This window comes from Desulforamulus aquiferis, assembly GCF_030577015.1.
Classification (GTDB): domain Bacteria; phylum Bacillota; class Desulfotomaculia; order Desulfotomaculales; family Desulfotomaculaceae; genus Desulfotomaculum; species Desulfotomaculum aquiferis.
Window position 1 is genome coordinate 1 of sequence record NZ_JARPTC010000009.1, and the last position, 57,671, is coordinate 57,671.

60 protein-coding genes (1 of these 60 running past the window's edge) are annotated in these 57,671 nt (G+C 42.2%); 49 read left to right on the forward strand and 11 right to left on the reverse strand.

Going from position 1 to position 57,671, the window contains the following annotated elements; translation table 11 throughout:
* A partial coding sequence (locus P6N53_RS06585; RefSeq protein WP_304542011.1) for a helix-turn-helix domain-containing protein occupies nt 1–391 on the reverse strand: 391 nt, incomplete at its 3' end.
* A 128-nt stretch (nt 392–519) separates the two neighbouring features.
* Complete coding sequence (locus P6N53_RS06590; protein ID WP_304542012.1) at nt 520–1,386, reverse strand: Abi family protein; 867 nt, start codon at nt 1,384–1,386, stop codon at nt 520–522.
* A 335-nt stretch (nt 1,387–1,721) separates the two neighbouring features.
* Here P6N53_RS06590 and P6N53_RS06595 point away from each other — a divergent pair, with 335 nt between their 5' ends.
* From P6N53_RS06595 to P6N53_RS06610, 4 genes are all read left to right on the forward strand, one after another.
* Nucleotides 1,722–1,901 carry a hypothetical protein gene (locus tag P6N53_RS06595; protein WP_304542013.1) on the forward strand — a complete coding sequence of 60 codons (180 nt, stop codon included), beginning with the start codon at nt 1,722–1,724 and terminating at the stop codon, nt 1,899–1,901.
* Between the two features lie 364 nt (nt 1,902–2,265).
* On the forward strand, nt 2,266–7,086 hold the full coding sequence (locus tag P6N53_RS06600) for a RecQ family ATP-dependent DNA helicase (RefSeq protein WP_304542014.1): 4,821 nt from the start codon (nt 2,266–2,268) through the stop codon (nt 7,084–7,086).
* 45 nt (nt 7,087–7,131) lie between these two features.
* Entirely contained in the window at nt 7,132–7,383 is a 252-nt protein-coding gene (locus tag P6N53_RS06605) for a hypothetical protein (protein ID WP_304542015.1), read from the forward strand.
* Between the two features lie 20 nt (nt 7,384–7,403).
* Nucleotides 7,404–7,760, forward strand: coding sequence for a hypothetical protein (locus tag P6N53_RS06610; protein WP_304542016.1), 357 nt, complete (start codon nt 7,404–7,406; stop codon nt 7,758–7,760).
* A 58-nt stretch (nt 7,761–7,818) separates the two neighbouring features.
* On the opposite strand, the gene P6N53_RS06615 is transcribed toward P6N53_RS06610, so the two are convergent.
* Nucleotides 7,819–8,319 (reverse strand): nitroreductase family protein, encoded by a 501-nt coding sequence (locus tag P6N53_RS06615; protein WP_304542017.1) that lies wholly within the window; start codon nt 8,317–8,319, stop codon nt 7,819–7,821.
* A 147-nt stretch (nt 8,320–8,466) separates the two neighbouring features.
* Entirely contained in the window at nt 8,467–8,739 is a 273-nt protein-coding gene (locus P6N53_RS06620) for a DUF4242 domain-containing protein (protein ID WP_304542018.1), read from the reverse strand.
* 386 nt (nt 8,740–9,125) lie between these two features.
* On the opposite strand from P6N53_RS06620, the gene P6N53_RS06625 reads away from it, so the two are divergent.
* The 11 genes from P6N53_RS06625 (at nt 9,126) to P6N53_RS06675 (ending at nt 19,682) form a co-directional block, all read left to right on the forward strand.
* Nucleotides 9,126–10,487, forward strand: a complete 1,362-nt coding sequence (locus tag P6N53_RS06625; RefSeq protein WP_304542152.1) for an MFS transporter — start codon at nt 9,126–9,128, stop codon at nt 10,485–10,487.
* 222 nt (nt 10,488–10,709) lie between these two features.
* The gene (locus P6N53_RS06630) at nt 10,710–11,684 is read left to right on the forward strand and encodes a substrate-binding domain-containing protein (RefSeq protein WP_304542019.1); all 975 of its coding nucleotides are present in this window, start codon (nt 10,710–10,712) and stop codon (nt 11,682–11,684) included.
* Between the two features lie 128 nt (nt 11,685–11,812).
* Nucleotides 11,813–13,327 (forward strand): sugar ABC transporter ATP-binding protein, encoded by a 1,515-nt coding sequence (locus P6N53_RS06635; RefSeq protein WP_308447261.1) that lies wholly within the window; start codon nt 11,813–11,815, stop codon nt 13,325–13,327.
* Nucleotides 13,311–14,279 carry an ABC transporter permease gene (locus P6N53_RS06640; RefSeq protein WP_304542021.1) on the forward strand — a complete coding sequence of 323 codons (969 nt, stop codon included), beginning with the start codon at nt 13,311–13,313 and terminating at the stop codon, nt 14,277–14,279. Before P6N53_RS06635 ends, P6N53_RS06640 begins: the two co-directional genes overlap by 17 nt.
* 20 nt (nt 14,280–14,299) lie before the next feature.
* The gene (locus P6N53_RS06645; RefSeq protein WP_304542022.1) at nt 14,300–15,244 is read left to right on the forward strand and encodes a sugar kinase; all 945 of its coding nucleotides are present in this window, start codon (nt 14,300–14,302) and stop codon (nt 15,242–15,244) included.
* An 11-nt stretch (nt 15,245–15,255) separates the two neighbouring features.
* Nucleotides 15,256–16,107 (forward strand): tagatose-bisphosphate aldolase subunit GatY, encoded by an 852-nt coding sequence (gene gatY / locus P6N53_RS06650; RefSeq protein WP_304542023.1) that lies wholly within the window; start codon nt 15,256–15,258, stop codon nt 16,105–16,107.
* A gap of 13 nt (nt 16,108–16,120) precedes the next feature.
* Nucleotides 16,121–17,056: a 1-phosphofructokinase gene (gene pfkB, locus P6N53_RS06655; protein ID WP_304542024.1), complete on the forward strand. Its 936-nt coding sequence runs from the start codon at nt 16,121–16,123 to the stop codon at nt 17,054–17,056.
* A gap of 66 nt (nt 17,057–17,122) precedes the next feature.
* Nucleotides 17,123–17,845: a GntR family transcriptional regulator gene (locus tag P6N53_RS06660; protein WP_304542025.1), complete on the forward strand. Its 723-nt coding sequence runs from the start codon at nt 17,123–17,125 to the stop codon at nt 17,843–17,845.
* 187 nt (nt 17,846–18,032) lie between these two features.
* Nucleotides 18,033–18,257, forward strand: coding sequence for a hypothetical protein (locus P6N53_RS06665; RefSeq protein WP_304542026.1), 225 nt, complete (start codon nt 18,033–18,035; stop codon nt 18,255–18,257).
* Entirely contained in the window at nt 18,247–18,813 is a 567-nt protein-coding gene (locus P6N53_RS06670; RefSeq protein ID WP_304542027.1) for a UbiD family decarboxylase, read from the forward strand. Before P6N53_RS06665 ends, P6N53_RS06670 begins: the two co-directional genes overlap by 11 nt.
* 158 nt (nt 18,814–18,971) lie before the next feature.
* On the forward strand, nt 18,972–19,682 hold the full coding sequence (locus P6N53_RS06675; protein ID WP_304542028.1) for a copper amine oxidase N-terminal domain-containing protein: 711 nt from the start codon (nt 18,972–18,974) through the stop codon (nt 19,680–19,682).
* Nucleotides 19,683–19,723: 41 nt separating this feature from the next.
* Here the strand turns inward: P6N53_RS06675 and P6N53_RS06680 are convergent, their stop codons facing one another.
* Nucleotides 19,724–20,515: an ABC transporter permease gene (locus tag P6N53_RS06680; RefSeq protein WP_304542029.1), complete on the reverse strand. Its 792-nt coding sequence runs from the start codon at nt 20,513–20,515 to the stop codon at nt 19,724–19,726.
* Nucleotides 20,516–20,683: 168 nt separating this feature from the next.
* Here P6N53_RS06680 and P6N53_RS06685 point away from each other — a divergent pair, with 168 nt between their 5' ends.
* The 4 genes from P6N53_RS06685 to P6N53_RS06700 all read left to right on the forward strand — a co-directional run bounded on the left by P6N53_RS06685 (nt 20,684) and on the right by P6N53_RS06700 (nt 24,829).
* On the forward strand, nt 20,684–21,115 hold the full coding sequence (locus P6N53_RS06685) for a GNAT family N-acetyltransferase (protein WP_304542030.1): 432 nt from the start codon (nt 20,684–20,686) through the stop codon (nt 21,113–21,115).
* A gap of 35 nt (nt 21,116–21,150) precedes the next feature.
* Nucleotides 21,151–22,302, forward strand: a complete 1,152-nt coding sequence (locus P6N53_RS06690) for a PAS domain-containing sensor histidine kinase (RefSeq protein WP_304542031.1) — start codon at nt 21,151–21,153, stop codon at nt 22,300–22,302.
* A gap of 165 nt (nt 22,303–22,467) precedes the next feature.
* Entirely contained in the window at nt 22,468–23,598 is a 1,131-nt protein-coding gene (locus P6N53_RS06695; protein ID WP_304542032.1) for a zinc-dependent alcohol dehydrogenase, read from the forward strand.
* A 223-nt stretch (nt 23,599–23,821) separates the two neighbouring features.
* Nucleotides 23,822–24,829, forward strand: a complete 1,008-nt coding sequence (locus P6N53_RS06700; protein ID WP_304542033.1) for a GGDEF domain-containing response regulator — start codon at nt 23,822–23,824, stop codon at nt 24,827–24,829.
* 24 nt (nt 24,830–24,853) lie between these two features.
* Here the strand turns inward: P6N53_RS06700 and P6N53_RS06705 are convergent, their stop codons facing one another.
* Complete coding sequence (locus P6N53_RS06705; protein WP_304542034.1) at nt 24,854–25,066, reverse strand: helix-turn-helix domain-containing protein; 213 nt, start codon at nt 25,064–25,066, stop codon at nt 24,854–24,856.
* A 190-nt stretch (nt 25,067–25,256) separates the two neighbouring features.
* On the opposite strand from P6N53_RS06705, the gene P6N53_RS06710 reads away from it, so the two are divergent.
* The 4 genes from P6N53_RS06710 (at nt 25,257) to glgP (ending at nt 30,283) form a co-directional block, all read left to right on the forward strand.
* Nucleotides 25,257–26,036, forward strand: a complete 780-nt coding sequence (locus tag P6N53_RS06710; RefSeq protein ID WP_304542035.1) for a sulfite exporter TauE/SafE family protein — start codon at nt 25,257–25,259, stop codon at nt 26,034–26,036.
* Nucleotides 26,037–26,236: 200 nt separating this feature from the next.
* Nucleotides 26,237–26,701 carry a YbaK/EbsC family protein gene (locus P6N53_RS06715; protein WP_304542036.1) on the forward strand — a complete coding sequence of 155 codons (465 nt, stop codon included), beginning with the start codon at nt 26,237–26,239 and terminating at the stop codon, nt 26,699–26,701.
* A 26-nt stretch (nt 26,702–26,727) separates the two neighbouring features.
* On the forward strand, nt 26,728–27,618 hold the full coding sequence (locus P6N53_RS06720) for a DMT family transporter (RefSeq protein WP_304542037.1): 891 nt from the start codon (nt 26,728–26,730) through the stop codon (nt 27,616–27,618).
* A gap of 121 nt (nt 27,619–27,739) precedes the next feature.
* Entirely contained in the window at nt 27,740–30,283 is a 2,544-nt protein-coding gene (glgP, locus tag P6N53_RS06725; protein ID WP_304542038.1) for an alpha-glucan family phosphorylase, read from the forward strand.
* A 323-nt stretch (nt 30,284–30,606) separates the two neighbouring features.
* Here the strand turns inward: glgP and P6N53_RS06730 are convergent, their stop codons facing one another.
* Entirely contained in the window at nt 30,607–30,891 is a 285-nt protein-coding gene (locus tag P6N53_RS06730; RefSeq protein ID WP_304542039.1) for a metal-sensitive transcriptional regulator, read from the reverse strand.
* Between the two features lie 226 nt (nt 30,892–31,117).
* Between P6N53_RS06730 and P6N53_RS06735 the strand changes: the two genes are divergently transcribed.
* Nucleotides 31,118–31,459, forward strand: coding sequence for a hypothetical protein (locus P6N53_RS06735; RefSeq protein WP_304542040.1), 342 nt, complete (start codon nt 31,118–31,120; stop codon nt 31,457–31,459).
* A 19-nt stretch (nt 31,460–31,478) separates the two neighbouring features.
* On the opposite strand, the gene asd is transcribed toward P6N53_RS06735, so the two are convergent.
* Nucleotides 31,479–32,264, reverse strand: coding sequence for an archaetidylserine decarboxylase (asd, locus tag P6N53_RS06740; protein ID WP_304542041.1), 786 nt, complete (start codon nt 32,262–32,264; stop codon nt 31,479–31,481).
* 185 nt (nt 32,265–32,449) lie between these two features.
* Here asd and P6N53_RS06745 point away from each other — a divergent pair, with 185 nt between their 5' ends.
* Nucleotides 32,450–32,923 (forward strand): MgtC/SapB family protein, encoded by a 474-nt coding sequence (locus tag P6N53_RS06745; protein WP_304542042.1) that lies wholly within the window; start codon nt 32,450–32,452, stop codon nt 32,921–32,923.
* A 194-nt stretch (nt 32,924–33,117) separates the two neighbouring features.
* Nucleotides 33,118–33,423 carry a zinc-ribbon domain containing protein gene (locus tag P6N53_RS06750; RefSeq protein WP_304542043.1) on the forward strand — a complete coding sequence of 102 codons (306 nt, stop codon included), beginning with the start codon at nt 33,118–33,120 and terminating at the stop codon, nt 33,421–33,423.
* Between the two features lie 112 nt (nt 33,424–33,535).
* On the opposite strand, the gene P6N53_RS06755 is transcribed toward P6N53_RS06750, so the two are convergent.
* On the reverse strand, nt 33,536–33,973 hold the full coding sequence (locus P6N53_RS06755; RefSeq protein ID WP_304542044.1) for a CBS domain-containing protein: 438 nt from the start codon (nt 33,971–33,973) through the stop codon (nt 33,536–33,538).
* A 334-nt stretch (nt 33,974–34,307) separates the two neighbouring features.
* On the opposite strand from P6N53_RS06755, the gene P6N53_RS06760 reads away from it, so the two are divergent.
* Nucleotides 34,308–34,997, forward strand: coding sequence for a TerC family protein (locus tag P6N53_RS06760; RefSeq protein WP_304542045.1), 690 nt, complete (start codon nt 34,308–34,310; stop codon nt 34,995–34,997).
* Nucleotides 34,998–35,037: 40 nt separating this feature from the next.
* Here P6N53_RS06760 and P6N53_RS06765 read toward each other — a convergent pair whose 3' ends face one another.
* The gene (locus P6N53_RS06765) at nt 35,038–35,610 is read right to left on the reverse strand and encodes a carbonic anhydrase (RefSeq protein ID WP_304542046.1); all 573 of its coding nucleotides are present in this window, start codon (nt 35,608–35,610) and stop codon (nt 35,038–35,040) included.
* Nucleotides 35,611–35,899: 289 nt separating this feature from the next.
* Here P6N53_RS06765 and P6N53_RS06770 point away from each other — a divergent pair, with 289 nt between their 5' ends.
* The 4 genes from P6N53_RS06770 to P6N53_RS06785 are packed head-to-tail and all read left to right on the forward strand — an operon-like array spanning nt 35,900 to nt 39,216.
* Nucleotides 35,900–36,334: a YaaR family protein gene (locus P6N53_RS06770; RefSeq protein ID WP_304542047.1), complete on the forward strand. Its 435-nt coding sequence runs from the start codon at nt 35,900–35,902 to the stop codon at nt 36,332–36,334.
* A 24-nt stretch (nt 36,335–36,358) separates the two neighbouring features.
* A complete protein-coding gene (locus P6N53_RS06775) occupies nt 36,359–36,958 on the forward strand; it encodes an anthranilate synthase component II (protein WP_304542048.1) in 600 nt (199 codons plus the stop codon).
* Nucleotides 36,936–38,384, forward strand: coding sequence for an aminodeoxychorismate synthase component I (gene pabB, locus P6N53_RS06780; protein WP_304542049.1), 1,449 nt, complete (start codon nt 36,936–36,938; stop codon nt 38,382–38,384). Before P6N53_RS06775 ends, pabB begins: the two co-directional genes overlap by 23 nt.
* 13 nt (nt 38,385–38,397) lie before the next feature.
* Entirely contained in the window at nt 38,398–39,216 is an 819-nt protein-coding gene (locus P6N53_RS06785) for an aminotransferase class IV (RefSeq protein ID WP_304542050.1), read from the forward strand.
* Here P6N53_RS06785 and P6N53_RS06790 read toward each other — a convergent pair.
* Nucleotides 39,213–39,677 carry an RDD family protein gene (locus P6N53_RS06790; RefSeq protein ID WP_304542051.1) on the reverse strand — a complete coding sequence of 155 codons (465 nt, stop codon included), beginning with the start codon at nt 39,675–39,677 and terminating at the stop codon, nt 39,213–39,215. The genes P6N53_RS06785 and P6N53_RS06790 overlap by 4 nt on opposite strands.
* A gap of 228 nt (nt 39,678–39,905) precedes the next feature.
* Between P6N53_RS06790 and P6N53_RS06795 the strand changes: the two genes are divergently transcribed.
* The 18 genes from P6N53_RS06795 to P6N53_RS06880 form a co-directional block, all read left to right on the forward strand.
* On the forward strand, nt 39,906–41,258 hold the full coding sequence (locus P6N53_RS06795) for a cytochrome ubiquinol oxidase subunit I (protein ID WP_304542052.1): 1,353 nt from the start codon (nt 39,906–39,908) through the stop codon (nt 41,256–41,258).
* Complete coding sequence (cydB, locus tag P6N53_RS06800) at nt 41,255–42,292, forward strand: cytochrome d ubiquinol oxidase subunit II (RefSeq protein ID WP_304542053.1); 1,038 nt, start codon at nt 41,255–41,257, stop codon at nt 42,290–42,292. Before P6N53_RS06795 ends, cydB begins: the two co-directional genes overlap by 4 nt.
* Before the next feature lie 92 nt (nt 42,293–42,384).
* Nucleotides 42,385–43,308, forward strand: a complete 924-nt coding sequence (locus P6N53_RS06805) for a metal ABC transporter substrate-binding protein (RefSeq protein WP_304542054.1) — start codon at nt 42,385–42,387, stop codon at nt 43,306–43,308.
* 134 nt (nt 43,309–43,442) lie between these two features.
* Nucleotides 43,443–43,637, forward strand: a complete 195-nt coding sequence (locus P6N53_RS06810; RefSeq protein ID WP_304542055.1) for a hypothetical protein — start codon at nt 43,443–43,445, stop codon at nt 43,635–43,637.
* A gap of 93 nt (nt 43,638–43,730) precedes the next feature.
* Nucleotides 43,731–44,585 carry an efflux RND transporter periplasmic adaptor subunit gene (locus P6N53_RS06815; protein ID WP_304542056.1) on the forward strand — a complete coding sequence of 285 codons (855 nt, stop codon included), beginning with the start codon at nt 43,731–43,733 and terminating at the stop codon, nt 44,583–44,585.
* A 2-nt stretch (nt 44,586–44,587) separates the two neighbouring features.
* On the forward strand, nt 44,588–45,247 hold the full coding sequence (locus P6N53_RS06820) for an HlyD family secretion protein (RefSeq protein WP_304542057.1): 660 nt from the start codon (nt 44,588–44,590) through the stop codon (nt 45,245–45,247).
* Nucleotides 45,248–45,381: 134 nt separating this feature from the next.
* Entirely contained in the window at nt 45,382–46,884 is a 1,503-nt protein-coding gene (locus tag P6N53_RS06825; RefSeq protein ID WP_373323015.1) for a DHA2 family efflux MFS transporter permease subunit, read from the forward strand.
* Nucleotides 46,885–47,246: 362 nt separating this feature from the next.
* Nucleotides 47,247–48,065, forward strand: a complete 819-nt coding sequence (nifH, locus tag P6N53_RS06830) for a nitrogenase iron protein (RefSeq protein ID WP_304542058.1) — start codon at nt 47,247–47,249, stop codon at nt 48,063–48,065.
* 36 nt (nt 48,066–48,101) lie between these two features.
* A complete protein-coding gene (locus P6N53_RS06835) occupies nt 48,102–48,431 on the forward strand; it encodes a P-II family nitrogen regulator (RefSeq protein ID WP_304542059.1) in 330 nt (109 codons plus the stop codon).
* A 12-nt stretch (nt 48,432–48,443) separates the two neighbouring features.
* Entirely contained in the window at nt 48,444–48,824 is a 381-nt protein-coding gene (locus tag P6N53_RS06840) for a P-II family nitrogen regulator (RefSeq protein ID WP_304542060.1), read from the forward strand.
* A 28-nt stretch (nt 48,825–48,852) separates the two neighbouring features.
* Nucleotides 48,853–50,472 (forward strand): nitrogenase molybdenum-iron protein alpha chain, encoded by a 1,620-nt coding sequence (nifD, locus tag P6N53_RS06845; RefSeq protein WP_304542061.1) that lies wholly within the window; start codon nt 48,853–48,855, stop codon nt 50,470–50,472.
* Nucleotides 50,466–51,857, forward strand: coding sequence for a nitrogenase molybdenum-iron protein subunit beta (gene nifK, locus P6N53_RS06850; RefSeq protein WP_304542062.1), 1,392 nt, complete (start codon nt 50,466–50,468; stop codon nt 51,855–51,857). The genes nifD and nifK overlap by 7 nt, the downstream gene beginning before the upstream one ends.
* Before the next feature lie 69 nt (nt 51,858–51,926).
* On the forward strand, nt 51,927–53,276 hold the full coding sequence (gene nifE / locus P6N53_RS06855) for a nitrogenase iron-molybdenum cofactor biosynthesis protein NifE (protein WP_304542063.1): 1,350 nt from the start codon (nt 51,927–51,929) through the stop codon (nt 53,274–53,276).
* Nucleotides 53,277–53,291: 15 nt separating this feature from the next.
* Nucleotides 53,292–54,734, forward strand: coding sequence for a nitrogenase component 1 (locus P6N53_RS06860; protein ID WP_304542064.1), 1,443 nt, complete (start codon nt 53,292–53,294; stop codon nt 54,732–54,734).
* A complete protein-coding gene (gene nifB / locus P6N53_RS06865; protein ID WP_304542065.1) occupies nt 54,703–55,980 on the forward strand; it encodes a nitrogenase cofactor biosynthesis protein NifB in 1,278 nt (425 codons plus the stop codon). The genes P6N53_RS06860 and nifB overlap by 32 nt, the downstream gene beginning before the upstream one ends.
* A 24-nt stretch (nt 55,981–56,004) precedes the next feature.
* Nucleotides 56,005–56,313, forward strand: a complete 309-nt coding sequence (locus P6N53_RS06870) for a 2Fe-2S ferredoxin (RefSeq protein ID WP_304542066.1) — start codon at nt 56,005–56,007, stop codon at nt 56,311–56,313.
* A gap of 33 nt (nt 56,314–56,346) precedes the next feature.
* Nucleotides 56,347–56,976 (forward strand): Fe-only nitrogenase accessory AnfO family protein, encoded by a 630-nt coding sequence (locus P6N53_RS06875; RefSeq protein WP_304542067.1) that lies wholly within the window; start codon nt 56,347–56,349, stop codon nt 56,974–56,976.
* Between the two features lie 26 nt (nt 56,977–57,002).
* Nucleotides 57,003–57,671, forward strand: the 5' portion of a protein-coding gene (locus tag P6N53_RS06880) for a hydroxymethylglutaryl-CoA lyase-like TIM-barrel protein (protein WP_304542068.1). It continues 156 nt past the right edge of the window; 669 of the gene's 825 nt are visible here — the first part of the coding sequence; it begins with the start codon at nt 57,003–57,005; the stop codon falls past the right edge of the window.

Consider the following 57,671-nt stretch of genomic DNA (forward strand, 5'->3'; position numbering starts at 1 on the left):
CGTAGGTAGTTGCTCGTCCTTTAGCCATGATTGGTGTTCCTCCTGATCCGGAAGTTTTTAACGTCTCATGACCATTATATTTAAAAATCCAGTTACGTAACTGACGAGTTGATTTAATACCATATCTTTTACATATTTCCATGTGTGATCCATCACCCGCCAGATAATCGTTTACAGCTTTAGTCTTTAGTTCTGCGGGATAGGTACTGTTTTTGGATGTATTAAGCAGGCCATTTGGGCCTAACGATTGATAAGTATAAAGCCATTGTCTGACGGATGTAAAGGAAACATCTAGCATAGTAGCTAAATGTCTAAGCGAATCGTCTCCACGAAGATATTTTTCAATAGCTGCAATTTTTTCTTCTCCTGAAATTTTGGCCTTATGAGACATGAAAAAGCTCCTCCTTGTAATAGACAGTTTTATTATTTAAACTGTCTACCACAAGGGGAGCATATCATTCCCACACACTGAAGGGGTCTTTCTGTTTATTGGATTAATTAGTCTACTTAATGTTTAATCTAATAAGGCGAAACTAATAAATCCTTCCAATTATCCGGGAAACCAATATGGCTTAGTTTGATATGCTCAAAATATTCTTCAATTAAAGCTTGTATTTCAATAACAATGGATTTATTCCATTTGCTCTTATCAATATAGAGAAATTTTAACATTAAGATTTGGTCAAAAAGCCTACCAGAAGGGACAAAATCAAAAGACTTTGGAATTACAGGTTGAGCAGGAAATTTCCAATAATATAGCCTTGAGTAATGTGCACACTTATTTCTAAGATCAGTAATACATCTCAACCAGCTATCTACATTTTTATAGCTAGTATTATATAAATCCCTAGCAATATGCTTTTTGTCAACCAGGGGGAAATCTGAGTAGAAGTAGGATAGCATTCCCATCGAGAAAAACTCTATAATTACCCATAAAGGAAATTTTCCATCGTACCGTGAGTTGTGATGTTTTACAACTAAAGTAGATTTATTATTTGAAATAGCATCCTCTATGAGTTTTTGGAACCGCTCATGATTATGTTTGCTGTTAAAATTGGTAATTTCTAAATACCCAACTGGCCCGTATTTATGAGCGTGATAATAAGCCAAACGGGTTCTTAAAAGTAATTCTATCTCTTCAACAATTCCAAACAACAGAGTTCGCATTCTTCTGTCAAAATCATACATTTTATAAACATCTTCAAAATATACCTCATTTACATAGGTATTATCACTTTTCTTAAAAGGTAATAGATAGGCCGTAAATCGATAATAGTTTATGCTGCTTAGGAAACTTTTACAAGTAGCTTCATCATCAATAATAAGACCTCGTTGTTTAAGTATTTGAATCTGCTCGTCAAAGGTGGTTGCTTTCTTAAGTTGCATAGAAACCTCCACATAAAAAAACGCCCTCTCTGGGACACGTCACACACAATTGTGTGGAGAGGTGCGAGAGGTCCTGTTGTTAATATTATACCCATTTTGGTCTTTAATGTCAGTATATATTTAAGAGTTGGGATGATAAGTAGATATTAAATCTATACAACGTATGGTTAAATCACTGTTGTTATAAGTTAAGACCTGCATATTACAACTGATATCATTCAGTACGGTACTGATCTAGCAGCCGCCCACTCCTGCAACTGCATCCAGGTCCAGCAGGCCAAGTTGACCTGCGAAGCCAGGTGAGCGATCTTCCCACTGGCGTGGGACCGCCAAGATTGACCAACAGGAGCCGGTGGGAAGTTCGCGGCCCCGCTCAAAAGGATGACCCCGTTAGGCCGGAGCCTTTCCCGCTGGAGGCGGGGGAAGCGGGAGAGGTTCCGGCCAAGGATCTGCAGAGACTGGCAGTCACCAGGACAGCCATTACACAAAAGACCAGCCAGCAGGGGCTGGCCTGATGGACGGCAAGCTTACGGGTCTTAGCATCAGCTCCTCAAGCATTACTCTGTTGGTAAAAAGCCGCACATTGCCATCAGACTCTATGGGGTTTGAACATGGGTATGAGTCTGACGGCAAAGTGCTCCCCGACCTCCGTCTGCAGGGCCCACCTGAAGTCCATGTAGAGTAATAGTTCTGAAAAGGTATGAAAGTAACCAAGAAAAGCTGGTATCCAACATAAGTTCCAATAGCTTTACCTTGGTTTTTTTTGTAATAGGATTTAGAGAACAAAACACAAACCTTCAAGGCAGGGTTTTCCAGTGTATTTGACGAATATTCTACTAATAACGACAATAAGCAGTCTTATAGAGGAGCTATTAGAGAATGAAAGCCATCGCCTTTATTGACCTGGAAGTACAACCACATAACGGCGCTGTTTTGGATATTGGCGGCATTACAGATGACGGAAATGTCTTTCATTCAAAATCAATACCTAATTTTATTAATTTCCTCAAGGATATCTACTATTTATGCGGACATAACATTATTAAACATGACTTAAAATACATAAAACAGCCCTTAGAGGACTATGGGCTAACTTCTGAAAATGTAATAGACACCCTATACCTATCGGCATTGCTATTTCCACGGAAGCCCTACCATGCCCTTGTAAAAGATGAAAAGCTTCAGACTGATGAGCTGAATAATCCTGTTAATGATTCAAAAAAAGTTAAAGATATATTCTTAGACGCAATCAATGCGTTCCATAGTTTAGATGAATCGTTAAAACAAATATTTTTTTCTCTTTTAAGGAATCAAAAAGAATTCCAATCCTTTTTCCAATACATAGGTTATGAGACAAGTGTAGAAAATCCGGTATCATTAATCAAAAAACATTTTGCTTCAGAGATCTGTGAGAATGCCGATTTCACAAAATCAATAGATAATTACCCTGTTGCACTGGCTTATGCCCTTGCCGTAATTAATGTGAAGGATCGCCTTTCTGTTACACCACCCTGGATTTTAAAGAATTACCCCGAAGTGGAACGTATAATGGATGAGCTTCGAAATCGTCCTTGTCTTGCAGGCTGTTCTTACTGTGAACAAGCCTTAGATGCGCGCAGGGGGTTGAAGCTGTTCTTCGGCTTTGATTCCTATAGATCTTATGGAGGGGAACCACTTCAGGAAAATGCTGTAAAAGCAGCCATTGCTAATAAGTCACTACTAGCCATCTTTCCTACCGGAGGCGGAAAGTCAATTACTTTCCAGGTGCCTGCTTTAATGAGTGGAGAAAATGTTAAAGGCCTTACCGTTGTCATTTCTCCATTACAGTCTTTGATGAAAGATCAGGTGGACAACCTGGAAAAAGCAGGGATAACAGAAGCAGTGACAATCAATGGTTTACTAGACCCAATTGAAAGAGCAAAGTCTTTTGAAAGAGTGGAAGACGGTTCAGCTTCTATTTTATATATCTCCCCGGAGTCTTTACGGTCAAGATCTATAGAACATATATTATTGGGCAGAAAGATTGTTCGCTTTGTCATAGACGAGGCCCATTGTTTTTCTGCCTGGGGGCAGGATTTCCGTGTAGACTATCTGTATATTGGCGACTTTATTAAAGCCATTCGAGAAAAAAAGAATCTAGCAGAAGATATTCCTGTATCTTGTTTTACCGCTACTGCCAAGCAAAAGGTTATTGAAGATATTCAGGCCTATTTTAAGGACAAGTTGTCCATAGATTTAGAGGTATTTAGCTCTAATGCTACCCGAACTAATTTAACATACAAGGTTATTCAAAAAACAAATCAGGAAGAAAAGTACAATACGCTAAGAAATCTAATAGAGCAGAAGGTATGCCCCACCATTGTCTATGTCTCCAGAACAAGGAGAGCATATGAACTTGCGGAGAGGCTAACCAAGGATGGGTATCTAGCGAAGCCTTATCATGGGAAAATGGATAAAAAAGAGAAATCTGAAAACCAGGATGCTTTTATTGACGGGGAGGTAGCTATCATGGTGGCCACCTCTGCCTTTGGGATGGGTGTGGATAAAAAGGACGTTGGCATGGTCATCCATTATGAAATATCTGACTCTTTGGAAAATTATATTCAGGAGGCGGGCAGAGCTGGGCGAGATGAGCAAATTACGGCGGACTGCTATATTTTATACTGCGAGGATGATTTAGATAAACACTTTGCACTATTAAATCAGACAAAAATCAACATTAAAGAAATCCAGCAAATCTGGAAGGCTATCAAAAATATTACCCGCTTTCGCATGACTGTCTCCCAATCCGCCCTGGAAATTGCCAAGAAGGCAGGTTGGGATGAAAGCATTGGTGAAATAGAAATGCGTGTAAAAACTGTCATTTCTGCGCTGGAAGAGTCGGGTTATATTCGACGGGGCCAGAATATGCCAAGGGTTTTTGCAGATAGTATCCTTTGCAGAAATGCACAGGAAGCCATTGAAAGAATAAATGCTTCAGAACTTTTTGATAGTAAAGAAAAGGAAAGCGCCACACGGATCATAAGAAAACTCATATCCAGCAGAAGCCGAAGCAATGCGCAGGATAAGGACGCAGAGTCAAGGGTGGACTATATATCTGACCATCTGGGTATTGAAAAGGAAAAGGTTATTGGTATCCTCAATCTGCTGCGCGAAGAAGGGATTCTGGCAGATGCCAAAGACCTTACAGCATATATTAAAAAAGGTGAAAAGATAAATCGCTCTTTGCAAATTTTTGAATCATTTAGCAGTATAGAAAAATATCTGGCCACGATTTTTGAAGAACAAGAGGAAACTTATAATATAAAAGAATTGAATGAAGAAGCTGAAAAGTTAGGTTGTGGTAATGTAACGCCTAAGAAGATACGGGTTATCTTAAATTTTTGGACTATCAAAAAGATGATTAAGTATAAAAACTCAGAGTACTCCAAGAACCATGTGCGACTAATTACTTTGGAGCCCAAAGAAAAGCTTGAACAAAGATTAGAAAAAAGGCAGGAACTTGCTAAGTTTATAATTGAATATCTTTATTCCCAAAGTAGTCAGTTGAAAGGAGAAGTTGAAGCTGAAGAAGTGCTGGTAGGCTTCTCGGTAAAAGAATTAAAGAAATCCTATGAAGAGAGCATGAACCTATATAAAATCGAGGTTAGCACTGCAGATATTGAGGATGCACTTTTCTACTTGTCTCGTATAGAGGCAATAAAAATTGAAGGTGGCTTCTTAGTAGTGTATAATCCCATGACCATCGAAAGGCTAGAGGAAGATAAAAAAAGAAGATTTAAGGTGGAGGATTATCAGAAACTGAAACAGTTTTATGATAGTAAAATCCAACAGATTCATATTGTCGGGGAATATGCCAAAAAGATGGTTGATAACTACCGCGAGGCTCTACAATTTGTAGAAGACTACTTTCGCCTGAATTATACTTCTTTTTTGCAAAAGTATTTTAAAGGAAGTAGAAAAGAGGAAATTCAGCGAAATATTAGTCCTGGAAAATTTAGGAAATTGTTTGGTGAATTGTCACCAACACAGTTAAGTATTATTAAGGATAATCAAAATAAGTATATTACGGTCTTAGCGGGACCGGGAAGTGGCAAAACTAGGGTGCTTGTTCATAAATTAGCTTCCCTTATATTGATGGAGGATGTCAAGCATGAGCAATTATTGATGCTTACTTTCTCGCGGGCAGCTGCTACTGAGTTTAAGAAACGACTAATAAAACTAGTTGGTGGTGCCGCTAATTTTATTGAGATCAAGACCTTCCATTCATATTGTTTTGATTTGCTTGGTAGAATCGGTAATGCTGAAAAGTTTGAGAATGTAATAAAAAATACCATTGAAAAGATTCATTGTGGGGAAGTGGAACCAAGTAGAATTGCGAAGGCTGTACTTGTCATTGATGAAGCACAGGATATGGATCAGGAAGTGTTTACCCTGGTGCAAGCTTTAATTGCGCAGAATGATGATATGCGGGTAATTATTGTCGGTGATGATGATCAAAACATATTCCAATTTCGTGGCTCTAGTGCAATATATATGGAAAAATTCACACTGGAGAATCAGGCGGCAAATTATGAATTGTTAGAAAACTATCGTAGTAAAAGAAATTTGGTTGACTTTTCTAATAGATTTGCAGTCCTCATCCGGAAGCGTTTAAAGAAAAACGAAATTGTGGCCCATAGTCAAGAAAATGGAGAAATTAGGGTTGTAAGGTACTCAAGTAATAACCTGCTTGTTCCTTTTGTAGAAGAGCTCTCTAGTGCAGAGCTAGTAGGGAGCACTTGTGTGTTAACTCATTCAAATGATGAAGCACTTCAGGTGACGGGCCTGTTGTTACAAAAAGGAATATCGTCAAGGTTGATTCAAAGCAATGATGGTTTCTATCTATACGATTTAGTGGAACTACGATTCTTTTTGGAACAATTATCTATAGAACCGATAACTTCAACTATAAGTAATGATATCTGGAACATGGCAAAAAGAAGTTTGGTAAAAAGGTATGGGAAGAGTGATAATCTGGATATCTGCAAAAGGATTATCTTGGACTTTGAAGCAATCTATCAACAAAGAAAATATTTAAGCGATTTTGAAGTGTTTATTAAGGAATCAAAACTAGAAGATTTTTATTCGGAATCCAGAGAAACTATTGTTGTATCAACCATTCATAAAGCAAAAGGCAAAGAATTTGATAATGTTTTTCTTTCACTTGAAAACTTTGATATAGGCACTGAGGAGAATAAAAGGCAGTTGTATGTGGCATTGACAAGAGCAAAAAGCAACTTAACCATACACCTAAATGGACATTACCTAGATCATATACAGGTGGAAAATTTGACTAGGTTGGATGACAGGAAACGGTACGAATTACCGGGAAAACTTGCTATGCAGCTAGGTCATCGGGATGTATGGTTAGATTATTTCATCGGACGTCAAAATGTAGTAGATACGATGCGAAGTGGTGATACTCTCCGGCACAAGGACGGAGAATGGATTACAGACAAGGGGAAAAGTGTTCTTAGGCTTTCTAAGAAATGTGTAGAGAAATTGGAACGAATTCAGAAAAGTGGTTATGAGCCCAAATTCGCCAAAGTTAACTTTATTGTGTTTTGGCTAAAGGAAGCAGAGGAAAAGGAAATAAAAATTGTTCTCCCTGAATTACATTTTCAAAGAAAAGAATCGACAGATGGTAAGTTAAAATAATACAAGGGATTGATTAAGAAAATCTAAAGGAGGGAATTTTCTAAAATGGGAAGTTTAACATTTCTTGTCACGGCGGCTTTGCTTTATTGGCTTTGGGCAATAGTTGCCATTGCTACTCATTTAGCTATTACGATAAAAGTTTATTTTGATGCTAAAGAATTGTCGGAACCGGCTTTAGGGATTTCCCGCTATCTATGGACAGCCATTTCCTTTGTATTGCCTATTGGTGGAATGTTAATCTATTGGTTAATGAACCATTCCACATTAAAGAGATCTAGTTATACCAAGTACTATTGATTTTATGGATGGTGATATAAATGAAGGAACCACATGAAATGGATAATCATAGGATAGAGATAACCACTAAGCCAGGCTTTAGGGTGGGTAGAATTATGCCCATACAAGTAGGAAGGAAGCTCTTTGCAATATTATTTCTATTCCTTGGAGTTTTGCTAACTTTTTATAGTGAGTATTATCTATTTGGTGATGTTGAATACGATGTTTCAGATATAGTATTTACAGGGCTACTTAGTCTAGCGTTTTTGTTGGCCAGCGGCATAAGGCTGCTTGGTTGGCATAAGCTGCGTCTTATAATTATAATGATTTTTATCTTTTTAATATTATCCCCATTATTATTTAACTTGCTAAAGAACCTCTTTAACTTCTGCCTTTAAAACAGCCGGAGAAATTGGATTAATTCCATTCTTCGGCTGTTTTTCGCAAAATTATAACCTACCACTTATTATAATGCACCTTAGCAGGGTTGTAACGATTTGCCGGCTCCTTTGCTTCTGCGGGGTGGCCTATGGGGATTAGTGCCAGGGGGATGATATGGTCCGGCATACCTAGTATGTTGCGAACTATGTCGACCCTTTCTTCCCGCGGGTATAGGCCTACCCAAACTGCGCCCAAACCCCTTTGATTAGCCGCTAAGAGGATATTCTGTGTAGCAGCGGAGCAATCCTGAACCCAAAAACCCTTGGCCTGTTCTAAATGGGTATCACCACAAACCACAATAACCAGAGGTGCTTTGTCAACCATTTGTGCATAGGGGGAGCATTTAGATAATTCTTTAAGGAGCTCAGGTTGGTTGACCACCACAAATTGCCAGGGCTGCTGGTTTTGGGCGGAGGGTGCGCTCATGGCGGCAGCCAGCAAGTCCTTTATCAGGGGTTCGGGTATTTGTTCCCCGGTATATTTTCTAATGCTTCTACGGGTAAGAATGATATCCATAATATTACCTCCATAATTAAGAAGAATTTTTACATGAATACATTTTACACCTTTTTATTGCAGATATTCGTGTCATAGGATAAAAAAGCACAAAATAAAGAGCCCCATCGATCAGTAAATCGACGGGGTCGTTTTTCTATGTAAATATTACTCAGCGGTGGTAGGATCAATGATCCGTTTAACCTCTGATACTGAATTGGCAGGGAAGCCGCCTTTGTTGGCGTGTTCCTTAACCATTTCTTCATTGGGGGCAATGTAAACACAATATATTTTATTATCGGTAACATAGCTCTGGACCCACTGTATTTCCGGGCCTAATTGGTTTAGAACGCCGCAGGATTTTTGTGAAATGGCTTGAAGCTCCTGGTTGGTCAAGTTGCCGGCTCCGGGAATTTCTCTTTCAATGACGTATTTTGGCATGTGAATTTCCCCTCTCTAAGTTTATAAAAAATAAACATGCAATAATGGTACCAATATTAAAAATATTCAAAAACATTAACTTTATCTAATTTTTTTAAGATAGATCTCAAAATTGAACATTAGCATGCTTAAAAAAGGAACATATTCAACAAGCCCTGACTAAAAATGGACATTATGACAATGCTATGATGGTTAATCATTCACTAGGTAATTTGAGCTAAATGTTTTTTTGTATATATACTATGCTATAGCTTATATAAAAAAATAGGAGTATGATAATTTGAAAGAAGTAGTGTAGTATTTAAACACGGCAAAAATTTTTGGTTAAGAGGGGTAGTGACAAATTGAGTGATCAAGGACTTAAAAAGTATGCGTTGATCGTGGCTATGATGGCTTCTTTTCTTACGCCTTTCATGGGTAGTGCCATTAATTTAGCTATACCGTCCATTGGAGAGACATTTGATACCGGCACTTTTATGTTGAGCTGGATTGTAAGTAGTTATATTCTGGCTTCAGCTGCTTTTTTAGTGCCCTTTGGCAGGCTTGCAGATATTATTGGTAGAAAAAAGGTATTTATCTCGGGGATAGCTATTTTTGCCTTTTCGTCAGGACTTTGTGGACTAATGGGGTCCGTAGAGTTAATGATTTTCTTCAGGCTCCTCCAGGGAGTGGGAAGTGCTATGATTTTTGGGACTGGCATGGCCATATTAACTTCAGTATACCCGCCCCAGGAAAGGGGGAAGGTCTTAGGGATTAATGTTGCTACAGTATATGTTGGTTTGTCCTTAGGACCAGTATTGGGAGGCACCTTGAATCACCAATTTGGATGGCGATCAATTTTCTTTTTAAGTGCCATAATTGCACTGGTAGTTTTGGTAATGGCAGTAAGCAAATTGAAGGGTGAGTGGGCTGGAGCAAAAGGTGAAAAATTCGATTTGGTGGGTTCTGCACTATATTCCGTTGGTTTAATAGCCTTCCTATATGGTGTTTCTTCAATAACCAACGTTGAATGGGCAAGGTACATACTGGTGTTTGGTTTGATTATCTTTGTCATGTTTATAAGGTATGAAATGAAAATTAAGGAGCCGATACTTAATCTTGCCCTCTTCAGTAAGAACGTTACTTTTGCCTTCTCCAATCTAGCGGCCCTAATAAACTATAGTGCCACCTTTGCAGTGGGTTTTTTGCTTTCTGTTTACCTGCAGGTGATCAAGGGGTATGATTCCCAGATGGCGGGGTTAATACTTCTTTCCCAGCCTATTCTTATGGCTTTGCTGTCACCCTTTGCCGGCAAGCTATCGGACCATGTTGAGCCAAGGAAGGTTGCGTCCTGGGGCATGATCCTTACTACCGTGGGCTTGTTTTTCCTTTGTTTTATAAATGGTCATACAGACCTTTGGATAATTATAATCAATCTGTCCCTCCTGGGTGTTGGCTTTGCCCTGTTTTCCTCACCCAATAGCAACGCTGTTATGGCCTCGGTAGAGAAAAGGTATTATGGTGTAGCGTCTTCTACCCTGGGTACCATGAGGCTGACGGGCCAGGCGGTTAGTATGGCCATAGTTACTATGATACTGGCCCTTTATGCCGGACATGTTGATCTCAGTCCCGCCTATGCAGACCTAATTTTGAGGGGAACAAGGATTTCCTTTATTGTATTTACAATTATTTGCTTTGGCGGAATATTTGCTTCCCTAGCCCGGGGCAATGTAATTAAATTAAATAAGGAACAACAAGGGGTAAGATAAAATAAGCTGACCCCAATTCATTGCTATAGAGGCAGGTAAAACAGCGGCGGCATCAGAACAAGCTGCCCCTTTATGTGTGCATATCACATAAAGGGGCAGCTTGTTTTAGGTTATTTGCATAAAAAATGTAATAACTTAATTAATTAACATATATGGACAGCCGTACCAGTTGTGGGTATAATGGGGATAGTTAAAACCTATAAAAATAGAGGAGGGTTTTTAGTGAGGAGATTGTTGGCTTTAGTTCTGATTTCAATGTTGTTGGTAGGCTCCCTGGCGGGTTGTGGAGGAGCTCCAAAGGAAGAAGGAAAGGACAACCCCGAAGAAAAGACTATCAAAATCGGTGCATCAATTTTGACCCAATCCCACCCATTCTATGTTTCTATTAAAAATGCATTAGAAGAAGAAGCTAAGAATCAAAATGTACAAATTGACATTGCAGTGGCTGACCAAGATCTAAACAGACAAATTTCTGCCATTGAAGACTTTATCAACAAGGGTGTAGATGCCATTATCATTACCCCTGTTGACTCAGATGGAGTTAAGGGCGCAATTATGAAGGCCAAGGAAGCAAACATCCCTGTTGTTACAGTTGATATTAAAGCTAATGGTGTTGAAGTTGACTCCCACATCGCCACCGATAACTTTAGCGGTGGTATGATCGCCGCAGAAGCCATGGCCCAATACCTTGAAGGTAAAGGGGAAGTGGGACTGATCACTTATCCTGAAGTTCAGTCAGTTAGGGACCGTATCGACGGCTTCAAGAAAACTGCCGCTACCCATGAAGGTTTAAATATCGTTACTGAATTGCCCGGACGTACCAGGGAAGAGGCTAAAACTGCTTCCGAAGATATGTTAACAAGCAAGCCTGGCCTTGTCGGTATCTTTGGCTTTGGTGATGACATGGCTATCGCAGCAACCGCAGCTATTGCCGAGAGGGGTTCCAAAGCAATTGTGGTTGGTTTTGATGGGCTGGAAGAAGCCAGAAAGTCTGTGGATCAGGACAATGCCTTTAAGGCAGTTGTTGTGCAATACCCAGACAAAATGGGTTCAGTGGGTGTAATCAATGCTGTTAAATTAGCCAAGGGTGAAGCCGTTGAAAAGGTAGTTCCCGTTACCCCCGGCCTTTATATCACTGGCAAGGGCTTCATTGATGTTACCGTTGAAAATGATAAAGTAAATCTGACTTTAGAATAGAGTAATGGCAACTAAATAGCCAGACTAACTGAAGAAATATCGCCATCGGTATTTCTTCAGTTTTTTATAAGATATAGTTGCAGGGATCATTTTTATCAAAAAAACTAGTGATAGAAATGAGTGATGTTGTGAATACAATTCTTGAGATGAAGGACATAAAAAAGGTTTTCCCCGGTGTTGTGGCCCTGGCCGGAGTTAATTTAAAGCTTGATAAGGGTAGAGTTCTGGGATTGCTTGGGGAAAACGGTGCCGGCAAATCTACCTTGATGAAAATATTGGCCGGGTCCTATAAGCCGGATGGCGGCGACATTTTTATCAATGGAGAGAAAACCGATATTAAGGGTGTTTTAGATGCCAAAAGGTTAGGTATTAGTATTATTTATCAAGAACTTAGTCTATGTCCTAACTTGACAGTGGCGGAAAATATTTTTGCCATGAATGAGCCGGTTCGCTTTGGACTGATTGACGACAATGAAATGAACCGTAAAACAAAGGAGCTATTCGAAGAACTGGAAATAGATATCTGTCCCACGGTGATGGTAAAGGAATTATCTATTTCTAGCCAGCAGATGGTAGAGATTGCCAAGGCTGTGTCGGTAAAGCCTCAAATTATTATTATGGATGAACCGACATCAGCCCTTAGCAGTAAAGAAACCGAAACGCTGTTTAAAATTATCCGCAAGTTTAAGGACGAAGGCACATCTATAATTTATATCTCCCATCGCATGGAGGAAATCTTTGCAATTACAGACCTGGTTAGTGTATTAAGGGATGGGCAATATATCGGAACTGTAGAGACCGGGCACACCTCGGTGGAAGAACTTATTAAAATGATGGTTGGCAGGGATATGGACAAGGTCTATCCCCACAAAGACTTTAAATATATCAGGGATGAAAAGCTGCTGGAATTAAAGGCTTATACCAAAAAGAAATATTATCATGACATCAATCTCTTTGTCAGGCCGGGAGAAATATTAGGCCTTTATGGATTAATGGGGTCTGGTAGAACAGAGATTGTTAAGGGTATTTTTGGCATATTGAAAAAAGATAGTGGCGAAATGTATATGCATGGGAAAAAGGTTAGTATTAATGATCCCTTCGATGCAATAGAAAATAATATCGCCTTTGTCACTGAAGATAGAAAAAACGAAGGACTTGTGCTTACGGCAAGTGTCTATGAAAATGTATCAATGGCCAATATCAGCAAGTTTTTAAATAGATTTAGATTAATCAACGAGAAGCAAGAAGTCGCCACCACAGAAAAACATATTAAAGATCTAAAGATTAAGACCCCGGGTGTATATCAAACCGTTAATAAATTGAGCGGTGGGAACCAACAAAAGGTTGTGCTTTCCAAGTGGTTTGAGATAGAACCTGAGCTTTTAATTTTAGATGAGCCAACCAGGGGCATAGATGTGGGGGCCAAATATGAGATATATAAACTAATGATCGAGCTGGCCCAAAGGGGCGTCGGAATTATTATGATATCCTCGGAACTGCCGGAAATATTGAATGTGTCGGATCGCCTGCTGGTTATTAATGAACAGAGAATTATTGCTGAGTTAGATCCTAAGGAAACTTCACAGGAAGAGATAATGACCTATATTACGAGAAGAGGTGAAACAAGTGGGCCCTCAGCTTAAAAATTTTACCAATCTGAAATTTGTCAAAAGCTATGGTGGCGTGTTAGCGGCACTAATCGCCCTAATGGTTCTTTTTTCATTTCTCAGCCCTCATTTTTTGCAAACAAATAATATATTAACGGTACTGGCCCAGGTGTCAATTATTGCCATATTAGCCTACGGAATGACCTTTGTACTAATGATAGGGGAAATTGACCTTTCCGTTGGAGCCATTGTGGCCCTTTGTGGCATTGTCCTAGGGGTAATGTTGTCCAGCGGGCAGGGTGCGGTTGTTTCAATAATAATTGTTTTATTGGTTGGCGCGCTGGCCGGCTTGTTTAACGGCTTTATCAGCGCCAAATTTAGAATCCCGACATTTATTGTGACCGTTGCCACCATGGGTATATTCAGGGGTGTAGGCTATGCCATCACCGATGCCCGGCCAATACAAATTGAGGACCCCATTATTCTCTTCTTAGGCAACGCCAAGCTGTTCGATGTCATTCCGGTTCCAGTGGTTATAGTTGTTATGCTGCTAATAGTTGCCCATGTTCTTTTGTCTAAGACGAAGTTTGGCAGACAGGCCAAGATAGTCGGCGGCAATAAGGTAGCTGCAGAATATGTAGGTATAAATGTACGAACCCTGCAGATGAAGATTTTTATGATTACCGGAATAGCGGCCGCCATAAGCAGCATCCTATTGACAGCCAGACTATATTCTGCCCAGCCCAATGCCGCCGGGGGCTATGAACTTGATGCAATTGCTGCTGCGGTCCTAGGTGGCACTAGCTTGTCCGGGGGTTATGGAACTGTTATAGGAACCTTTATTGGTGCACTAATAATGGGTGTAATTAATAATGGTATGAATTTAGTGGGCATGCCTTACTTTTATCAACAGATAGTTAAAGGACTCATTATAATTGTTGCGGTTTACATCGACGTTAGGAATAAGGAACGGATGCTTAGCAAATAGTTAAACTGGGAGTGAGGATAATGGCACATATCGTTACTATTGGGGAGATATTGGTTGAGTTTATGGCCAAGGAAATAGGTCAAAAATTCTATGAATCTGGTGATTTTGTTGGACCCTTCCCCAGTGGTGCCCCAGCTATTTTTATAGATCAAGCAGCACAATGTGGTAGTACTACTAGGATCCTCTCGGCTGTGGGGGACGATGGTTTCGGAAGAATAAATCTGGAGCGGTTGCAAAGGAATGGAGTGGATATCTCTAAAATCAAGGTGCTGAAGGATGCCACAACGGGGGTAGCCTTCGTAACCTACAAGGATGATGGAGATAGAGATTTTATATTTCACATAACAAATGCCGCCTGTGGCCGCATAGATGAAGAGTTGGTCGGGGAAGAGGACTTTAAGGGTTGCAAGTATTTTCATATCATGGGCTCGGCAATTTACAACGACGGGGTTTATCGAGCCATCCTTAAAGGCATTAAACTGGCACAAAGAAATAATTGTAAAATTACCTTTGATCCAAATGTAAGGAAAGAAATTGTAACAAATGAAGAAAAAAGAAGTATCCTGATGGATATTCTTAATCAAGCTCAGATTATTTTAGCCGGTGAAAATGAGATTTTTTACTTAACGGGCGTAGAAGATGAACTAACCAGTGTTAAAGCCCTATTGGAGAAGAATGCTGAGATGGTGGTTATTAAAAGGGGCAGCAGAGGGGCCACCTTATATACAAAGGATGAAGTCATCAATATTGATGCCTATAAGGTTAAGGAAATTGACCCCACCGGGGCGGGGGATTGCTTTGCGGGAACCTTTGTTTCCTGCATAAACCAGGGAATTAAGCCCCTTGAGGCTCTAGGCTTAGCAGCAATAGCAGGTGCCAAGGCTGTCACCAGAAAAGGTCCCATGGAAGGAAACACCACCCTAGAAGAACTGAGATTGCTAGATAATGAAAATCAAAATAAGTAGAGGAGAAGTCTATGCTTATATCCACGAAACAAATGTTATTAGACGCTCAAATAAATGGTTATGCGGTTCCAGCCTTTAATATACACAACTTAGAGACAGCTTTATCTGTGGCCAGAGCTGCTGAGGAAATGAAAAGTCCGGTTATATTAGCCGCAACCCCTGGGACGCTGAAATTTAATGGCAGTCATTATATAGTAGCCATAGTAAAGGAACTGGCAAAAAACTATTCTATTCCCATCACCTTTCATCTAGATCACCATGAAGCCTTTGAAGATATCAAACTGCCGGTGGACTTAGGGTGCAAATCCGTTATGATTGATGCCTCCCATAAATCCTTTGAAAAAAATATCATGTCCGTGCGAGAGGTTGTGGAGTATGTACATGCTGTAGGCGGTACTGTAGAGGCCGAGTTAGGCCGAATTGGCGGCATAGAAGAGGATTTAGTAGTTACTGAGGAGAGTGAATTTTATACCGACCCCCTGGCTGCTAAGGAATTTGTAGAAAAGACAGGCATAGACTCGCTGGCTGTTGCCATCGGAACGGCCCATGGACTGTATAAATCTGTGCCAAAACTAGATTTTGCAAGGCTAGAAGAAATTCGAAGAATTATTGATCTGCCTTTAGTATTGCATGGAGCCTCGGGGCTGCCGGAAGATAGTATCAAGAAGGCAGTAGAACTGGGCATATGTAAAATAAATATTGCAACAGAGTTGAAGATACCCTTTACTGATGCCATAAGGGAATATTTATCAACTAATAAAAATGAAAGTGACCCAAGAAAATACCTTGCACCCGCTAAGGAAGCCATTGTAAAGGTGGTCAAGGAGAAGATATTGCTATGCGGAAGTAATAATAAGGCATAGGAGAATTTTTATCATGATAGCAACCATAACCTTAAATCCGTCGGTGGACATCTGTTACTATTTGGATAATCTACTATTAAATCAGAGCAATAGGATACAAAAATACTATAAAACACCTGGGGGAAAGGGAATCAATGTTTCCAAGGTATTGACTCAGCTTGGGGTCGAGGTTGCGGCAACGGGATTTTTGGGAGGGACAACAGGACAATTCATTGAAGAGAAGCTTAAGGAGATGTCTGTTACTCCCAGGTTTGTGAAAATCCAGGGCGATACAAGAAATTGTATCGCCATTGTAGATTCTTCCGGCAACCAAACCGAACTACTTGAGGCTGGACCTAATATAAGGGAAGCTGAGTCCAAGTTATTTATTAAACAGATATCAGAGTTAATCAGAGACAGTAACATCCATGTGTTAGCTGCTTCCGGAAGTTTACCTAAAGGCTTAGGGACGGATTATTATAAGAAATTAATAGAAATCGCCCATAAAAATAAGATAAAATTTGTACTTGATACAAGTGGAGATTACCTAAAGGAAGCAATAAAGGCCGCCCCCTATTTAATTAAACCAAATATTTCAGAACTAGAAGATTTCTTAGGCATGACAATTACCTCTGAAGAAGAACTAATCTCAGGGATGTATAAGCTACAGGACTATTCTATTGAGATGGTTGTAGTGTCCTTAGGGGAAAATGGGTGCCTAGCACTTTGTGGAAAGGAAATATATAAGGTTTACTTACCTAAAGTATACATAAAGAGTGCTGTAGGATCAGGGGATGCTATGCTGGCAGGTATGTTAAAAGAAATCCAAAAAGAGAGTAGCTATCAAGAAATTTTAAAGACAGGCTGTACCTGTGGGGTTTTAAATGCAATGAATGAGAAAACAGGAACCATTGATACAACTAAATTTGCGGAGATCTATAGTCAAATCAGTGTAAAAAGATTAGAATAAAGTGTGTAATATGTGATACTAAATAAAGAACCCTTTGTATTAACATACGAAGGAGGTGCAGGACAATTGATTGATAAAAATTCTAAATTACCTATTTACTATCAAATAGAAGAATGGATTAAGTCCGAAATAGAAAAGGATTCTTTTAAAATAGACAAGCTGATTCCTTCAGAAAGGGAGTTAATTGATCTGTTAGGAGTCAGCAGACATACTATTAGACAGGCTATCGGTAATTTGGTTAATCAAGGTTACTTATACCGGGTGGCTGGTAAGGGTACCTTTGTAAAGGATAGAAATCTGATCTATAAAGAAAATCGCTACTCCAGTTTTTCTGAGGATATGGCCTATTTGGGTAAAAAGCTTGAGAATAACTTACTGAGCATAGAGGTGGATAAAGCCTCCCAAAGCATTGCCAACAGACTTTCCATAAATGAGAATGATCCGGTGATCAAAATTAAAAGGGTAAGAATTGTGGATGGTACTCCCCTATCCTATGAAATGGCCTTTATAAATAGAAAAATAGTTGGAGAAATGGATAGGGATGTTGCTGCAAGTTCACTGGTTAAACATTATGAGGATATACTTAACCTAAAGATTGGCTATGCCAATGAGACCATTGAATCGGTATTAGTAACGGAAAAAACTGCTAACAAGCTCAACATGTCACTGCATTCCCCGCTTTTATTGGTAAGGTCAAAATTATTTTTAGACAATGGGCAGCAAATACACTATACGAAGAATTACTTCAGGGGTAACAAATATAAGTTTACTATTAAGCTAAATAGGTAGCTAATAAGTAAATATGTATAGCTTTTCTATTAATTTACCTTTGACGATAAATATGGTACGAGTCCTTAGGGGCTCGTTATTTAATTATCAATTATAAGTCTTTCTTGTATTACAATTGATAACCCCTTGTTTGTATTTCCTAATAATGGTAAAATAATTTAATGAGTTTTTTATAAAGGTGATGGCTTTGAAAAGGGTTAAATATAATGATTTTAAGGACAAAGTAAGAACAAAAGCTGTAACAACTATGAAAATGTTGGATAGGTCTGCACCACGCAGGCGTCCTAGGGATCAAGGAGAGGCAGAGATACTGGTGAGGTTGGCGGTGGTTTCTTGGGACAGGGCTATTTCCAGCGGTAAATTACAAAAAAAAGGAGAAAGGCGTTACAGCCTGAGGACCGATGCAAGATAAAGTTAGACAGATAAAAAATATTAATAATCGCCTTGATAAAGTAATGTATTTCACTGCAGTCCTTACCAAGGAACTAGAGGCCTATGGAATAAAGCCGATACTAGTTGGAGGAGGCGCATTAGAATTCTATACCCAAGGAAGTTATATGACTTTAGATATAGATCTAGTATTGCGTGGTAGGGAACAGGCCCAAGGGATATTGGATAAAATGGGTTTTACCAAAGGACCGGGAGAGAAAAGCTGGTATAGTGAAGAGTTAGAGTTATCCGTGGAGATACCTGATGATACTCTGGCAGGCTCAATGGAACGCTTAACTATTGTGGATTTAGACGATGATTTGGTGGTATATGTAATTGGAGTCGAGGATCTGATCATTGACCGGCTGAACGCATATAAGTGGCGGAAGTCCCTAAGTGATGGAGAGTGGGCTGTGGCAGCAATGGTTATCCATTTTGATGAGCTAGACTTTGCATACTTAACCCTGCGTTCAGAAGAAGAGCTGATCGAAGATGTTCTGGAAGAGATTATAAAGAAGGCCAAGGATATTATGGGCTAGTTAAGTATTAGAGTTGCCGAAGGGCGAGCTCTTTTTTTATTGCTAGACATTTCGCTAATCGTTATTGCTAGCAAAATTTACATAAAGGAACATTTTCAATTGTAGCAAATTTATATATTTAGTTACCAAAAAAATATCTTAGGAGGTTCAGAAGTTTAATGGTTAAAGGAACTGGATTTAAGCGTTTCAGCGCGGTATTGGTAATTGCCTTCTTACTTACTATTGCTACCCCGGCTGCTATGACCTTTGCTGCAGAAGACAATCAAAATGATGAAGAAATTATCTTGGTAGTTGAGGATGTTAATGAGGAAGTAAATGAAGATGTTAATAATGAAGAACAGGTAGCTGAGGAAGTTGAAGCTACTGAAAATGAAGAAGCGGTAGAAGAGGTTGATTTAGAAGAGGAAGCCGCTGAAGAAGCAGTGGAAGAGGAGCCGGTAAATGAAGAAGAGCTAGAATCAAATGAGGAAGAGAACCAGGCGGTAGACGAGAACTCTAACGAAAACTCTGAAAACAATGATGGAAAGCTGAGCATCTATGTAAAGGGTGTTAAAATCTCCTCTGATGTTGAGCCCTTCATTGATTCCAACAACCGTACCCAGGTTCCCTTCAGGGCTATCGGTGAGGCCTTAGGAGCTAAGGTAGACTGGGTTGCAGGGCTGCAGCAGGTTATCGTGAGCAATGATGAGTCTACGGTGGTTATGATTATCGGCGACAAGAACTACTATGTTAATAGTGCCACCCTGCAAATGGATACCGCCCCAATTATTAAAGACAGCCGTACCTTTATTCCCTTAAGGGCACTGGGAGAAGCACTAAATTGTGAAGTTACCTGGGATTCTGAAACAAGAACTGTCCATGTTGAATAATTAGTCAAAGGCCGCATCCATCAAAGGGTGCGGCTTTATCATTAAGTTATTAAACAGCGGGGAAATTCCTTTTGTACCCTTTGAAAGAAAACATACCCCAGTATAGCTATTATAATACCAGAAAGTGTCCCATATATTAGCCAGTTCCAATCGGGAAGCTGCCCCCAGATTAATATCCGCCGGGCGTCTTCCACCACATAGCTGAGGGGATTGAGGTAAAAGTAAGTTAGGAACTCCTTGGGGACCGCTGTAATGGGGTAGAAAATTGGACTCATAAAAAGGATTGCCCGAACAGCCACATTTACTACATAACCAATATCCCGCAAAAAAACTCCTAAGGCTGAAAAAAACCAGCCCAAGCCCAGGGACATCAGGATAATGGGCAGCAAGACCATGGGCAAAAAAATTAGGGTCCAGTTGACTACCCCTTTTAGCAGGGCAACGCCAATCACCAGAACAAAAAGACTAATAAGCCCGTGGACTAATGACGAGCCTACGGTAATTACGGGAAATACTTCTAGGGGAAAGTTTTTCTTTTTAACATAGCATTCATTTTTAGTTATTAGCTCCGGTGCCCGACTGACACAATCAGCAAATATGTTATAGGCAATAAGGCCACAAAATAAAATCAAGGCAAATTCACCCTTGCTTTGGCCACTATCTCCCCATTTTGATTGAAAAACTATATTAAAGACAAAGGTGTATACTACCAGCATTAAAATCGGGTGAAGTATAGACCAAAGTAAGCCTAGACGAGAACCCCTATAACGATCAATAATCTCTTGCCGTATTTTGGTTTTTATTATTCTTCTATTAATCCATAAAATCTTCATAGCACATCTTCCCCCACCTGAATGTCGCTGCTCCTTAAAGCTCAATAATACTATGGTTTGCCACCGTGATAAGTGATATTCTGATTATTTCATTGAAATAACAGTTTAGCAGGATTTGTAAAGAAGAGGTGGAATTAAAACTACAGCAGAAGAAAGGAGCAAAATATCTTGATTAGAGAATATAGGCCATCTGATGAAAAAGAATTGATAGAGGCTTGGTATGACGCCTCCATAATCGCCCATAACTTTATACCGGAGGAATTTTGGGCTTCCGAGAAGGACAATATCAAACAAAACTATTTGCCGGTGGTGGAAACCTACGTTGCAGAAATAGAGGGGAAGGTTGTCGGCTTTATTTCATTAATAGAAAACTTCATAGGAGGACTTTTCATAGCTCCCCTATACCAAGGAAAGGGAATAGGTTCGGAATTAATCAAAAAGGCCTGCAGTGTTAAGGAAAAGGAATTGGTGGTAGAGGTTTATAAAGAAAACCTAAAGGCCCAGGAGTTTTATAAAAAATGCGGATTTGAAATCTTTGGAGAAAGGGTTCAGGCAGAAACCGGCTGCTTACTGATTGAGATGAGAATGACAATACAGTAGACTAATAAATAGTTTTTTCCAAAAGGAGTAGTTTTATGTGTGAAACATTGTTTCAGAACAGCTTTTCATCCTTTGCTACCCCGGAAAGATATAAAAAAGAGACGGTTATAGTCCAGTCTAAGATCCTGGATAAACGAGTTGACATGCGCCTGGTGTTAGATTCATTACCTAATGTAATAATGGTACTAAACTGCCACCGGCAGATAGTCTATTGCAACCAGGCTTTGGTAGATTTATTAGAGCTGCCAAGCTCTTTAGACATCCTGGGTGCCAGACCAGGGGAGGCCTTTAGCTGTGTGAATGCCTGCAATAATGAAGCAGGCTGTGGCACTTCTGAAACCTGCCAAAATTGTGGGGCAGTCCTTGCCATATTGGCAGGGCAGAAGGGCAATAAAAATTCCAAGGAATGTAGGATTACTGTTAAACAGGGAGAGGAATACAGAGCCCTGGATCTGAAATTTACCGTAACCCCCTTGTCCCTGGATTGGCAGGAGTATGTCATCGTTTTTGTAACTGACATTAGTGCGGAGAAGAGAAGGGCTTCCTTGGAAAGGGTTTTCTTCCATGATATACTTAACACAGCCGGAAGCCTAAGGGGGTTTATTGAGCTGCTAGGGAATACCAGGGACCCCCAAACGGCTAAGGAACTATTCTGTGATTTAGAGGAAGTGTCAAAGTCTCTCATTGAAGAAATACTTGAGCAAAGGGATTTAATAGGTGCAGAATGTAATGAATTAATGGTCCACAAAAGACTTATTCAGGTAAGGGAATTGCTTGGCGAAGTGCAAAAGCATTTCAGCAGTCATTCCGTGACTAGGGATATCATATTAAATATAGAGGTTCCGGAGGAGGACATCACCCTTCATAGTGATCCGGTTCTATTGAGAAGGGTTTTGGTTAACATGGTAAAAAATGCGGCTGAGGCATCAAAATCAGGTGAAATGGTAAGAATTGGTGTAAACAAGGATGAAGCTCAGGTTAGTTTTTGGGTTAATAATAGTGCAATCATTCCAAGGGATGTTCAACTGCAAATATTCCAAAGGTCCTTTTCCACCAAGGGCCTAGGCAGAGGGTTAGGAACCTATAGTATGAAAATACTGACTGAACGTTATTTAAAGGGAACTATATCTTTACATGTTTCGGAAGAACGAGGAACAACCTTCACAGCCAGTTATCCTCAGAATTAAACAGCCATAGTCCTAAATCACATTAGGGCTGTGGCTGTTTTTTGGTTTGAGTGTTGATTAGTTTAAAGCTTTAAGCCATATAATTTTCAATTTAGGAAATAATGCTAGGAGGAGAGGTCGTATTATTAATACATTTTACTCTGTAAATTAACAGGAGGATATTCTATGAAGGCAATTACATATCAAGGTGTTAAGGACGTAAGGGTTAAAGAAGTAAAGGATCCTAAAATTGAAAAACCGGATGATCTGATCATTAAAGTAACTTCTACAGCCATATGCGGCTCTGATTTACACCTGATCCATGGATTAGTTCCCAATATGCCCAAAGATTATATTTTAGGGCACGAAACCATGGGCATAGTTGAAGAGGTAGGTCCGGAGGTTAGGGACTTGAAGAAGGGAGACAGGGTGGTTGTGCCCTTCCCGGTGGCCTGTGGTCATTGCTGGTACTGTGAGCATGATTTGTACAGTTCCTGCGATAACTCAAATCCCCATGGAGAAGTAGGGGGGATTTTTGGCTATAGTGAAACCTTTGGTGGGTATGCAGGAGGTCAAGCAGAGTATTTAAGGGTCCCCTATGCCAATGTAGGACCAGTAAAGGTTCCTGAAGAAATGAGTGATGAGCAGGCGTTATTTTTAACCGACGTTCTTCCCACATCCTATTGGGGAAACTTAATATGTGGTGTTAAGGAAGGAGCCACTGTGACTGTATTGGGATGCGGACCCATAGGCTTAATGGCCCAAAAATTTGCCTGGCTCCTTGGTGCAGAGCGGGTTATTGCTGTTGACTATATAGACTACAGATTAGAACATGCAAAAAAGCATAATAAAGTTGAGGTAATAAATTTTGAGGAACATGACAACACAGGAAGGTATATTAAAGAAATTACCAAGGGCGGTACCGATGTTGTGATCGACTGTGTTGGCATGGATGGAAAGATGACAATAGTGGAGATGCTCGAAACAGCAATGCTCCTTCAGGGGGGAGCAATGTCGGCTATTCCCATGGCAGCCCAGGCGGTGAGGAAAAACGGAACTGTTGGTCTTGTGGGGGTCTATGGCATGAGGTATAATCAATTCCCCCTAGGAGACTTTTTCGCCCGGGGGATTACCCTGAAAATGGGGCAGTGCCCTGCCACAGCCTATGTGAGACATCTTATGAAGTTGGTGCAGGAAGGTAAAATAGACCCTACCGATATCATTACTCACAAGCTAAAATTAGAAGAAGGTCAACATGCCTATGAGATATTTGATCAGAAGCAGGATGATTGCATTAAAGTTGTGCTTAAGCCATAAACAAAGCTTTTATTTACTAAGGTTAACTGTGGGAGAGTGTCGAGATGGCCAGATACAAATATGAAATGGTTAAGAGCAAAAATAAATAAGCCCGGGGTATTCCCGGGCATTTTTGTGGGTAATGTAAAAATATATTAAGTTATTAATAAAGATTCGCCATAATGCAGGAAAACATAATTTAAGCGTTGAATTTTTTCTGGCAATGAGTTAAGCGGAGAAAGGTATGGTAGAGATGGCGATTGTTATTGTGGATGACTCCACCGTAAGTCAAATGCTTATAAAGTCTATCCTTGAATCGGCCGGCTATACAGATCTTTATGTAACTTTCTCTGCCATGGAAGCCTATAAGACCATGGAAAAATGGGAAAAAGAAGGAAACAGCAAAACAGTAGACCTAATTCTAATGGATATAATCATGCCCGATATAAATGGCATTGAGGCCTGTCGATTTTTCAAGAGAAATCCAAAGCTGCAGGACGTTCCGGTAATTATGATTAGTGCTAAGAATACCGCTGAGAATCTCGAAATTGCCTTTGAGGCAGGCGCCATGGACTATATCATAAAGCCGCCCAACAGTATAGAGCTCCTGGCCCGGGTTCGCTCCGCCCTGAAGCTTAAACAGGAAATAGACAGTCGTAAAGCCAGAGAAAAGGAGCTGCTGGAGGTAAAGAGGCAGCTGGAAGAGGCTAACGGTATTTTACGACGTCTCTCATTTTTAGATGGGTTAACGGGCATAGCCAACAGGCGCCGTTTTGACGAGATGCTTAGTAAGGAATGGAATAGGGGCATGAGGTTGGGTATGCCCCTTTCCCTGATTCTTTTTGATATAGATCACTTTAAAAAATATAATGACAATTTGGGCCATCAGGCCGGCGATGCTTGTTTAAAGCAGGTGGCCAGCCTTTTGAGGGAGATATTAAAACGACCCGGTGATTTGGCTGCCCGTTACGGAGGCGAGGAGTTCGCAGTAGTGCTGCCCAATACTAGTTTGGAGGGTGCTGCTATTATCGCGGAAACCATTAGGTCCAAGGTTGAAGCTATGAAAATAATACAACCACAAGCAACGGGAACCCAATATCTTACAGTAAGCCTGGGAGTTGCTTCTAGGATTCCTAACCCCTATGGTTCAATTGAAAAGCTTGTTGCCGAGGCAGACAAAGCCCTGTATCAGGCTAAACAATCTGGGCGAAACTGTGTGAAGATTCATATGCCAAACTCATCAGAAATTTAGATGGTACTCTAGTGGTGCCATTTTTTATTGGCCTTCTAGGGTAAATAAGTCTGATAAAGGCATACCAAAGTATACACATAGCTTTGCTAATAGATCCCGGGGATAGCAATCCATCTCGTCTTCATAAAGTTGTCTCAAGATATCCTCGCTATAATCAATCTCCTTGGCTACCTGAGAAACCGATAATCCCCGATCATCTATGATTGGCTTAAATACCGAGCGCATTTGCATAACCATTACCATACCACCTTCCATTTTAAGTAATATTTTCTCCCGATAAGTCATGAAAAGACGTGGTAATAAATGGATGGTATTTTTATAAAAACCTTGCCAAAAAAACTGTGGATTGTTAATATAACCTCAATATGGTATACCATAAACCGGCAATACTGCCTGTTCATGTTATACCGGGCAAGGGGGTTATTTGATGACTTATATTGATGCCATTATAATATTAGTGGCTGGAATTGTGGCAGGATTCGTAAATACAGTGGGTGGCGGGGGTTCTCTGATTTCCCTTCCGGTATTAATTTTTATGGGGTTGCCGTCGGCAGTTGCTAATGGAACAAATAGAATAGCCTTGATGGTACAAAGTCTTGTGGCCATAGGGTATTTTAGACAGAAGGGCTTTTTCTACCCTAAGCTAAGTATCTATCTTGGTATTCCAGCTGTCCTTGGCTCCATTGTGGGTGCTAAATTTGCAATTTCCCTGACAGATGATATGTTTAATAAGATTTTAGCCGTGGTAATGCTGGTGGTAATGGTATTAATCATTTGGCGCCCGGAAAAAAAGTTTATAAAAACTGAGCAGGAAGATGCAGAAGTCTTAAGCAAATCAAGAATGCTTATTGCCTGCTTGGTGTTCTTTGGTGTTGGTTTCTACGGAGGCTTTATACAGGCCGGGGTTGGGTTTATTATAATTGCGGCGCTAACCCTTATTACCGGCATGTCCTTGGTTAAGATAAATAGCTTAAAGGTTTTTGTTACGGCAATATATATCTTGGCCTCTTTACTGGTGTTTGTGTTTAGTGGAAAAGTGGATTGGGTACTGGGTATAGCCCTTGCCGTGGGAAATGCGATTGGTGCATATTATGGCAGCATGTTCACGGTTTCTAAGGGGGATAAATGGATCCGCGTCTTTTTAGTTGTGACGGTAATTATCATGTCGGGGAAACTGCTGGGTGTCCATAAATTGTTTGGCCTTTAGTATTTTTAGATTACAAATTATTGCCATGAGAAACAGAGTATCAAGCTCTGTTTTTTTGTTGCCTGGTTTTGCTTGGCCAATATTGGAAAATATAAATATTATAGGTCTGAATAAAAATTACTGGCAGTGTATATCGAGCAGCATATTTTCTTGTATAATATTAAATACGACTAAAAATATATAAAGGGGTAGTTCAGGTTATGCCGGTGCAGCGTGTTCGTGAATATGTAAAGCAGTTTGATTTAAATTTGGAGCCAATAGAATTTACTGAGAAGACTAGTACCGTGGAGGAGGCGGCGAAGGTTCTGGGGGTAGAGCCAGGACAGATTGCCAAATCAATTTTATTTCGGGCAAAGGAGCATTTTGGACTGTTTGTAACCGCAGGTGACGTCAAGGTAAATTTAAAAAGGGTAAAAGCCCTGTTAGAAGGAAAGCCTAAAATGGCCACCCCTGAGGAAGTAGAGGAGGTTACCGGTTTTCGGGTGGGAGGGGTATGTCCCTTTGCCATGAGGCGGGAGGTACCTATCTATTTAGACGAATCCATGCAGCGTTTTGATGTGGTTTATACCGCAGCAGGCTCTGCCAGCTCAGCCTTACCCATCACCTTTAGCCAATTATGTGAGGTTACAGGTGGTTCTGTGGTGAACGTTCTAACCGAGGAGTAGTTAATCAAATTAAGCAGGTGATAAGATTGACAAATTTTAATCTAGGGGTAGTCTTAGTTCTCTTATCAGCAACGGGGTTTGCCGTGATCCCCTTTTTTGCCATTGAGGCCTATGCTGGTGGAGCTACAGTTACCTCTTTACTTGTTGTACGGTTTCTTATAACAACTGTATTTTTCTTTAGCTATTTATTTTTAACCAATAAAAAACCTATAGTTCAGGACGGTCAAATAAAACATCTATTTCTTTTAGGCGGAGTGCTTTACACCATAATGTCAACCTGTTATTTTGCTTCAGTAAAATATATTCCTGCCTCCCTGGCGGTGTTGCTTTTATACTTATATCCGGTTTTTGTGGCGGTGGGTTCAACGCTATTTGAAAAAGAAAGCTTGACCTCAAAAATTATATTGTCCATAGGTTTCTCTCTCATGGGACTTTTCCTTGTCTTGGGCAATTCCTTTAACCAGATCAATATATATGGAGTCTTGTTGGCCGTTGGTGCTTCCATTTCCTATTCCAGCTATATTTTATTAGGCAATAAGGTAGTAAAACAGATTCCGGTAATGATTACAAGTGCTTACGTTTCCCTATTTGCCTTTACCTCCCTGTTTATTATTGGTCTGGCCACTGGCAACCTTTACTTCAACTTAACCCCAGGGGCCTGGGCAGCCATGGGCGGGGTAGCAGTGTGTTCAACCATTATACCAATGTTTACCTTTTTTAAAGGGATGGATTTAATTGGTTCAACAAGGGCTTCCATTCTGAGTATGATAGAGCCTCTTATTACAATTAGCTTATCTGCCTTGCTGCTAAGTGAACGGTTAACCTTTATTCAGTTGTTTGGTGGACTGATTGTCTTAATTGGTGCGGTACTAGTTGTCTTAGCTCCTAAACCAAGCAAGGTTTCCGAAGCTGCCTAAGGAAATATTTTCTTAAAAGTTTGTAAAAAATGTAACAAACTTAACGTTTCTAAAATTAAAATGTGATAAAATCTTGGGCAATACCATACTTATGGTAATACTGATAAAACGGAGGGATGAAATGTACTCTTTTCGCACAGTTTCAGTGATGCCCGAACTACCTGAAAGAATAAACAGGTTAAGCGAATTGTCCAGAAATCTTTGGTTTAGCTGGCGCCCAAGATCCCAGCAATTATTCAGCAGAGTTGATCGCATACTGTGGGAAAAGGTCGGTCATAACCCGGTTAAGTTCCTGTTGCATGTTGAGGGTGATAAACTAAAAAGGGCTGCTGAGGACCCGGATTACCTAGCTATTTACGATCTAATGATGGAATTTTTTGACCAATATATGAGGCAGGAATCTTGGTTTCAGAGAAATTTTAAGGATCAATCCAATCAATTAGTTGCATACTTTTCGGCGGAATTTGGCGTTCATGAGTCAAATCCCGTTTATAGCGGTGGGCTAGGCCTTCTGGCTGGAGATCATTCCAAGTCAGCCAGTGACCTGGGCATTCCCTTTGTAGGGGTGGGTATTCTTTACAAGCAGGGCTACTTTTGTCAAAAATTAAATCGAGATGGATGGCAGGAAGCCCACTACTCCTTCATGGATTTTAATGAGATGACCGTTACACCCGCCGTTCATCCTAACGGTGAAGAGGTCATTATCAGTATTCAATTGCCCGGTAGAGAGCTTTACATCAAGGTCTGGCAGCTACAGGTGGGACGTATAGTAATTTATTTTTTAGACGCTGACCTGGCCCAAAACAGCCTGGAGGATCGTAGCCTGACGTCCAAGCTATATGGGGGTAACCATGACACAAGAATATCCCAGGAAATTATCCTGGGAATTGGTGGAGTAAAGGCACTGCGGGAATTGGGCATAGCACCAACCGCCTGGCATATTAATGAGGGCCATGCAGCCTTTAGTATCCTGGAGCGAGTGAGGGAACTAGTTCAAAGGGGGATTCCTTTCCACACGGCCTGCGAGGCAGTTCGCTCTTGTACCATTTTTACTACCCATACCCCTGTTCCGGCGGGACATGATGTTTTTAGCTCGGAAATGATCGACCATTATCTTGGACATATGTATGAGAAACTAAGCATTGACCGAAACACACTGATTGGCATGGGTTGGGACGATTTAAGACATGGTTTTAATATGACCAGACTGGCCATGAATAATGCCATTTTCACAAATGGAGTTAGTCAACTGCACGGAAAAGTGACTAAGCAAATGTTTGCTTATCTTTATAAAAGTATCCCCCTTGAGGAGATACCAATTTACTATGTGACCAACGGTGTCCATACTGAGACCTGGGCCGCCCGGGAGATGAAGGAGCTTTTTGAAAAATATATCGGTATGGACTGGATGGATAACATTTCTGACCAGAGCAAATGGAACAAGGTGTATGCTATCCCCGATCAGGAACTGTGGGATACCCATCTAGTATTGAAGGAGCGGATGATTAAGTTTGTACAAAACAACCTTTGCGCTAGAATGGAACGTAACTTCCAACCAATAGAACTGATTAGGGAATGTGCCGGGTATTTAAGCAGGGATGTATTGACCATAGGCTTTGCCCGTCGCTTTGCCACCTACAAAAGGGCCAATCTGCTATTAAGGGATAAGGAGCGTCTCTCAAGGTTGTTAAACAACCCCGAGAGGCCAGTTCAGATCATTTTTGCCGGCAAGGCCCACCCGGCTGATCGCCCGGGGCAGGAAATTATCAAACAAATATATGATTTAAGCAAAGAGGAAGAATTCCGGGGTAAAATTGTACTGGTTGAGAACTATGATATTAATGTGTCCCGCCATCTTTTACAGGGGGTGGATGTGTGGCTTAACACCCCGAGAAGGCCAATGGAGGCCAGCGGCACCAGTGGCCAAAAGGCGGCGGTTAGCGGAGGTATTAATTGCAGCATATTAGATGGCTGGTGGCCGGAAGCCTATAATGGTGAAAATGGCTTTGCCATAGGTACAGAGATTGAGTATGACACAGAGGAAACCCAGGATAGGGAAGACGGCAATTCCCTCTTTGATCTCCTTGAGCAAATCATAGTACCCTATTATTATCGGCGGGTAGATGGGATTCCCAGGGAGTGGGTTAGCCGCATGAAAAATTGCTTGGCCACCATACCCTGGAGGTTTAGCACCGAACGGATGGTTAAGGAATATACCCGGAGGTTTTATCTTCCTGCGGCATTAAAGGGCAGGTTATATGCTGCCGAGGGATTTAGACTAGCAAGGGAAATGCAAGAACATAAAGGCTTTATCAGATGTAATTGGCATCAGGTCTACTTCAAGGGACAAAGGGTGGAGCAGCCTAAGGAATTAAAATTGGGGGATCATATCTATATCCAGACTGATGTATCCCTTGGGCCGATTAAGCCAACTGATGTCGTGGTGGAGGTTGTCTACGGCAATGTGGGAGATCACGGTCTCACCAATATCATGTTAATGCCACTGGCCTTAATGGAAGAGTTAGGTGACGGAGTCTATCGCTATGAAACAAATCTGGTGCTAATCCAAGGAACTTCAGGCTATACCCTGCGTATTCGCCCCCATAATTCAAACTTCGAATATCCCTTTGAGCTACCGCTGGTAAAATGGATCGATAATATCTAATACAAGCGAAAACCGGGCCTCGCCCGGTTTTTCAGCCTGTTGAAAAAGATTCAACTGGGTTTTAATAATCCCGAACAGCGACATTCGAAGCAGTGGAAACAGCGCTTCGCGAAGCTGAGGATGCGAAAATGGGTGAGCGGACATGGATGTCCGCGAAAGCCTGAGGTAAACACGATGTTTACTCGAAGGCGGCCCATTTTCGCCCGAAGCAAGCGATTAGCGCTGTCCACTGCGGAGAGAGGAGTCGTGAGGGATTATTAAAACCCGAATATAGGTAGTTTCTCGACAATCTGAAAAACCGGGCCTTACCCGGTTTTTGCTGCTTAGGAGAACTTTTTTAATATATTCATAAATTCATCCATAGATTTATTTATATCTTCACCTTGACCGATACTCTCCTCTATTGAGTCGGCCAAATGGCAAGCCAGCACAGAAAAACCCACTCTGTTTACCGCCGCTTTAATGGCTGCAAGCTGAATTACCACCTCACTGCAGTCCCTGTTATCTGTGATCATTTTCTGTACCCCTCTGATCTGACCTTCGATTTTTTTAAGCCGGGATAACATTTCCTTTTGAAGCTCTTGATGCTTGCTTAGATCCTCACTCATGGGGCACCTCCTAAATAAATTATAATACCATACCGGGGTATGGTATTATAATACTACTCTGTATAAATTACGTCAAATTTTGTGAAAGTGCTTGAAGGTAAGGGATAAATTTGGCAGAGGATCTAGAATGGTGTTAAATTGCAGTGGTCAGGGGCATTATTTTATAATACAATAAATTCTGTGGTTACCAAAGAAAAGAGCTTTTGTTTAAAGGAGATATGTCTGAATGGAAAAGTTATTTGAGAAAATGAAAGAATATCTGGGGATGGAGGATGAAATTCCTTTTGAGGAATTTGAAGCCTATTACCAGGAGGTTATTGCCTTCCTGACAGGTCATCACCAGGGACTTGATAAGGAGGATGCACTAAAAAGCCGGTTTATTTTATCTATCCTGGTATCAAACAGCGGCGAAAGGGCTAAAAGGAATAAAAATTTAGCCAAAAAATATAAAAAGATGGGCGAGAAGTGCACCTTCTGGGTTGAGGCCATGGACTATAGGCTTCTAAAGCAGGGGATGAACAAGCAGCAGATATTACAGGCTGAGAAAGAAATCAGCGATTCCATCTAAAGCAAAAGAGCAGGGGACTTTAATCCCCTGCCTTTATTTCGCCGATTTTCTGCCCCATTGTTACTTCCATACCCGGTGCAAGGTTTTCCATAGGCTTAAAGGTTTTGCCTTGGAAGATTAAAATAACCGTAGACCCAAACTCAAATCTTCCTATTTCCGCACCCCTATTTATATCCTGTCCTTCTTGAAAGCTTGAAACAATTTTACCAACTCCCAGGGCTCCAACCTTGATCAAACAAAAGCGGATGCCTTCAGGGGTTTCAAAAATACTGCATGTACGCCTGTTTTTGGCAAATAAATCCTTGATGGTAGAAACCCCCAGCTCATTAACGGGAAAAACCTGTCCGGGAATGAAGCGGTGTTTTATTGTGCGTCCTTCGTGGGGCATGTGTATTCTATGGTAGTTTTTGGGGCTTAAGTAGATGTTTAAGTAAAAGCCATCCTGAAATTCTTCTGCCGGGAGTCCTGCAAGGAGCTCCCTTAAGGAATAGCTGTTGTTCTTAGCCAAAATAACCTTGCCCTGATTAGCGAAACCTAAATCAGCAATTCGACCGTCAACGGGACTTACCACTGCTCCCTCCTCCTGGTTAATTGGCCTTAGTGACGGGCAGATATCCCGTACGAAGAACTCGGTAAGACTGTTGAACTGGCTGTCCTGTCTAACTTCCTCCTGGTTTATTTTGTACAACTTGATATATGGCTTTATTAAATGTTTGCTTAACCTGCTGCCGGCAGCTAAATCAAAAAGCTTGCCAAGGGATTGCCTCGAAATGGTGTGGACTACAATTTTTTTAAATAAGGTCATTTACCCCATCCTTTAAATTAGATGATAATATATTAATCCTACTCTTCTATTATTATAATGATTAATTACACACCAGTCCATTCCTAAACCATGTCATGTGGATTAACATTATGAAGGATGAAAAATTTTCCTTTGACAGGAAGGTGGTTTATAAAGTAAAATTTTCTTTCTAGGGGGTGATATAAATGTTGTTCTTTGAACCTGAAATATATTTGAGAGTAGTTGCTTCTATGATAGCCGGCATAATAATTGGTTTGGAAAGGACCGTTTATAATAAACCCGCTGGAATCAGAACCTTTTCCCTGGTTAGTGTTGGATCCACCCTGATTACCCTTGTATCAATTTATGGTGCTGAGAAACTGGGCTTTACCAACGCTATGGCAGACCCCCTGAGGATTACTGCCCAAATCGTCAGCGGTATTGGTTTTCTGGGAGCGGGTGTAATTTGGAGCAGCAAGAACGGGGGACAAAAACACGGGGTAACTACCGCAGCAGAATTATGGGTTGCCTCGGCCATAGGGATGGCCTTAGGTGTAGGAATGTATGACCTGGCCATTTTGGTTGTTGTATGTATTTTCTTTACAATATTTGTGGGTAGGAAGCTTGACGACTATGTTACAAGGCGAGATAAAAAGTCGGTAAATTCTCAAAGTATTTAGGCAAAATTTAAAAATATATGAAACTAATGTTTTACTTTTTATCCAGGAGAGGGTACAATACAAGTAGAGCTCAAGTAATAGGTCTAGTGAGGTCCAGTTCATTTATCCTTCTCAACTGCTTGAATGGTAAGGGAGGTCAAGATAAGTGAATCCCCTAAACCATTTTGGGCAATCTAATTCGAGGAGGATTTTCCATGTACCAAGACAAAACCCTAAATTGCCGCGACTGTGGCACCGACTTCACTTTTTCCGCTTCTGAGCAAGAGTTTTATGCCGAGAAAGGCTTCACCAATGAGCCTGGTCGTTGCCCCCAGTGCAGAGCTGCTCGTAAGCAAAGAAACAACGGTGGTGGCTTTGGTGGTCGCAGCCAGCGTCCCCAGCGTGAAATGTTTGCAGCTACCTGTGCAGCCTGCGGTATCGAAACCGAAGTTCCTTTCCGTCCCAGTGGCGACCGTCCGGTTTACTGCCGTGACTGCTTTTCTAGAAACAGCCGTTACTAGAATATAAGGTTTCATAGAAACTTTTATAAAAAACTCCTTCCTATTGTGGGAAGGAGTTTTTTGTGACTATAATTACTTTACACGGGTGATGGAAGTATAATCCTTGTAATGCTTAGTGCATTCTAGGAGCAGAAGGGGTAGAGATATTAGATAGGGCTTGTCCAGCTTCGTTTTGGTAGATATTCTCTGTGGCTAAATCACCCAGGGCTACGATGCCTGCTAATTTTCCATTGTCAATCACCGGCAATCTTCTGATTTGACGCTGAGCCATTAGATTGGCGGCCTCATGGACGTCCATACTTGAATCACCTGTTACAACATCTGAGGTCATCACACTTTGAACAGCTGTGCTCTGGGGATTGTGGCCCTGGGATACTGCCCTTAGAGTAATATCTCTGTCTGTAATAATGCCAACACATGTACCGTCCTCTACTACCGGGATAGAACCTACATTATGCTGGCTCATCAATTCTGCAGCTTCTTTAACGGTTTGTTTAGGGCTAATCGTGGCAACACTTTGGGTCATGATATCTTTTAATGAACGATTCATATTTAATCCCCCCAAAAATTAATTTACTACACCCTTTAATTATGTTCCCATGATTGGCGGCATTAATGCATGGTGTGCTGCTATTTTAGTAATCCATTCTTTGGCTTTGAAAAAATATTTGATAAAAGTTTTTTGGTATTGTATTATGCTAAAACTAATGATAGAATATGTTGCATACAAGGGGAGTAGCTTTAACCTCAAGGTCGTCATTGCACAGGGTAACACCTCGGCCTTGCTGGACGCTTAGTTAGCCAGACTTTGTCAATGAATTTCATTGGCAGAGTCTTTTTGTTTTTGGGCAAGCTAATGTTAATGATTTAGGGAGGGTTTAGGGATGGAATTACAGTTTTTAGGAGCGTTACTAACCATCATTGTAATTGACATTGTATTAGGCGGGGATAATGCCATTATCATTGCCATGGCCAGCAAGAACTTACCTGTCGAGCAAAGGAAAAAGGCTATTATCTGGGGGACCTTCGGGGCAGTTGCCATTAGGGCGGCGTTAACGGTGGTGGCATTGCAGCTATTAAAGATACCCCTGTTACAGTTTGTTGGTGGGTTGCTCCTCGTATGGATTGCTCTAAAGCTACTCAAACAGGATCATCAATGTGATGTTAATGTAAAGGCTGGCTGTACCTTGAGGGAAGCAATCCAAACAATTATTATTGCAGACGTGGTTATGGGTGTGGATAACGTGCTGGCCATAGCTGGAGCGGCCCACGGCAGTGTTACTCTGGTAATAATGGGATTAGCCATTAGTGTTCCCATCATTGTATGGGGAAGTACTTTGGTATTAAAATTAATGGATAGATACCCAATAGTTACTCAGATTGGTGCAGGAGTGTTGGCCTGGACGGCCGGAAGTATGATTAGCCATGATAGAATTATTAACCAACAACTGGCCGGACATATCCCCTTTCAAAATATAATTATACCGGCATTAATTGTAGTCACAGTATTAAGTATAGGTAATAGAAAAAATCTTTTGCCCAAAATTAAGAGATTAAGCGGGGGAAATGCATAAATAAAAAAAGGACAGGCATAATTCCTGTCCTTTAAAATCCCTACATAGCAGCAACCGCTTTAGGGAGTGTATTATCTCTTCTTAGAAGGTAAAGACGATTATCTTCCAGTTGATACATTAGGGGAGCAACCAGAACTTTAGGATAGCGGCTACGTAATCTTTGTGCTTCAGTCATGACAAAATCTAACTCGTTGCCTATCTCAAACATTGGAGCAAAATGATCAAAATGATCTTGGGCTGCCTTAGGGTCCCAGCCAACATCCACCAGGCCCTTAACGAATCTTTCTTCTTTAGCCTTTAAATTAGCCATGCCGCAATTGTTATGACCGATGAGGGCAATGGCCCTTACACCACCAACGGCAACTGCATAGGAAACTTTAAATTCAGAGGTTCTTAAATTTCCAGCTCCAGTTCTAATGACATAGGCAAAGTTTTCGGGAATATGAAGGCGCTTTCGATTATCCATACACATGCCAACAAGAAGTTTTGCATGATCATATTTTGTGTCAAAGGTTTTATGAAAGTTATGATATTCAATTAAATCTCCGATGGGAGTACCCAAGTATTGGGGGAAAATATCTTCCTTTGTGTTTATTGGCACAATCTGGGCCATAATGTCTCCTCCTTATTTACCGTCTAGAACCTGTTATATCACCTCCTAAGTTAACCTTTTTTTATAATTTAACAGAAAAAATAAGCAATGTCCAACATTATTTGTCACTACAATATATAAATAAACTAAAAAATTTGTCACTAAGGTAGGACGGAGGCAAAAAAAATTGACACTAGGGGAGTTAGCTTGTATCCAAGATAACATGCTCAATTAACTGTGTATACAGGAAAATTATTGGTTATTGACGAATATATTGAGGAAAATTAGAGATAACACGGGGATAAAGCAAATGAAAATATCATCCTTTGGCAATAAACAATCTCTTCCCAAATCAACAGCACAAAAAACAGAGATTTCAAAAGTGGGACAGGCCTTTTCCAACCTCTTGGATAACGCCGAGAGGGAAGGTACCCAGGGCCAGCTAATGGAAATGGTGGAAAAAATTAAGGCTGCCGGCTCCAGGCTGAAGATGTCTGCCACAGAGGCAAACATTAGGGATTATAAGGAATTAATCAAGGAATACCTGTCCTATGTTTTAAAGAATTTTTATAAGCTTAAGCATGATAGAAGCATTAATTACAGTACGGTTTTTACCAGGGTAGAGATTATAAACAAGGAAGTTGATGAGCTGACTCAAAAACTTCTGGGGCAGGAAAGGGACAATTTAGATATTGTGGCAGAGGTAGATAGGATAGCGGGATTAATATTAGATGTATATAGTTAATTTAACTCCAAGTGGTGATTTGCCATGGTAATTATAATAGATAACTATGATTCCTTTATTTACAATCTTTATCAACAGGTGCTGGAATTAGGTGTTGAGGTGTCGGTCTATAGAAATGACTCCATTGATTGTCATAGGTTAGAAGAGCTAAAGCCCAGCCATATTATCATTTCTCCTGGCCCCTGCTCCCCTGATCAGGCGGGTATTTCTGTGGAGGTAATAGGTTATTTTGCCGGTCGAGTACCGATTTTAGGAGTATGCCTTGGTCACCAGGCTATTGGTCAGGCCTTTGGGGGCAGGGTTGTGCGTGCCGTTCAAGTAATGCATGGCCTGGAATCGGCCATTTACCATGACCAAAAGACCATCTATAAGGGTATGAGTATACCTTTTATGGCTGGAAGATATCATTCCCTCTGTGTTGAAGGGGATTCCTTACCACCTGAGTTGGAGGTCTCGGCCTGGACAGCTGAAGGGGAAATAATGGGTTTTCGCCATGAGAGATATACAGTGGAAGGGGTTCAGTTTCATCCAGAATCCATATTGACTCCGGAAGGAATTAATCTGATTAAAAACTTTTTGAAGATAACGGGTGGTATGAGGCATGGGGCGGACAGCCTTAATTAAAGAGATTTTTTTGGACAAATCTATTGAAGAATTTTACCAGTGTATAGTGGAATTACCCTATTGTTTCTTGTTAGATTCAGGTCTGGCCACTGGTGGGGGAAGGTATTCCTTTATGGGAGCAGATCCCTTTGCTGTTATACATTCCAAGGCTGGAAAGACCACCTTAGCTCAAAGTTTCGGCAGTAGGCTAGTTAATATTTCAGTTCAGCAAGATAATCCTTTGGATGTAATGGCAGATATTTTTAATAGCTTCCCCCCCCTGGAGGTTGAAGAGAAAATTCCATTTTCCGGCGGGGGGGTTGGCTTTTTTAGCTATGACCTGGGTAGACAGCTGGAACGGATGCCGGAGCTAGCAGCAGATGATTTAAATACACCAGATCTTATTTTTGGCCTGTTTGATGTCATTTTGGTTGTAGATCAGCTCGAGAACAGAAAATATATTGTATCCACCGGATATCCGGAAAAGTTAGAGAAAAATGCAACTAATAGGGCTATGCTAAGGTCGGAATGGCTGCAGGGCCAGCTGGCAAAAAGTCCAGGGCTGAAAAAAAGCCGGGGAAATAATAGTCCTGTCAAGGTCCAAGCCAACTTTAACAGGCAGTCATACATAAAAAATGTAGGTCAAGCTATTGAACATATATTATCCGGGGACATCTTTCAGGTTAACCTATCCCAAAGATTTACCATGGAATCAGAAATCAGCGGATGGCAATTATATAAAGATTTAAAAAGGATAAGCCCGGCGCCCTTTGCGGCATATCTTAATTTTGGGGATATTGAGGTTATCTCCTCCTCGCCGGAAAGATTCCTGAGGGTAGAACAATACGGGGGAGTTGAGACTTGTCCCATCAAGGGAACCAGGCCCAGGGCAAGCAACCCAGCCGAAGATTTGAGCAATTACAAGCAACTACTGGAAAGTCAAAAGGACAGGGCAGAGTTAACGATGATAGTTGATTTAGCAAGGAGTGACTTAGGGAGAGTATGCCGCCCAGGTACCATTAGGGCAGAGCTGCCCTACTGCATCGAACCTTTCCCCACGGTTTTTCATCTAGTGGCTACCGTTAAAGGTTCATTAATACCAGGGAAAAATATTTTTGATTTACTAAAGGCTTCCTTTCCAGGTGGCTCCATCACCGGAGCACCAAAAATAAAAGCTATGGAAATCATTGAATGTTTGGAGCCTGTTCGGCGGGGGATTTATACAGGGTCCCTTGGCTATATTGGATTTGACGGCAGGGCGGACTTGAATATTGTCATCCGCACCATTATCAAGGTGGGGGGCAAATATTACTTCCAGGTGGGGGGAGGTATAACTGCCAAGTCCAACCCGGAGGATGAGTATAATGAAACCTTGGATAAAGCTAGGGCGCTGCTGAGGGCGTTGAAATTTGAAGGGAGCATATATGATGGTCCATATGTCTATTAATGGGAGACTGTTATTGGATGAAAATAATCTGTTATCTCCATTATCCTGGGCCTGTTCCTATGGCTACGGGCTTTTCGAAACAATTTTAGTTCAAATGGGAAGGCCGTTATTTTTAAAGCAGCATCTTCAAAGGATGGCGGAATCTGCAGATGCCTTGGGATTATTCATGCCTGCAAAGGAAGTATTAAATAATTGGATAGAAGAGCTATTAATAGAGGCGACATTAAGAACGGGGCGCTTAAAGATTAGTTTGCTGGGAGATAAAAAAGCAGCAGGAGAGGACAAATTACAGACAAATACCTTATTAATTTTGCAGGAAGGAATTATCTATCAGGCTGATTTATATGAGCTAGGTGTGGAAATTGGTCTCCTTGGACTGAGCAAGAATGAACAGTCTCATCTAGTTAGACATAAAACTCTAAATTATATGGAGAATATTTTAGCCAGAGAGCAGGCTAATGGGCAGGGTTGGTTCGAAGGATTATTTGTAAATAGCCAGCAAAGGGTTTGTGAAGGAACTATCAGTAACATCTTTATAGTTAAAGATGGCATTATAAAAACTCCCGGCCCAAGGGAAGGTCTATTATCTGGTGTAACAAGACAGCTAATTATTGATTTGGCTCAGGACAACCTACTTCCCTGTGTAGAGACAAAAATTTACCCGGGGGAGTTAATTGGAGGAGAAGAGCTGTTTATAACAAACTCTTTGATGGGTGTAATGCCTGTTACAAAATTTGCAGGCACCCCAATTGGTAAAGGGGTGCCCGGAAGGGTAACTTCTTCAATTAGAAAAATATATCAGGAGTTGCTGGACAAGGAAATCCAGGCTTAATTACTATCTATTTTCTTATTACCCTGCACATCGGCTTCTACAGCCTCAGTTATAACCTTTGTTCTGCCAAACATGTCATGTAAACCACGGCCATATTGGAGAATTAATAAAATGGTGGCTATCATCCAAATGGTCCAGCCTGTTTTTATCCAGCTATGGGTTAGCAGGTAAATGGGATAAAGATTAAAGGTCAATTCCCTGATAAGGTAGTGAAAAATATTTAGTTTGCCTCCCTCGTAGGAGACAACTCTAATTTTCATGAAACGCTTACCTACTGTCTGGCCATCCCACAGGTAATTTAGCAATACCACATAAACTAGAAGTATACCGCCGGCAATAGGTTCTATCATGGTCTGGTCTCCCCCGCCAAACCAAAGGAAGAAGGGAACTGTCACAATTACCTTATCAATTATCCTGGCTATCAGACGTGGAAAAGGTGTTGCAATATTACTATTGGCCATTAACTTCTCCCCCCACTTATGAAATCCCCTAAAAGAAACTAATACCAAGGTACCAAATTAATTTAATTTGTGCAACTAACTAGTGAAAAAAATATCAAGAAAAGCCTGGTAATTGTTGAATTATAAATTTTGTCTTGCAAGCTAAACTTATAAATTTTGTCATATATTTTTAACAAATTTTTGCTAACATGCTGTTACGTAGTCAAATACAAGGGGGAGTTTTATCTTATGGAGTTGGATGCGTTATTGTTATCCAGAATTCAGTTTGCCATGACCATTGGTTTTCACTTTATTTTTCCGCCCCTTACCATTGGCCTGGCCTGGCTGATTGTTGCATTACAAACTAAATATCTGAGAACAGGGGATGAACTTTACAATAGGATATCTCGTTTTTGGATTAAGCTATTTGCCATCAGCTTTGTGATGGGTGTGGCCTCTGGGGTGGTTATGGAATTTCAGTTCGGCACAAACTGGTCGGAATATTCTCGTTTTGTTGGGGATATTTTTGGTGCACCCCTTGCAGCAGAGGGGATATTTGCCTTTTTCCTGGAGTCGGCCTTTGTAGGAGTCCTTGTCTGGGGGGCCGATAGGGTTTCTAAAAGGTTTTATTGGTTTTCTTCACTGATGGTTGCCCTAGGCTCAACCTTTTCGGCCTTTTGGATTATTGTGGCCAACTCCTGGCAGCAAACTCCTGCCGGTTTTCACATCGTTAACGGACGGGCGGAATTAACGGATTTCTGGGCGGCTGTCTTTAATCCATCCACCATCCCCAGGTATCTACATACCATGGACGGGGCCATTATTACCGGAGCCTTCTTTATGCTGGGGATAAGTGCCCTCTACCTATTAAGGGGAAAACACCGGGAATTTGCCAAGTATTCATTGAAACTATCCCTGGTGGTAGCCCTGGCTGCCTCCCTGCTTCAAGGGGCCCTGGGACATTACCACGCGGTGCAGGTGGCAGAGACACAGCCTGCAAAACTGGCTGCCTTTGAAGGACTTTTTGAAACCCAGCAGGGTGCGCCGTTGATTATTTTTGGCATACCGGATGCTGAGGCGGGTAGAACTAAAATGGAAATTGCCCTGCCCAAGATGTTAAGCTTTGTGGCCTTTGGGGATTTTAATGCAGAAGTAAAGGGATTAAATGATTTCCCCCGGGATGAATGGCCGCCCCTGGCTATGACCTTTTATCCCTTCCATCTTATGGTCGCCCTGGGGTTGTATTTTATTGCTTTAACATGCTGGGGTTTCTGGCTTTTAATAAGGAATAAGCTTTATGACAACCCACTATTCTTAAAATTAGCCTTTTTCTCCATACCATTGCCCTTTATCACCAATGAACTGGGCTGGATTGCTGCAGAGGTAGGACGTCAGCCTTGGGTTGTCTATAATTTACTGAGAACTGCAGACGGGGTGTCTATTACTGTGCCGGCATACCAGATCCTTTTTTCCATCATTATGTTTGCTTTAATCTATGTGGTGCTATTTTCTGTTTGGATCTTCTTGCTGCGCAAGAAAATTAACCTGGGTCCCGATATGCAAGGGAAAGGAACTGGGGCTGATAAGGGGGTTACAGTATGACCACATTACAGATTATCTGGTTTTTTCTGATAGCGGTTTTAATTACCGGCTATGCTCTGTTGGATGGCTTTGACCTGGGAGTAGGGAACCTCCACCTGTTGACTAAAGGTGAGCAGGAGCGGGGGCAAATGTTTTACTCCATTGGTCCCTTTTGGGATGCCAACCAGGTTTGGCTGTTAACGGGTGGAGGAGCTATTTTTGCAGCCTTTCCCATGGTCTATGCCACTGTCTTTAGTGGGTTCTATATGGCCCTTATGCTTTTGCTCTTTGCCCTAATTTTCCGAGCAGTTTCCATCGAATTTCAGCACCAGCTGCCTTCCCCTAGGTGGAGAAGGGTTTGGGATTGGGGCTTTAGTTTAGGAAGCATTCTGCCATCAATTCTTTTGGGGGTTGCAGTGGGAAATTTACTTAGGGGTATTCCCTTGGATGCCAGTGGAAACTTTGCAGGTTCCTTTATAGGCCTGCTGAATCCCTACTCTGTTTTTTTGGGACTATTTAGTTTAGCTATGTTTACCATGCATGGGGCAGCCTTTTTAATGGTTGAAAATGTGGGAGAGCTTAAGGCTAAGGCCAGGGGCTGGGCGAGAAATTCCTGGCTGGCCTATGTTTTTCTCTTTATTATTGCCACAGCCTGGAGTTATGTCTCTAGTCCGGGGCTGTTTGTAAACTTCTTCAATTATCCTATACTTTGGATTTTCCCTCTGGCAGCAGTAGCAGGAATGGCCTATTTTCCGGTGGCCCTGAAAGGGCAGTCAAATTCAAGGCCAGTATTGACCTCAGGCCTTTCGATTATCGGGATACTGGGTATTGTAGGAGGCAGCCTTTTTCCCTACCTTGTTCCGGCCAGTAATAATCCCCAGTATGGGTTAACCATCTTTAATTCCTCTTCCTCTGAACTGACCCTAACTGTTATGCTGATTTTGGCCCTTATTGGCATGCCGTTAGTTTTGGGCTATACAGGATATATTTACTATAAGTTTCTGGGGGGCTCAAAGGTTGCCAGACTTAGAAAGCAGACTCCAATTAGCGGTTAATAGGGTCTTTTGAATAATATTTCGGCTTTAAAAACACATGGTTTTGGCAAGATTATAGATAAAGTCTGAAGGAGAAACCAGGGGGAGCTTACTTGAAAAAAATAGCACTACTTCTAGCCCTAGCTCTAGCTCTATCTATTATTTTTGTGGGGTGTACCTCGAAGGTTAAGGACACCTCAGCCGCTATGGACAGAATTGTTGTTTATACCAGTATTTATCCTCTCTATGACTTCACCGGCAAAGTTGGGGGCAATAGAATAGCTTTGAAAAATATAATTCCCCCCGGGGGGGAGCCCCACGGGTGGGAACCGGCACCCAGGGATATTGCCAGGATGTCCGGTGCTGATGTTTTAATCCTTTGTGGGGCAGGAATGGAGACCTGGGCCAGTAGGGTCTTTGATAACTTGGATAATTCTAAGACCATAGTTGTGGATTCTAGCCTTAATGTAAACCTTATTAAACAATCCCCTGAACATGGACATGACCATAATACCTACAGCGACCCACATATATGGCTGGATCCCCTAAATGCCCAAATAATGGTGGATAACATTACCGCCGCCTTGGTTCAGGCTGATGATGCCAACAAAGCTTTTTACCAGCAGAATGCCCTAAGTTTTAAAAAGGAACTAGAAAAGCTGCATTTGGAATATAAGGATAACCTGGCCAACACTAGGATAAAGGAGTTCATCACTTCCCACGAGGCCTTTGGCTATCTGGCAAAACGCTATGGCCTGAACCAGGTGGCAATTCGAGGAGTCTCCCCGGAGCTTGAGCCAAGCCCTGCTGTTATGGCCAGGATAATTAATATAGCCAGGGAAAAGGAGATCAAGCATATCTTTTTTGAGGGGCTTGTCAGCCCAAAGGTGGCTGAAGCCCTAGCCAGGGAAGTTGGGGCAGAAACTTTATTACTGGACCCCTTGGACGGGATGACAGAAACAGAGATAAAGGCTGGACAGGATTACCTGTATGGAATGAGGGAAAATCTGCAGAATCTAAAAAAGGCTTTAAACTAGCTTTCTCAAAGGGGCACTTATCAATCTTCTTGGTAAGTGCTATTTTTATGTTATATAGAAAAGTATATTTAGGTATGACTTCCTCTTTATGGTATAGTATTGTTGTTGTATCCGCAGAAATTGAGGTGAGTCCAGTGACATTAAAGTTGGAGGAACTGAAGGAGTCCATGTTTCAAACTAGATTAGAGATCTTTGAATTGATGTACCAGCTAAAAATTAGTTCCTCCGAGCAAGAAAGAAGGGATATTACAGCCAGAATAAGGGCGCTGCAGAGACTTCATTACTGGCAATTCAGACAGGTAAAAACAATGGAGGAGCAATCCACCTAAAATATTTTCCTTTCTAGGAATAGCCTGGGAGGAAGATTAACATCTCTAACGAATTAGTCAACAAACAAAATAGAAAACGGAGGTTACCTTGGGGTGAGCAAGAGAACTATTCTTACAGGCTTATTTATAGTAAGTCTTTTAACAGGGTGTGGGCAATCCGATCTTAAAGGGCCGGCTGGGCCGGATGTCAATCCTCCCACAGTTACCCAAGGGGTCAACGAGGAAACCCAAAAATCAATGGTGACGGTTTTAGGGAAAATTGAGGCTGTAGAGTCAGCGGACATTGTCAGCAAGACAGCGGGTAAGGTTGAAGCTGTACTGGTGGATATCGGGAGCCCTGTTAAGGCTGGACAGGAATTAATACGCTTGGCTGCTGAGGATAAGGCAGCGGGTGTAGAGGTAAACAATGCAGCGGTTTATAGTGCCCAGGTAAATTATGATCTGGCCTTAAAGGACTATGAACGGGGCAAAGAATTAGTTGCCGCCCAGGCAATTTCCCAGGCTGACTTTGAAAAAAGCTATGAAGGCAATTTTATGAAAGCCGAGGCTGCCCTAAAGTCCGCCCAGGCAAATTTAAAAAAAGAACAGGTGGCCCTGGCAGACATGAGCATTAAAGCACCCTTTAGCGGGATTATTGCCGCTAGAAATGTCAACCCGGGGGAAATGGCCGGGACTCAAAATACCCTTTTGAGTTTGGTCAACCTGAGCCAGGTAGTCATTGGAACAGGGGTTGACGAGGAAACCATAAACAGGCTGGAAGCTAACCAGTCAGTCAAAGTAAAGGTTTCAGCCATTCCAGGTAAGGAGTTCCCGGGCAAGATTACTAATATTGCCCCGGCCATGGAACCACAGACTAAAACCTACCCGGTGAAAATACAGATCGATAACCAGGAACAGCTATTAAAGCCTGGTATGTTTGCCGAGGTAGTCATAGATATGCGGAGGTAGCAATGAAAAAGAAAACTATTTACCTGGTGCTTGCTGCCATGTTGATTTGCTTGGCAGGAGTTTCCTACTATTACTGGTATCAGAATACACATTTTGTTTCCACCGAAGATGCCCGGGTTGATGGTAATATTGTAAAAGTAAGCCCCCAGATTACAGGGCAAATTATTGAGCTTACCGCTGAGGAAGGTCTAGAGCTTAAGCAGGGTGACCCCATAGGCAGGCTATCTGATGCTAATTTGCCCTTGGGCGGCAATTTAGATTTAACCATGATCAAGGCTCCCATCAGTGGGACAATTCTAAAGAAGATAGGTCACACCGGGGAAATTGCAGCTGCAGGTGTGCCTGTGGCCATGATGACAAACCTCAATGCCCTATATGTAACGGCTAATATTGAGGAAACCAGGCTCAATAAGGTTAAGGTGGGACAAAGGGTTCAATATTCAATTGATACCTTCCCGGGACTAAAGTTCCAAGGACAGGTTATGTCCATTGGAGAGGCGGCAAATTCCGTATTTTCACTGCTGCCCCAGCAGACTTCGGGTAACTCCTACACTAAAGTAACCCAAAGGGTACCAGTTAAGATCAGCATTGAGGATTATCAAAACCAGCGTTTACTACCGGGAATGAGTGCCGTGGTAAAAATACACATCAGTGGTACTTAAAACAGGAGGTTATCCAGTTGAACAGTGAGGAGAAACCGCCCCAGGTTAAACCAGCTCCCGGGCCGGGGATTCCCCCTGGAGCGGGTGGCCAGGTGCCCTGGGTTGCTTTGTTAATTTTAGTTATAGGGGCCTTTATGGCCATTTTGGATACAAGCATTGTAAATGTTGCCCTACCCAGGTTTATGACCCTTTTTGGCTCGGAGCCAGATAAGATACAGTGGATTTTGACCGGGTATATGCTTGCATCGGGTGTAGTGGTGCCAATTACCGGCTACCTTGGGGATCGGTTTGGCACAAAACGAATGTATATTTGGTCTGTGGCAGCCTTTACCCTGGGGTCTCTCCTTTGCGGATTGGCTTGGAATACAGAATCTCTGACGGTTTTCAGGGTTGTCCAGGCCATAGGCGGAGGTATGATTATACCGGTCAGCATGGCCATGATTTACCGGATTATTCCCAGGCAAAAGATTGGAATGGCCCTGGGGGTTTGGGGTGTTGCGGCCATTATGGCCCCGGCAGTGGGACCAACCCTGGGGGGCTATCTGGTGGATAATTTTAGCTGGCACTGGATTTTCACCATAAATATACCTATTGGAATTGTGGCTATTATACTATCTATCAGTTACCTGGAGGAAACCCCCCTGCAAAAAAACATCAAGCCTGATTTGCTGGGGGTATTTCTAAGTTCTGCCGGTTGCTTTGCCCTTTTGTTGGCCTTAAGTGAGGGACAGGACAAGGGCTGGGACTCCCAATACATAGTTAGCTTACTTGTGCTCTCAGGCTTTACCTTGCTGCTCTTTGTTCTTTGGGAGCTATATGTGCCTAATCCATTAATTGATGTTCGACTATTACTAAATCCGGTTTTCAGTGCCAGCCTGGCGGCAACCTGTATATCCACCATAGGACTCTTTTCCGCTGTCTTTTTAATACCAATTTATGCCCAAAATCTTTTGGGCTATACTCCTATGGAGACCGGCTTGTTGATGATGCCCATGGCCTTGGTGACCGGCTTGATGATGCCAATCAGTGGAAAATTGTTTGATAAGTTTGGGGCCTTTTGGCTGGGATTCATTGGGATGTTCATTGTTGTGGTCATTACCTATCACCTGCATACCCTGAGCCTTGATACTGATTACCGACATCTGCAACTGCTGCTTTCCATCAGGGCAGTGGGACTAGGCCTTGCCAGTATGCCCCTGACCACCGCGGGGATGAATACCATCCCGGTATTTATGGTGGGCCGGGCCTCGGCCTTGAATAATACCGTCAGGCAAATTTCCGGCTCCATGGGCATTGCCTATTTAACCTATGTTATGCTGCAAAGGCAGGCCTATCATACTTCGGTTTTAAGCGAGAATGTCAGTATCACCTCACCCATGACACAACATTCCTTAGGTCAAATTGAAGGAATGCTGATGGCAGGCGGTTTACCTGCGGCAGCGGCTGATCAAGGTAGTCTTAGTGTGGTAATGGGTATGCTTAACCGTCAGGCTTATATGAATGCCCTGGCAGATACCTTTGTGGTTAGCGCCATCATAATAGCTGTTGTTTTACCCATAGTATTTTTATTGAGTAAAAAGAGGGTTGAACAGGAGAGGAAAAAGCAGGAGGCCTACTATGCCCAAAGGAAGGGCTAGGCCACCAGCATAGTATATGCTGTATACACTATATAATAGTGAAAATTAGGAATATTGTCCGTGTACTGTATTCATGCAAAAGAAGTGTTGAATTGTTGATGATGTTTTGCTATACTTGCAACATGTTAGAAGTAAGGACAATAAAACAAAAATTCAAGTAGATACATTGAAGTATCGACGTAAACAGGGCGAAGGTGCCGGTATTAATACCGGCACTTTATATTTTTCCAGGTATAAAGATGTACCTCCCTGGTACTATTTACATTGCCGTATATATGGCGTTGAGGCCACTATGATTCCCCCAAGGGGGGATTATAGTGGCCTCATCTTTTTTTAAAACCAAAAAATAGGAGGAATCTACTATGAGACAAATTGCTATCTACGGTAAAGGCGGTATTGGCAAGTCCACCACTACTCAAAACACTGTGGCTGCTCTAGCAGAGTCAGGTAAAAAAATCATGGTTGTAGGTTGTGACCCTAAGGCAGATTCTACCCGACTATTACTCCACGGTCTTAGTCAGAAGACCGTTCTCGACACTTTGAGGGACGAAGGTGAGGATATTGATTTAGAGGATGTTCTATTACCAGGCTACGGAGCAGCCAAATGCGTGGAATCCGGCGGTCCCGAACCAGGTGTTGGTTGTGCCGGCCGTGGGATTATTACCTCCATTAACCTGCTGGAATCCCTGGGTGCCTACACCTCTGATTTAGACTATGTGTTCTATGATGTACTTGGTGATGTTGTTTGCGGCGGTTTTGCCATGCCTATCCGGGAAGGTAAAGCCCAGGAAATTTATATTGTGGCCTCGGGTGAAATGATGGCCCTTTATGCAGCCAACAACATCTCGAAGGGTGTTCAAAAATTTGCTAATACTGGTGGCGTAAGGTTAGGTGGGATTATCTGCAACAGCCGTAAGGTTGATAATGAACTGGAATTGCTGACTGCCTTTGCTAAGGAGCTAGGTTCCCAATTAATCCACTTCGTACCCAGGGATAACATGGTGCAAAGGGCAGAGATCAATAAGAAGACCGTAATTGATTTTGATCCCACTCAGCCCCAGGCCGATGAGTACAGGACCCTGGCCAAGAATATTGATGGCAACGACATGTTTGTTATTCCTAAACCCATGACCCAGGATCGCCTGGAAGAATTATTAATGGCTCACGGTATTTTAGATTAAGAAGTATTTAAACATTGATAAAGAGGAGTGAAGTTCATGTTAATGATCAGAGCCGTTGTTAGACCCGAAAAAAGCAATATTATTCTCGCAGAATTAAACAGTGCTGGTTTTCCTGCTGTGACCAAGATGGATGTTGTTGGTAGAGGTAAGCAAAGGGGCGTTAAGGTAGGGGAAGTAGTATATGACGAAATTCCTAAAGAAATGTTGATGCTGGTGGTTCAAGAAGAAAAGGATAAGGATGATGTAATTAGCATCATCTCCAAATATGCTAAAACTGGTGAGAAGGGAGCCTTTGGAGACGGTAAAATTTTTGTTACTCCTGTTGAAGAGGCTTATACAATTAGCAGCGGCACCAAGACTCTGTAGGGGGATGAAATTATGAAAGAAATTATAGCCATTATTCGAATGAATAAGGTAAATGCAACAAAGAAAGCCCTGGCAGATATAGGTGTCTGTGGACTTCATGCTATGAAGGTTATGGGGCGAGGAAAAATGAAAGTGGACTTTTCGTTGCTTAATGAATTGGGAGCAAAGGAGGAAATCGGCGGTATTTTGGCAGATGGACTGGCAGAGGGTGCTCGCCTGATACCTAAGAGAATGTTAACCATATTGGTTCACGATAATGAAGTCCAGAAGGTTGTGGAGACACTAATCAAGGTAAATAAGGAAGGTCATAAAGGAGACGGTAAAATTTTCGTAGGACCTGTACTGGATGCTGTTCGGGTTAGGACCGGAGAGCAGGGAGATGCGGCCATTTAAACGCTAGAAAAAAGGAGGTGCAGTATATATGGCCATTGATGAGAAAAAGCTGGAGGAGCTATTTAGCCAATACCCGGCAAAGGTTAAGAGAAATCGTAAAAAACATCTTATAATAAAAGATTCGGCAGAAGCTCGGCAGGAAATTGAAGCTAATACTAGGACTATCCCGGGGATTATTACTAATCGGGGCTGTGCCTATGCAGGCTGCAAAGGTGTTGTACTGGGGCCTCTGAAGGATATGATACACATTGTTCACGGTCCCATCGGCTGTGGTTACTATGCCTGGTTAACCAGACGTAACAAAGCTGAAAGTGAAGATCCCGAAAGGAATTTCCTAAGCTATTGCTTCTCTACCGACATGCAGGAAAGTGATATTGTCTTTGGCGGAGAGAAAAAGCTGGCTAAAATGATCGATGAGGTAATGGAAACCTTTAGCCCAAATGCCATAACCATCTCTGCCACCTGCCCTGTGGGTTTGATTGGTGATGACCTGGGTGCAGTGGCCAAGGCAGCTGAGGAAAAGCACGGTATAAGTGTTTTGTCCTTTAACTGTGAAGGTTACAAAGGTGTTAGTCAGTCAGCCGGTCACCATATTGCCAACAATATCCTAATGGATAGGGTTATCGGTAAAGGAGAGCTGGAAGAGGCAGAGGGAAAATTTCCCATTAATATACTTGGAGAATATAATATCGGCGGCGATAGTTGGGTAATTGAAAAGCTGTTGGAGGAAATTGGTTATACAGTTATATCTGTAATGACCGGGGATGGTTCTTACGAGGAGTTAAAGAACGCCCATGTGGCAGAATTAAACCTGGTACAGTGTCACCGCTCAATTAACTATATTGCGGAAATGTTGGAAACCAAATATGGCACACCCTGGCTTAAGGTTAACTTTATCGGTGTTCAGGGTACCATTGATTCCCTTAGGAATATGGCAATCTATTTTGGAGATCCAGAATTGATTAAGAAAACCGAAGAGGTTATTGCTAGGGAAGTGGCACAAATTGAACCTGTTATGGAACAGTATAAAAAGATATGCCAAGGGAAAACAGCCTTTTGCTTTGTAGGCGGCTCCAGGGGTCACCACTACCAGGGGTTATTTGCGGAATTAGGAATTGAAACCGTTTTGGCAGGCTATGAGTTTGCCCACCGGGATGACTATGAGGGCAGGGAAATAATCCCTGATATCAAGCTGGATGCCGACACTAAGAATATTCCTGATCTGCATGTGGAACAAGACCAAAGGAGATTTAAGCTGAAGGTCTCTCCAGAGCGTTTGGAAGCACTAAAGAAAGAGATTCCCCTGAGTGATTACAAAGGTATGAATGTTGAGATGAAGGACGGACATATCATTGTTGATGACCTAAACCACTATGAAACCGAGGAGTTCATTAAACTTCTTAAGCCAGATATCTTTGCTTCAGGCATTAAGGATAAGTATGTTGTTCAAAAGATGGGTATTCCCGCCAAACAGCTGCACTCTTATGATTACAGCGGTCCCTATGCCGGCTTTAAGGGTGCGGTGAAATTTGCAGAGGATGTGGCCATGGGTTTTGCTACACCCACTTGGAACTTTATTACACCACCCTGGAAAAATAAACCTATCCTTGAAGGAACCATTGAGGAAGGAGGATGCTCAAAATGTTAGATTGTACACCAAAGGAAATTAAAAAGCGTACCGCGGGAATGATTAACCCGGCCAAGACCTGTCAGCCAATTGGAGCTATGTACGCCGCTTTGGGCATCCATAAATGCTTGCCCCACAGTCACGGCTCCCAGGGGTGCTGCTCTTACCACAGGATGCACCTATCCAGACATTTTCGTGACCCGATTATGGCCTCAACAAGTTCCTTTACTGAAGGTGCTTCTGTTTTCGGTGGTGGTGCCAACTTAAAAACCTCCATTAAGAATGTCTTTGCCATTTACAATCCCGATGTTATGGCTGTGCATACCACTTGTCTTTCCGAGACCATTGGTGATGACCTTCCTACCTTTATTAAGACTTCTGACGTTCCTGAGGGCAAATTGGTAATTCATACCAACACACCCAGCTACCAGGGCTCCCATATAACAGGTTTTTCAAATATGACCAAAAGCATGGTTAGTTACCTGTCTGAGGCATCCCTGGAAACTAAGAAGGAACAGGCCAATGTAATTCCCGGCTTTGTAAACCCAGGGGACATGAGGGAAATAAAAAGACTCCTAAAGGCCATGGGAATTAAAGCTATTATGTTTCCTGATACCTCAGGGGTTGTAGATACACCTATGACAGGTGAATACCAGATGTTTCCCAAGGGCGGTACAACGGTTCCTGAACTGATTGATACGGGAAACTCTAAAGTAACCATCGCCTTAGGCAGCTATGCTTCCTCCGATGCCGCCAACCAGTTGGAGAGAAAGTGTAAGGTGACTCCCGTAGTACTTAAAACACCTATCGGCATCAAGGCCACCGACGAATTTTTGATGACACTGGTAAACAAGTTTACTGTGGATGTTCCCTATGAGTTGGAGGAGGAACGGGGACAGTTGGTAGATATTATGACTGACACACATTTCCATTTTCACGGCAAGAAGGTAGCTATCTTTGGTGACCCGGATATAGTTATTGCCATGACCGAATTTGTCTTGAGTCTAGGCATGAAACCCATTCATGTATTAACTGGTACTCCTGCCACCGGGGGAGCCATCGGTACTATGCTAGGCAACTTTGAGACCCAAATCAAAGATATGCTGGAGGAAGCAGGGGTGGAAGGCCGAGTTAAGGCTGGTGGAGATTTGTTTGACCTGCACCAATGGATTAAAAATGAGCCGGTGGACCTACTGATTGGTAATACCTATGGTAAATATATCGCCAGGGCTGAGGATCTCCCCTTTGTTCGATTGGGCTTCCCCATCCTGGACCGCAGTGTACACTCTTACCTTCCTGTAGTTGGCTATAAAGGGGCTATGCGACTTTTGGAAATGATCAGTAATGCCCTGCTTGACCGGGCAGACCGTGACGCTAAGGATGCAGATTTTGAATTGGTGATGTAAATCTCGGTGAGGCGAATTATTTCGCCTCACAACCCCAAGGGGTAAGATAAGTCGATTTTAAAGGATGTGATGGATGTGCGGGCTACATTGAAGGACCACCTGATTAAGGAAAGGGCAGCTTCGATCATTACCAAGGGAAAGCAGAAGAGTCAATTGAAATGTGATACCGACAGCGTGGCTGGATGTGTGAGTCAGAGGGCCTGTGTTTATTGTGGGGCCAGGGTAGTTTTAAACCCTGTTACTGATGCCATCCATCTGGTGCATGGGCCCATTGGCTGCGCCAGCTACACCTGGGATATCAGGGGCAGCCTAAGTAGCGGTTCGGAGCTTTATCGTAATAGCTTTTCAACTGATCTTAAAGAACAGGATGTCATTTTCGGTGGTGAAAAAAAATTAACCAGGGCCATTGATGAATTGGTGGAAAAATATCCCTCCAAGGTGGTATTTGTTTACTCTACTTGTATTGTCGGAGTTATTGGAGACGATCTGGATGCGGTTTGTAAGGACGCAGCCAGCAGACATGGTATTGAGGTAATCCCTATACAATCCAGCGGCTTTATTGGAAACAAAGCAGCAGGCTACCGGGCAGCCTGTGATGCACTTCTCCGGCTGATCAAACCGGTGGAAGGTAAACTTCCTCCAAAAGCCATGAGTTTAAACTATCTAGGAGATTTTAACCTGGCCGGAGAGGTTTGGATCATAAAAAACTATTTAAAACAGATGGGCATTGATGTAAATGTTGCCTTTACTGGAGACTCAAGCTATGACAAGTTGAAAAAAGCGAGCAGTGCATCACTGAATATTATCCAGTGTGCCGGCTCGATGATATATTTGGCTGAAAAGATGAAAGACCTCTACGGTATCCCCTATTTCAATGTTTCCTTTTTAGGCCTGGAGGATACTGCGGAGTCGCTGAGGAAAATTGCTTCCCACTTCGGAGATGCCGAAACAATAATCAGAGCGGAAGAGATTATAGAAGAAGAGGTTTCTAAAGTAAGGGATAAAATTGAATGGTACCGGCAAAGGCTCCAGGGAAAGAAAGCGGCGGTTTATGTTGGCGGTGGCTTTAAGGCCATCTCTTTAATTAAACAGTTTAAAGAAATTGGTATAGATGTGGTAATGATTGGTACCCAGACCGGTAGAAAAGAAGAGTATGAAACAATCAACGAATTGGTGGATGAGGGGACAGTTATCCTTGATGATGCTAACCCATCAGAACTGGAAAGATTTATGACGGAAAAGGGAGCTAACCTCCTGGTGGGGGGAGTAAAGGAAAGACCTTTGGCCTACAAGCTGGGAGTTGCCTTTATTGATCATAATCATGATCGGAAGCATCCCCTGAGCGGCTTCGTTGGGGCGGTAAACTTTGCTAAGGAGGTTTACTCAACCCTTTGCTCACCGGTATGGAAATATTTATAACATGGGAGGTTCACTATGGACAGGGAAACTGTAAATTGCCGTAATGTTAATGAAAACCCTTGTAATATGTGCATGCCCATGGGAGGGATTCTACCCTTTAAGGGGGTGGAACAGTCTATGGTAATCCTGCACGGCTCCCAGGGCTGTGCCACCTATATGAGGCGCCACATGGCCGAACATTTTAATGAGCCCATAGATGTTGCCTCCTCATCCCTAAATGAAAAGGGCACTATTTACGGGGGCGAAAAAAACCTGATGCAGGGCTTGGATAATGTAATAAGGGCCTATAAGCCGGGTGTTATTGGCATATTGACCACTTGTCTGGCCGAAACCATTGGGGAAGATATCGACCGCATTGCCCAGGATTATCTGGCTGAGAGGGGCATAAAGGATTTTCCCATAGTAACTGTCGGCAGTCCTGGTTATGGTGGAACCCATACTGAGGGATATTGGCTGGCGGCTAAAAGGATTGTGGCTAAAATGGCGGCCAAAACCCCGGGCCATGGCAAAGTAAATATAATCATCCCTAACATCAGCCCAGCTGATATAAGGGAGCTAAAAAGAATTTTGCAGTTGATGCAGGTGGATTTTACCCTGTTCCCGGACTTTTCCGATACCCTGGACCGGCCCTATGAGAGGCCCTATCAAAAATTGCCCAAAGGTGGCACAAGGCTGGCTGATATTGCTGCCATGCCCGGTGCCAAGGCTACCATCCAAATGGGCCTAACGGTGGATGACAGCATGTCACCGGGAAAATATCTAGAGACAGAGTTTGGCGTTCCTTTATATAATCTGCCCATACCAATGGGTGTAGAAAATACTGACCTATTCGTAAACCTATTAAAAGAAATCAGCGGCAACCCCATACCTGATAGTCTTAATCAGGAAAGGGGCAGGCTGCTGGATTGCATGATTGATTCACATAAGTACAACGCCCAGGGCAGCAGTGTTATTTTCGGTGAACCGGAGAATGTCTTCTCGGTGGTTAAAACCTGTATTGAGAATGGAGTTTATCCTGTGGTGGTGGCTACGGGCAGCAAGAATCCTAGATTGGCCAAAATGCTGCAGAGCTTGACCCAGGATACCCCAGAAGGCTTTGAAATATTAAATGAGGCTGATTTTACCTCCATCAGAAAACTGGCCAGGGAAAAGCAGGCCAATATAGCCATTGGCCATTCCGATGGCCGCTATCTTACCGAGAGAGAGGGCATACCCCTGGTGAGAATGGGCTTTCCCATTCATGACCGAACCGGGGGGCAAAGGATACTTTCAGTTGGCTATACAGGAACTACAATGTTTTTGGACCGGATTACCAATACCCTTCTTGAGGCAAAACACGCTAAGTACCGCCGGTCTATGTATGAACAATTTTATCAAGGCACTGGTGAAACCCAGCAGTGCTGTATAGAAAGTTGTGGTGACCAACATGCAATGCTGCAGTCAGAAATCAGACAATAGGAAAGTATCCCAGGATGTCCTAAATAAGACCGATAAACACCCTTGCTACTCCTTTGAGGCCCATCATAAATATGCCAGGATGCACCTGCCTGTGGCCCCGGCATGCAATATCAGCTGCAATTACTGCAACAGAAAATACGACTGTTCTAACGAAAGCAGGCCAGGGGTTACCAGTGAGGTTTTGTCTCCCCCGGAAGCCTTAGCCAAATATAAGTTGGTTAAGGAAAGGATTCCAAATTTAAGTGTGGTAGGCATTGCGGGACCCGGTGATGCCCTGGCAAATTGGGCAAATACCAGGAAGAGTATAGAACTTATTCAACAAGCTGATCCAGAGGTTATTTTCTGCCTGTCAACCAATGGACTAATGCTGCCGGAATTCGCCCCGGAGATTGTTGAGATGGGAATCAAACATGTAACTGTTACAGTTAATTGCCTTGATCCTTATCTGGGAGCAAAAATATATAAATATGTAAAATATAAGGGCCAGCGCTATGAAGGAAGCTGGGGGGCAGGAATTCTTATCAACAACCAACTGGAAGGTATAAAATATTTAGCCCAGTTTGGGGTGTTGGTTAAAGTAAACATAGTGATGATTCCCGGGATCAATGATTCACATATACCTGAGGTAGTGAGGAAGGTGAAGGAACTGGGGGCCTTCATCACCAATATTATGCCCCTGATACCTGCCGATGGAAGTGTTTTTGCTGAATTTCCCCAGACCAGTAAGAAGGAATTAGACAAAATGAGGGACCTGTGCCAGGTAGATTTACAGCAGATGCGACACTGTAAACAGTGCCGTGCTGATGCCATCGGTCTCCTGGGGGATGATCGCTCCTTAGAATTTAGCTGTAAAGAGAAAAAAGAGCCTGTTATGAGGGCTGCCGAGGGCAAAAAGACATACAAAATTGCTATCGCATCAAGACACGGCGAACTAATTGATTTACACTTTGGCCAGACCTCTGAGTTTGCCATTTATGAGGGAAACGGTAAACAATTTAGATGTATTGAAAAGAGAAGTGTAATAAGCTATTGTTCCGGTACAGAGAACTGTGACGACGAGGAATCCCGTAGGGACAGCATTATTAACAGCATCAAGGACTGTGACGCTGTAGTTTCCCTGAGAATTGGCCATAAGCCCAAGGAAAAATTATCCCAAAAGGGCATTTTGGTGGTAGAGACTTATGATACGGTAGAAAACGGCTTATATTATGCTGTTAAAAAGTTAAGCAGTCAAATGGCAGTATAAAGAATTGATAGGAGGCTGGTACAAATGATTAAACCAAAATACCACATTTTTGTCTGCAGCAGTTCCAGGGTTAATGGAGAACCCAAGGGCTTCTGCCATTCCAAGGCAGCAGTAGAGATTATCGGTAACTTTTTAGAAGAAATAAGGGATCGGGATCTTGGGGCAGAGGTCTTTGTTTCTAATACCGGCTGTTTCTCCCTCTGTGAAAAGGGCCCTATAGTGGTGGTCTACCCTGACAATGTATGGTATGGCGGAGTAACTCCGGAGGATGTAGAGGAAATTATGGATGAACATATCGAGGGTGGCAGCATTGTTGAAAGATTAGCCATTTAGATAATAAATCCCGGAAAAGGGGAGGGGTGTAAAATGCCTAAGGATATTGCCGTTTATGTCAATGGAAGGGGTCACACCGTATCCCTTTATGAGCAGGGAACTATAAAAATATATGAGAGACGTCAGGGAATTTGGAGTTTATCAAAGGAGAAGGAATTTTCCCTGGGTGAAAATTTTACCATGAAGGATTTGCGCAGCAGAATGAAGGAAGTGGTTGATTTCCTGGGCCAGTGCAAAACCTTCGTGGGTCTTTCTGTAACCGGTGTCCCCTACTTTGAATTAGAAAAGGCAAGGTGCAGTGTTTGGGAGTATGAGGGTGATCCCCTGGGGTTTCTTGATTATGTTTTAGAGAAAGAAGAAGCAGAGGAAAAGGAAAGTGCCGAGGCAAAAACTACTCCTGTTGCTCCGGTGGAAACCTTCCCAGGGTGTTATAGAATCTCTTTGAAAGAAATACAGGAAAAAAACACCGGGGTCACCTCAAAGCAGGCACTGCTTCCCTTTATTCGTCAGGGAAAGTTTTATCAGCTGGAGGTAATTTGCAATCATATTCCACCCTGGCTTGAAACAGAATTGCAAATTGGCAATTTGGAAAGTAGGTCTGAGGTTATCGCTAGGAATGAGATTAAAGTTATTATTACAAAGAAAGCTTGTCAGCAGTGCTAACCAGCTGGAAAATGGGGTGAGCCGGGGTGCAGCATGAAGTATACTTTGTAGATTCTACCCTTCGGGATGGCGAGCAGTCTGCGGGAGTAGCATTTACCAATAAGGAAAAGGTTAAAATAGCCTCACTATTGGATGAAGCCGGCGTGTATCAAATAGAGGCAGGTATTCCCGCCATGGGGAAAATGGAAATGGAAGCTATCCATTGCATTCTAGGGCTAGATCTTAAGGCCAAGGTTTCAACCTGGAACAGGGCTAATTTGAAGGATATCAAGGACTCCCTGGACTGTGGTGCCAGAAACTTGCATATATCTGCACCGGTCTCTGATATCCACATTAAATATAAGCTGAATCGCAGCCGTTTGTGGGTGCTGGAAAATATCAAGAGAACAGTGAGCTATGCAAAGGCCTTTGATTGTGAAGTTTCTGTTGGGGCGGAGGATGCCTCCCGGGCAGATATGGATTTTCTTATAAGATTTGCCTCCTTGGCCAAGGAAGAGGGTGCTGCCAGGCTTCGCTTTGCAGATACCCTGGGGGTGCTGGACCCATTTACCACCAAGGATAAAATTAGTCAAATCAGACAGGAGACAGGCATAGACATAGAAATACACTCTCACAATGACTTCGGCATGGCCACGGCCAATACCCTTGCTGCCCATCACGGAGGAGCAAAATATTTAAGTACAACAGTATTGGGC

Coding starts and splice junctions, on each gene's coding strand:
- P6N53_RS06700 (WP_304542033.1), top strand. CDS start 23,822: ATGGTAGAGATGGCGATTGTTATTGTGGATGACTCCACCGTAAGTCAA.
- P6N53_RS06695 (WP_304542032.1), top strand. CDS start 22,468: ATGAAGGCAATTACATATCAAGGTGTTAAGGACGTAAGGGTTAAAGAA.
- P6N53_RS06735 (WP_304542040.1), top strand. CDS start 31,118: ATGGAAAAGTTATTTGAGAAAATGAAAGAATATCTGGGGATGGAGGAT.
- P6N53_RS06710 (WP_304542035.1), top strand. CDS start 25,257: ATGACTTATATTGATGCCATTATAATATTAGTGGCTGGAATTGTGGCA.
- P6N53_RS06625 (WP_304542152.1), top strand. CDS start 9,126: ATGATGGCTTCTTTTCTTACGCCTTTCATGGGTAGTGCCATTAATTTA.
- P6N53_RS06620 (WP_304542018.1), bottom strand. CDS start 8,739: ATGCCAAAATACGTCATTGAAAGAGAAATTCCCGGAGCCGGCAACTTG.
- P6N53_RS06715 (WP_304542036.1), top strand. CDS start 26,237: ATGCCGGTGCAGCGTGTTCGTGAATATGTAAAGCAGTTTGATTTAAAT.
- P6N53_RS06600 (WP_304542014.1), top strand. CDS start 2,266: ATGAAAGCCATCGCCTTTATTGACCTGGAAGTACAACCACATAACGGC.
- P6N53_RS06875 (WP_304542067.1), top strand. CDS start 56,347: ATGCCTAAGGATATTGCCGTTTATGTCAATGGAAGGGGTCACACCGTA.
- glgP (WP_304542038.1), top strand. CDS start 27,740: ATGTACTCTTTTCGCACAGTTTCAGTGATGCCCGAACTACCTGAAAGA.
- asd (WP_304542041.1), bottom strand. CDS start 32,264: ATGACCTTATTTAAAAAAATTGTAGTCCACACCATTTCGAGGCAATCC.
- P6N53_RS06860 (WP_304542064.1), top strand. CDS start 53,292: ATGGACAGGGAAACTGTAAATTGCCGTAATGTTAATGAAAACCCTTGT.
- P6N53_RS06820 (WP_304542057.1), top strand. CDS start 44,588: ATGAAAAAGAAAACTATTTACCTGGTGCTTGCTGCCATGTTGATTTGC.
- P6N53_RS06645 (WP_304542022.1), top strand. CDS start 14,300: ATGGCACATATCGTTACTATTGGGGAGATATTGGTTGAGTTTATGGCC.
- P6N53_RS06605 (WP_304542015.1), top strand. CDS start 7,132: ATGGGAAGTTTAACATTTCTTGTCACGGCGGCTTTGCTTTATTGGCTT.
- P6N53_RS06755 (WP_304542044.1), bottom strand. CDS start 33,973: ATGAATCGTTCATTAAAAGATATCATGACCCAAAGTGTTGCCACGATT.
- P6N53_RS06770 (WP_304542047.1), top strand. CDS start 35,900: ATGAAAATATCATCCTTTGGCAATAAACAATCTCTTCCCAAATCAACA.
- P6N53_RS06610 (WP_304542016.1), top strand. CDS start 7,404: ATGAAGGAACCACATGAAATGGATAATCATAGGATAGAGATAACCACT.
- P6N53_RS06590 (WP_304542012.1), bottom strand. CDS start 1,386: ATGCAACTTAAGAAAGCAACCACCTTTGACGAGCAGATTCAAATACTT.
- P6N53_RS06745 (WP_304542042.1), top strand. CDS start 32,450: ATGTTGTTCTTTGAACCTGAAATATATTTGAGAGTAGTTGCTTCTATG.
- P6N53_RS06670 (WP_304542027.1), top strand. CDS start 18,247: ATGCAAGATAAAGTTAGACAGATAAAAAATATTAATAATCGCCTTGAT.
- P6N53_RS06775 (WP_304542048.1), top strand. CDS start 36,359: ATGGTAATTATAATAGATAACTATGATTCCTTTATTTACAATCTTTAT.
- P6N53_RS06750 (WP_304542043.1), top strand. CDS start 33,118: ATGTACCAAGACAAAACCCTAAATTGCCGCGACTGTGGCACCGACTTC.
- gatY (WP_304542023.1), top strand. CDS start 15,256: ATGCTTATATCCACGAAACAAATGTTATTAGACGCTCAAATAAATGGT.
- P6N53_RS06840 (WP_304542060.1), top strand. CDS start 48,444: ATGAAAGAAATTATAGCCATTATTCGAATGAATAAGGTAAATGCAACA.
- P6N53_RS06690 (WP_304542031.1), top strand. CDS start 21,151: ATGTGTGAAACATTGTTTCAGAACAGCTTTTCATCCTTTGCTACCCCG.
- cydB (WP_304542053.1), top strand. CDS start 41,255: ATGACCACATTACAGATTATCTGGTTTTTTCTGATAGCGGTTTTAATT.
- pabB (WP_304542049.1), top strand. CDS start 36,936: ATGGGGCGGACAGCCTTAATTAAAGAGATTTTTTTGGACAAATCTATT.
- P6N53_RS06790 (WP_304542051.1), bottom strand. CDS start 39,677: ATGGCCAATAGTAATATTGCAACACCTTTTCCACGTCTGATAGCCAGG.
- P6N53_RS06795 (WP_304542052.1), top strand. CDS start 39,906: ATGGAGTTGGATGCGTTATTGTTATCCAGAATTCAGTTTGCCATGACC.
- nifH (WP_304542058.1), top strand. CDS start 47,247: ATGAGACAAATTGCTATCTACGGTAAAGGCGGTATTGGCAAGTCCACC.
- P6N53_RS06765 (WP_304542046.1), bottom strand. CDS start 35,610: ATGGCCCAGATTGTGCCAATAAACACAAAGGAAGATATTTTCCCCCAA.
- P6N53_RS06730 (WP_304542039.1), bottom strand. CDS start 30,891: ATGAGTGAGGATCTAAGCAAGCATCAAGAGCTTCAAAAGGAAATGTTA.
- nifE (WP_304542063.1), top strand. CDS start 51,927: ATGGATGTGCGGGCTACATTGAAGGACCACCTGATTAAGGAAAGGGCA.
- nifD (WP_304542061.1), top strand. CDS start 48,853: ATGGCCATTGATGAGAAAAAGCTGGAGGAGCTATTTAGCCAATACCCG.
- nifK (WP_304542062.1), top strand. CDS start 50,466: ATGTTAGATTGTACACCAAAGGAAATTAAAAAGCGTACCGCGGGAATG.
- pfkB (WP_304542024.1), top strand. CDS start 16,121: ATGATAGCAACCATAACCTTAAATCCGTCGGTGGACATCTGTTACTAT.
- P6N53_RS06825 (WP_373323015.1), top strand. CDS start 45,382: ATGGCCATTTTGGATACAAGCATTGTAAATGTTGCCCTACCCAGGTTT.
- P6N53_RS06760 (WP_304542045.1), top strand. CDS start 34,308: ATGGAATTACAGTTTTTAGGAGCGTTACTAACCATCATTGTAATTGAC.
- P6N53_RS06870 (WP_304542066.1), top strand. CDS start 56,005: ATGATTAAACCAAAATACCACATTTTTGTCTGCAGCAGTTCCAGGGTT.
- P6N53_RS06680 (WP_304542029.1), bottom strand. CDS start 20,515: ATGAAGATTTTATGGATTAATAGAAGAATAATAAAAACCAAAATACGG.
- P6N53_RS06675 (WP_304542028.1), top strand. CDS start 18,972: ATGGTTAAAGGAACTGGATTTAAGCGTTTCAGCGCGGTATTGGTAATT.
- P6N53_RS06705 (WP_304542034.1), bottom strand. CDS start 25,066: ATGGTTATGCAAATGCGCTCGGTATTTAAGCCAATCATAGATGATCGG.
- nifB (WP_304542065.1), top strand. CDS start 54,703: ATGCAATGCTGCAGTCAGAAATCAGACAATAGGAAAGTATCCCAGGAT.
- P6N53_RS06615 (WP_304542017.1), bottom strand. CDS start 8,319: ATGGATATCATTCTTACCCGTAGAAGCATTAGAAAATATACCGGGGAA.
- P6N53_RS06835 (WP_304542059.1), top strand. CDS start 48,102: ATGTTAATGATCAGAGCCGTTGTTAGACCCGAAAAAAGCAATATTATT.